At 38.0% G+C, this 50,288-nt stretch carries 44 protein-coding genes and 2 rRNA genes; 22 read left to right on the top strand and 24 right to left on the bottom strand.

Annotation, left to right across the window (positions count from 1 at the left end; all coding sequences use genetic code 11):
• The first annotated feature begins 289 nt into the window (after positions 1-289).
• Positions 290-3,179: ribosomal RNA gene (locus tag H5084_RS10075) — 23S ribosomal RNA — on the top strand.
• 153 nt (positions 3,180-3,332) lie between these two features.
• A 5S ribosomal RNA gene (gene rrf / locus H5084_RS10070) occupies positions 3,333-3,448 on the top strand.
• 670 nt (positions 3,449-4,118) lie between these two features.
• On the opposite strand, the gene H5084_RS10065 is transcribed toward rrf, so the two are convergent.
• Positions 4,119-5,142, bottom strand: a protein-coding gene (locus H5084_RS10065) for an IS630 family transposase (protein WP_409077635.1) whose coding sequence is annotated in 2 segments (ribosomal slippage) — positions 4,119-4,689 and positions 4,688-5,142 — 1,026 coding nt in all. Because the reading frame shifts where the segments join, the coding sequence is not laid out codon by codon here.
• Positions 5,143-6,594: 1,452 nt separating this feature from the next.
• Between H5084_RS10065 and H5084_RS10060 the strand changes: the two genes are divergently transcribed.
• The 3 genes from H5084_RS10060 (at position 6,595) to H5084_RS10050 (ending at position 10,293) form a co-directional block, all read left to right on the top strand.
• Positions 6,595-8,490, top strand: coding sequence for a PTS mannitol transporter subunit IICBA (locus H5084_RS10060; RefSeq protein ID WP_028869431.1), 1,896 nt, complete (start codon positions 6,595-6,597; stop codon positions 8,488-8,490).
• A gap of 75 nt (positions 8,491-8,565) precedes the next feature.
• A complete protein-coding gene (locus H5084_RS10055; RefSeq protein ID WP_182690363.1) occupies positions 8,566-9,708 on the top strand; it encodes a mannitol-1-phosphate 5-dehydrogenase in 1,143 nt (380 codons plus the stop codon).
• 51 nt (positions 9,709-9,759) lie between these two features.
• Complete coding sequence (locus H5084_RS10050) at positions 9,760-10,293, top strand: MltR family transcriptional regulator (protein ID WP_028869433.1); 534 nt, start codon at positions 9,760-9,762, stop codon at positions 10,291-10,293.
• Positions 10,294-10,452: 159 nt separating this feature from the next.
• On the opposite strand, the gene hslU is transcribed toward H5084_RS10050, so the two are convergent.
• The 11 genes from hslU to lptM form a co-directional block, all read right to left on the bottom strand.
• A complete protein-coding gene (gene hslU / locus H5084_RS10045; protein WP_037071892.1) occupies positions 10,453-11,799 on the bottom strand; it encodes an ATP-dependent protease ATPase subunit HslU in 1,347 nt (448 codons plus the stop codon).
• An 8-nt stretch (positions 11,800-11,807) separates the two neighbouring features.
• Positions 11,808-12,356, bottom strand: a complete 549-nt coding sequence (hslV, locus tag H5084_RS10040; protein ID WP_028869435.1) for an ATP-dependent protease subunit HslV — start codon at positions 12,354-12,356, stop codon at positions 11,808-11,810.
• A 137-nt stretch (positions 12,357-12,493) separates the two neighbouring features.
• The gene (locus H5084_RS10035) at positions 12,494-13,015 is read right to left on the bottom strand and encodes an SPOR domain-containing protein (protein WP_182690362.1); all 522 of its coding nucleotides are present in this window, start codon (positions 13,013-13,015) and stop codon (positions 12,494-12,496) included.
• 2 nt (positions 13,016-13,017) lie between these two features.
• The gene (gene argS / locus H5084_RS10030; protein ID WP_182690361.1) at positions 13,018-14,766 is read right to left on the bottom strand and encodes an arginine--tRNA ligase; all 1,749 of its coding nucleotides are present in this window, start codon (positions 14,764-14,766) and stop codon (positions 13,018-13,020) included.
• 138 nt (positions 14,767-14,904) lie between these two features.
• A complete protein-coding gene (locus H5084_RS10025; RefSeq protein ID WP_028869438.1) occupies positions 14,905-15,360 on the bottom strand; it encodes a hypothetical protein in 456 nt (151 codons plus the stop codon).
• A gap of 280 nt (positions 15,361-15,640) precedes the next feature.
• Positions 15,641-17,806, bottom strand: coding sequence for a DNA helicase II (gene uvrD, locus H5084_RS10020; protein WP_182690360.1), 2,166 nt, complete (start codon positions 17,804-17,806; stop codon positions 15,641-15,643).
• Between the two features lie 162 nt (positions 17,807-17,968).
• Positions 17,969-18,676: an HAD-IA family hydrolase gene (locus H5084_RS10015; RefSeq protein ID WP_182690359.1), complete on the bottom strand. Its 708-nt coding sequence runs from the start codon at positions 18,674-18,676 to the stop codon at positions 17,969-17,971.
• Between the two features lie 20 nt (positions 18,677-18,696).
• Positions 18,697-19,596 carry a tyrosine recombinase XerC gene (gene xerC / locus H5084_RS10010; RefSeq protein WP_182690358.1) on the bottom strand — a complete coding sequence of 300 codons (900 nt, stop codon included), beginning with the start codon at positions 19,594-19,596 and terminating at the stop codon, positions 18,697-18,699.
• A gap of 141 nt (positions 19,597-19,737) precedes the next feature.
• A complete protein-coding gene (gene dapF, locus H5084_RS10005) occupies positions 19,738-20,565 on the bottom strand; it encodes a diaminopimelate epimerase (RefSeq protein ID WP_182690357.1) in 828 nt (275 codons plus the stop codon).
• 75 nt (positions 20,566-20,640) lie between these two features.
• On the bottom strand, positions 20,641-21,903 hold the full coding sequence (gene lysA, locus H5084_RS10000; RefSeq protein WP_182690356.1) for a diaminopimelate decarboxylase: 1,263 nt from the start codon (positions 21,901-21,903) through the stop codon (positions 20,641-20,643).
• Between the two features lie 61 nt (positions 21,904-21,964).
• Complete coding sequence (gene lptM / locus H5084_RS09995; RefSeq protein WP_156916131.1) at positions 21,965-22,135, bottom strand: LPS translocon maturation chaperone LptM; 171 nt, start codon at positions 22,133-22,135, stop codon at positions 21,965-21,967.
• A 71-nt stretch (positions 22,136-22,206) separates the two neighbouring features.
• Between lptM and cyaY the strand changes: the two genes are divergently transcribed.
• The 4 genes from cyaY to ushA all read left to right on the top strand — a co-directional run bounded on the left by cyaY (position 22,207) and on the right by ushA (position 25,395).
• Positions 22,207-22,521, top strand: coding sequence for an iron donor protein CyaY (gene cyaY, locus H5084_RS09990; protein ID WP_028869444.1), 315 nt, complete (start codon positions 22,207-22,209; stop codon positions 22,519-22,521).
• Positions 22,522-22,639: 118 nt separating this feature from the next.
• Complete coding sequence (locus H5084_RS09985) at positions 22,640-22,873, top strand: hypothetical protein (protein WP_028869445.1); 234 nt, start codon at positions 22,640-22,642, stop codon at positions 22,871-22,873.
• A complete protein-coding gene (gene coaD / locus H5084_RS09980) occupies positions 22,873-23,346 on the top strand; it encodes a pantetheine-phosphate adenylyltransferase (protein ID WP_028869446.1) in 474 nt (157 codons plus the stop codon). Before H5084_RS09985 ends, coaD begins: the two co-directional genes overlap by 1 nt.
• A 390-nt stretch (positions 23,347-23,736) precedes the next feature.
• Entirely contained in the window at positions 23,737-25,395 is a 1,659-nt protein-coding gene (gene ushA / locus H5084_RS09975; RefSeq protein WP_220485942.1) for a bifunctional UDP-sugar hydrolase/5'-nucleotidase UshA, read from the top strand.
• Positions 25,396-25,471: 76 nt separating this feature from the next.
• On the opposite strand, the gene mutM is transcribed toward ushA, so the two are convergent.
• A complete protein-coding gene (gene mutM / locus H5084_RS09970) occupies positions 25,472-26,284 on the bottom strand; it encodes a bifunctional DNA-formamidopyrimidine glycosylase/DNA-(apurinic or apyrimidinic site) lyase (protein WP_182690354.1) in 813 nt (270 codons plus the stop codon).
• A 92-nt stretch (positions 26,285-26,376) separates the two neighbouring features.
• Between mutM and H5084_RS09965 the strand changes: the two genes are divergently transcribed.
• Positions 26,377-26,886 carry a hypothetical protein gene (locus H5084_RS09965; protein WP_028869449.1) on the top strand — a complete coding sequence of 170 codons (510 nt, stop codon included), beginning with the start codon at positions 26,377-26,379 and terminating at the stop codon, positions 26,884-26,886.
• A gap of 53 nt (positions 26,887-26,939) precedes the next feature.
• On the opposite strand, the gene H5084_RS09960 is transcribed toward H5084_RS09965, so the two are convergent.
• The 4 genes from H5084_RS09960 to radC all read right to left on the bottom strand — a co-directional run bounded on the left by H5084_RS09960 (position 26,940) and on the right by radC (position 28,677).
• Positions 26,940-27,392 (bottom strand): hypothetical protein, encoded by a 453-nt coding sequence (locus H5084_RS09960; protein ID WP_182690353.1) that lies wholly within the window; start codon positions 27,390-27,392, stop codon positions 26,940-26,942.
• Positions 27,393-27,460: 68 nt separating this feature from the next.
• Positions 27,461-27,616 (bottom strand): 50S ribosomal protein L33, encoded by a 156-nt coding sequence (gene rpmG, locus H5084_RS09955; protein ID WP_025562982.1) that lies wholly within the window; start codon positions 27,614-27,616, stop codon positions 27,461-27,463.
• 11 nt (positions 27,617-27,627) lie between these two features.
• Complete coding sequence (gene rpmB / locus H5084_RS09950; RefSeq protein WP_028869451.1) at positions 27,628-27,864, bottom strand: 50S ribosomal protein L28; 237 nt, start codon at positions 27,862-27,864, stop codon at positions 27,628-27,630.
• Between the two features lie 135 nt (positions 27,865-27,999).
• On the bottom strand, positions 28,000-28,677 hold the full coding sequence (radC, locus tag H5084_RS09945; protein ID WP_182690352.1) for a RadC family protein: 678 nt from the start codon (positions 28,675-28,677) through the stop codon (positions 28,000-28,002).
• Positions 28,678-28,794: 117 nt separating this feature from the next.
• On the opposite strand from radC, the gene coaBC reads away from it, so the two are divergent.
• The 4 genes from coaBC to H5084_RS09925 all read left to right on the top strand — a co-directional run bounded on the left by coaBC (position 28,795) and on the right by H5084_RS09925 (position 33,127).
• Positions 28,795-30,042: a bifunctional phosphopantothenoylcysteine decarboxylase/phosphopantothenate--cysteine ligase CoaBC gene (coaBC, locus tag H5084_RS09940; RefSeq protein ID WP_028869453.1), complete on the top strand. Its 1,248-nt coding sequence runs from the start codon at positions 28,795-28,797 to the stop codon at positions 30,040-30,042.
• A 393-nt stretch (positions 30,043-30,435) separates the two neighbouring features.
• Positions 30,436-31,038 (top strand): nucleoid occlusion factor SlmA, encoded by a 603-nt coding sequence (slmA, locus tag H5084_RS09935; protein WP_028869454.1) that lies wholly within the window; start codon positions 30,436-30,438, stop codon positions 31,036-31,038.
• An 88-nt stretch (positions 31,039-31,126) separates the two neighbouring features.
• Positions 31,127-31,939: a small-conductance mechanosensitive channel MscS gene (gene mscS / locus H5084_RS09930; RefSeq protein WP_310735748.1), complete on the top strand. Its 813-nt coding sequence runs from the start codon at positions 31,127-31,129 to the stop codon at positions 31,937-31,939.
• Between the two features lie 474 nt (positions 31,940-32,413).
• Positions 32,414-33,127, top strand: a complete 714-nt coding sequence (locus H5084_RS09925) for a FadR/GntR family transcriptional regulator (protein ID WP_028869456.1) — start codon at positions 32,414-32,416, stop codon at positions 33,125-33,127.
• Between the two features lie 160 nt (positions 33,128-33,287).
• On the opposite strand, the gene H5084_RS09920 is transcribed toward H5084_RS09925, so the two are convergent.
• Both H5084_RS09920 and H5084_RS09915 read right to left on the bottom strand, forming a co-directional pair.
• Positions 33,288-35,480, bottom strand: coding sequence for a heparinase II/III family protein (locus H5084_RS09920; RefSeq protein ID WP_182690350.1), 2,193 nt, complete (start codon positions 35,478-35,480; stop codon positions 33,288-33,290).
• A gap of 2 nt (positions 35,481-35,482) precedes the next feature.
• A complete protein-coding gene (locus H5084_RS09915) occupies positions 35,483-37,621 on the bottom strand; it encodes a heparinase II/III family protein (protein WP_182690349.1) in 2,139 nt (712 codons plus the stop codon).
• A gap of 602 nt (positions 37,622-38,223) precedes the next feature.
• On the opposite strand from H5084_RS09915, the gene H5084_RS09910 reads away from it, so the two are divergent.
• Together H5084_RS09910 and H5084_RS09905 are read left to right on the top strand one after the other, a co-directional pair.
• Positions 38,224-39,159, top strand: a complete 936-nt coding sequence (locus tag H5084_RS09910; RefSeq protein ID WP_028869459.1) for a sugar kinase — start codon at positions 38,224-38,226, stop codon at positions 39,157-39,159.
• Positions 39,160-39,189: 30 nt separating this feature from the next.
• Positions 39,190-39,813, top strand: coding sequence for a bifunctional 4-hydroxy-2-oxoglutarate aldolase/2-dehydro-3-deoxy-phosphogluconate aldolase (locus H5084_RS09905; protein WP_028869460.1), 624 nt, complete (start codon positions 39,190-39,192; stop codon positions 39,811-39,813).
• Positions 39,814-39,891: 78 nt separating this feature from the next.
• Here the strand turns inward: H5084_RS09905 and H5084_RS09900 are convergent, their stop codons facing one another.
• From H5084_RS09900 to ygfZ, 4 genes are all read right to left on the bottom strand, one after another.
• Complete coding sequence (locus H5084_RS09900) at positions 39,892-40,191, bottom strand: hypothetical protein (protein WP_051369195.1); 300 nt, start codon at positions 40,189-40,191, stop codon at positions 39,892-39,894.
• 380 nt (positions 40,192-40,571) lie between these two features.
• On the bottom strand, positions 40,572-40,853 hold the full coding sequence (metJ, locus tag H5084_RS09895; protein ID WP_037071902.1) for a met regulon transcriptional regulator MetJ: 282 nt from the start codon (positions 40,851-40,853) through the stop codon (positions 40,572-40,574).
• Between the two features lie 147 nt (positions 40,854-41,000).
• The gene (locus H5084_RS09890) at positions 41,001-43,523 is read right to left on the bottom strand and encodes a class I adenylate cyclase (protein WP_051369196.1); all 2,523 of its coding nucleotides are present in this window, start codon (positions 43,521-43,523) and stop codon (positions 41,001-41,003) included.
• A gap of 210 nt (positions 43,524-43,733) precedes the next feature.
• Positions 43,734-44,711, bottom strand: coding sequence for a tRNA-modifying protein YgfZ (gene ygfZ, locus H5084_RS09885; RefSeq protein WP_182690348.1), 978 nt, complete (start codon positions 44,709-44,711; stop codon positions 43,734-43,736).
• A 159-nt stretch (positions 44,712-44,870) separates the two neighbouring features.
• On the opposite strand from ygfZ, the gene H5084_RS09880 reads away from it, so the two are divergent.
• Both H5084_RS09880 and H5084_RS09875 read left to right on the top strand, forming a co-directional pair.
• Positions 44,871-45,122 (top strand): succinate dehydrogenase assembly factor 2, encoded by a 252-nt coding sequence (locus H5084_RS09880; RefSeq protein ID WP_182690347.1) that lies wholly within the window; start codon positions 44,871-44,873, stop codon positions 45,120-45,122.
• The gene (locus H5084_RS09875; protein WP_182690346.1) at positions 45,094-45,549 is read left to right on the top strand and encodes a protein YgfX; all 456 of its coding nucleotides are present in this window, start codon (positions 45,094-45,096) and stop codon (positions 45,547-45,549) included. Before H5084_RS09880 ends, H5084_RS09875 begins: the two co-directional genes overlap by 29 nt.
• Before the next feature lie 2 nt (positions 45,550-45,551).
• Here H5084_RS09875 and nadB read toward each other — a convergent pair whose 3' ends face one another.
• Positions 45,552-47,180 carry an L-aspartate oxidase gene (gene nadB / locus H5084_RS09870; RefSeq protein ID WP_182690345.1) on the bottom strand — a complete coding sequence of 543 codons (1,629 nt, stop codon included), beginning with the start codon at positions 47,178-47,180 and terminating at the stop codon, positions 45,552-45,554.
• A 168-nt stretch (positions 47,181-47,348) separates the two neighbouring features.
• Here nadB and rpoE point away from each other — a divergent pair, with 168 nt between their 5' ends.
• Genes rpoE through H5084_RS09850 form a run of 4 tightly spaced genes read left to right on the top strand, consistent with a single transcriptional unit; the run spans position 47,349 to position 49,920 of the window.
• Positions 47,349-47,927, top strand: a complete 579-nt coding sequence (rpoE, locus tag H5084_RS09865) for an RNA polymerase sigma factor RpoE (RefSeq protein WP_028869466.1) — start codon at positions 47,349-47,351, stop codon at positions 47,925-47,927.
• 12 nt (positions 47,928-47,939) lie between these two features.
• Positions 47,940-48,470 (top strand): sigma-E factor negative regulatory protein, encoded by a 531-nt coding sequence (locus H5084_RS09860; protein ID WP_182690344.1) that lies wholly within the window; start codon positions 47,940-47,942, stop codon positions 48,468-48,470.
• 8 nt (positions 48,471-48,478) lie between these two features.
• Positions 48,479-49,483, top strand: a complete 1,005-nt coding sequence (locus tag H5084_RS09855) for a MucB/RseB C-terminal domain-containing protein (RefSeq protein WP_182690343.1) — start codon at positions 48,479-48,481, stop codon at positions 49,481-49,483.
• The gene (locus H5084_RS09850) at positions 49,483-49,920 is read left to right on the top strand and encodes a SoxR reducing system RseC family protein (protein ID WP_028869469.1); all 438 of its coding nucleotides are present in this window, start codon (positions 49,483-49,485) and stop codon (positions 49,918-49,920) included. The genes H5084_RS09855 and H5084_RS09850 overlap by 1 nt, the downstream gene beginning before the upstream one ends.
• Positions 49,921-50,288 lie beyond the last annotated feature (368 nt).

The raw sequence follows: 50,288 nt of genomic DNA, 5'->3' as shown, positions 1-50,288 counted from the left end.
GGTGTTGATTGGTGTGATAAATAAAACGAAAAAGTTTATGTTTCACTTAGTGGAATATAAACAGTTCTCAGTGTTTAAATTAACTATTCGTAGTTAAATTAGATACTGTAATCAAGCAAAATAAAAAGCACATTACATGCAAATGTAATGAGTACGTATCTACTTAGTTAGTTTACTAACTAATAGGTGCACGAAAAACGATTGTTTTTCATATGTAAATATGAGTCACAAGCGTCTTGGAAACAACATACGATATCTAACGTGTTTAGACACTGTTTAGGTGTTGTATGGTTAAGTGAATAAGCGTGCACGGTGGATGCCTAGGCAATTAGAGGCGATGAAGGACGTGGTAATCTGCGATAAGTCCAGGGGAGTTGATAACAAGCGTTATATCCTGGAATTTCCGAATGGGGCAACCCGGCACTTAGTGTCATCGTTATGTGAATACATAGCATAGCGAAGCAAACGAGGGGAACTGAAACATCTAAGTACCCTTAGGAAAAGAAATCAACCGAGATTCCGAAAGTAGCGGCGAGCGAAATCGGAACAGCCCTTAAGCTGTTTAAAAGTTAGTGGAAGGCTCTGGAAAGTGCCACGGTACAGGGTGATAGTCCCGTACACAAAAACTTCTTTATAGTGAAAACGAGTAAGACGGGACACGAGAAATCCTGTTTGAATATGGGGGGACCATCCTCCAAGGCTAAATACTCCTAATTGACCGATAGTGAACCAGTACCGTGAGGGAAAGGCGAAAAGAACCCCTGTGAGGGGAGTGAAATAGAACCTGAAACCGTGTACGTACAAGCAGTAGGAGCCGACTTAGTTCGGTGACTGCGTACCTTTTGTATAATGGGTCAACGACTTAATTTCAGTAGCAAGGTTAACCGTTTAGGGGAGCCGTAGGGAAACCGAGTCTTAACTGGGCGAATAGTTGCTGGGATTAGACCCGAAACTTGGTGATCTAGCCATGAGCAGGTTGAAGGTTGAGTAACATCAACTGGAGGACCGAACCCACTAATGTTGAAAAATTAGGGGATGACTTGTGGCTGGGGGTGAAAGGCCAATCAAACCAAGAGATAGCTGGTTCTCCTCGAAAGCTATTTAGGTAGCGCCTCATGTATCACTGTTGGGGGTAGAGCACTGTTAAGGCTAGGGGGTCATCCCGACTTACCAACCCTTTGCAAACTCCGAATACCAACAAGTGCAATCATGGGAGACACACGGCGGGTGCTAACGTCCGTCGTGGAAAGGGAAACAACCCAGACCGCCAGCTAAGGTCCCAAAGTATATGTTAAGTGGGAAACGATGTGGGAAGGCTTAGACAGCTAGGAAGTTGGCTTAGAAGCAGCCATCTTTTAAAGAAAGCGTAATAGCTCACTAGTCGAGTCGGCCTGCGCGGAAGATTTAACGGGGCTAAACATATCACCGAAGCTGCGGACGCATATTTATATGCGTGGTAGAGGAGCGTTCTGTAAGCCGTCGAAGGGAAAGGTGTAAACCATCCTGGAGGTATCAGAAGTGCGAATGTTGACATGAGTAACGATAAGGGGGGTGAAAAACCTCCCCGCCGGAAGACCAAGGGTTCCTGTCCAACGTTAATCGGGGCAGGGTGAGTCGACCCCTAAGGCGAGGCCGAAAGGCGTAGTCGATGGGAAACGGGTTAATATTCCCGTACCCTTTATTATTGCGATGGGAGGACGGAGAAGGCTAGGTGGGCCTGGCGATGGTTGTCCAGGTTCAAGTATGTAGGTGGGAGACTTAGGTAAATCCGGGTTTCTATTAACACTGAGATACGATGTCGAGGTACTAAGGTACTGAAGTCATTGATGCCATGCTTCCAGGAAAAGTCTCTAAGCTTCAGATAATAAAGGATCGTACCCCAAACCGACACAGGTGGTCAGGTAGAGAATACCAAGGCGCTTGAGAGAACTCGGGTAAAGGAACTAGGCAAAATGGTACCGTAACTTCGGGAGAAGGTACGCCTTCGACGGTGATGAGACTTGCTCTTTTAGCTGTTGGAGGCCGAAGATACCAGATGGCTGCAACTGTTTATTAAAAACACAGCACTCTGCTAAATCGTAAGATGACGTATAGGGTGTGACGCCTGCCCGGTGCCGGAAGGTTAATTGATGAGGTTAGACTTAGGTCGAAGCTTTTGATCGAAGCCCCGGTAAACGGCGGCCGTAACTATAACGGTCCTAAGGTAGCGAAATTCCTTGTCGGGTAAGTTCCGACCTGCACGAATGGCGTAATGATGGCCATGCTGTCTCTACCCGAGACTCAGTGAAGTTGAAATCGCAGTGAAGATGCTGTGTACCCGCGGCTAGACGGAAAGACCCCGTGAACCTTTACTATAGCTTAGCAGTGAACTTAGAGCCTACATGTGTAGGATAGGTGGGAGGCTTTGAAGCGTTGTCGCCAGATGACGTGGAGCCAATCTTGAAATACCACCCTTGTATGTTTTGAGTTCTAACCATGGCCCCTGAATCGGGGTTTGGGACACTGTTTGGTGGGTAGTTTGACTGGGGCGGTCTCCTCCTAAAGAGTAACGGAGGAGTACGAAGGTTGGCTAATCACGGTCGGACATCGTGAGGTTAGTACAATGGTATAAGCCAGCTTAACTGCGAGACAGACACGTCGAGCAGGTACGAAAGTAGGTCATAGTGATCCGGTGGTTCTGAATGGAAGGGCCATCGCTCAACGGATAAAAGGTACTCCGGGGATAACAGGCTGATACCGCCCAAGAGTTCATATCGACGGCGGTGTTTGGCACCTCGATGTCGGCTCATCACATCCTGGGGCTGAAGTCGGTCCCAAGGGTATGGCTGTTCGCCATTTAAAGTGGTACGCGAGCTGGGTTTAGAACGTCGTGAGACAGTTCGGTCCCTATCTGCCGTGGGCGTTTGAGAATTGAGAGGGGCTGCTCCTAGTACGAGAGGACCGGAGTGGACGAACCGCTGGTGTTCGGGTTGTATCGCCAGATGCATTGCCCGGTAGCTACGTTCGGAATCGATAACCGCTGAAAGCATCTAAGCGGGAAGCGAGCCTCAAGATGAGTTCTCACTGGAACTTTAAGTTCCCTAAAGGGCCGTTGGAGACTACAACGTTGATAGGCAAGGTGTGTAAGTGCAGTAATGTATTGAGCTAACTTGTACTAATTACCCGTGAGGCTTAACCATACAACACCTAAGTAGTGTTGTTTTGTGACCAAGACAAGTCAAAGAAGACGTTAAAATATACGCTTGTGAAAGCATATTTACATAATGTATTTACTTGAGAATGAACACTCGAATTAGAACATATCATTTAGCTTTTCTAATTAATTTTTATTGCTTGGCGACAATAGCGCTGTGGTACCACCTGATCCCATGCCGAACTCAGAAGTGAAACGCAGCTGCGCCGATGATAGTGTGGGGTCTCCCCATGCGAAAGTAGGTCATCGCCAAGCGCCTAATACGGAAAAACCCTGTAGACTCTGTCTACAGGGTTTTTTTCGTTTGGGGCTTTTGATGGTGATGTCCTGCTTGAGCTGAGGATAAATAAAGCGCCACGCAGTGGCCATCCTTTAGTGCGACAGTAGGGCGAATATCGCGATAGCGATGGGTCATGAGCAATCTCCACCCATCGCCAAGCGCCTAATTTAAAATAGCCCCACTGGTTAGTTCCGGTGGGGCTTTTTTAATTGCGTTGATTTATGAGCTACGTAGAAAGTAGGGCGAGTTTGCCTACAGGCAAGGTTGACGAGCGGAGGAGCTCTGCGACGACCATTCCATCGCCAAGCTGGCATAGTATTCAGAACAATCCCTGTTGACTTATGTCAGCAGGGATTTTTTCGTTTAGGACTTTTAGTGGTGATGTCCTGCTTGAGCAGGGATAAATAAAGCGCCACGCAGAGGCCATCCTTTAGTGCGATAGATAGGGGTGAATGATGCGGTCAGCATCGTCTTATGAGCGGACTAAGCTCTGTGTGCCCTAGTGATACCAATTCCGATAATTAAGTTTCCAGATTAGTCCAGTCTCTATAACATTGTGAGATGACTCTATTTTTGTCTTCACTAAAGCGATTCCAAGCATCTCAACATTTATTGACAATATCGTTATAATACCAATTCCGATAATTAAGTTTCCAGATTAGTCCAGTCTCTATAACATTGTGAGATGACTCTATTTTTGTCTTCACTGAAGCGATTCCAAGCATCACAACATTTATTGACAATATCGTTATAACCGTCAAAGCACCTGTTTGCGATTTCATTGTTTCGCATCCATTGCCAAACTTGCTCGATTGAATTTAACTCAGGGGAATAGGGAGGAAGGTGAATAATAGTTAGATTAGTAAACTCTTCCGCTAAATACGATTGATGCCAACTAGCTCGATCCATTATTACGACAGCATGTTTTCCCTTCGGGGTTGCATCTGAAATTAAGCGTAAATGCGCCTTCATCACTTCACTGTTACTGAAAGGCATCACCAATGCTTCGGTTTGACCTGTATTTATACAGACCGCGCCAAATAAATAAGCATACTCAAATTGCTGCTGTTGAACGGCCCTTGGTCTGGTCCCTTTTTCTGCCCATATTTTGGTCGTTGTATTGCGTTGACCAAATCTAGCTTCGTCTTGAAACCAAATATAGACATCTTTTAAGTGAATATGCCCAGGGATCTTAAGGATCGTATTTATTTGGAATTTTTTTAAAAGAGACTTGTGCTTCTTCTGATTGCTTTGGGTGTTTAGAGCGTGTCGTTATCCAGTTTAGGTTTAATTTGTGTAGTAAATGATAAATGTTGGTTTTTTGATAGGTAACCCCAAACGTTGTTTGAATATATTCTTGTATATCCTTTCCCTGTAAACGGCCACCTTCTGATTTTATCGCATTATCGATAACATATTGCTTTATGTTAGCAAGTTGCTCTGGCGTGAGTCGATGAGACCTCCCACTGCAAGGCTTTACTTCCAAACCTGTTAACCCAGAATGAAGGTATGCTTTAATCCAATTGTTGACACTTCTACGGCTTACCTTTAAAAAAGCCGCAATATCAGCTCTACTTTTCCCTTCTAAGAAATGCGAGACTGCGAGTAATTTTAATCGTTGTCTCGCATTGGTTGTCGCATTAATTAATTCAGTAAAATTGTGACCCATACTAGCTCCTTTGTAAGTATCTTAATTAGATCACATATTTATCGGAAATGGTATCAGCATGGATTTTTTCGTTTAGGGCTTTTGGTAGTGGCTATCCTTTAGTGCGACAGATAGGGTGGAATGATGCGGTCAGCATCGTCTTATTAGCGGGCTAAGCTCTGTGTGCCCTGGTGATATCGCTACAGAGATGGGTCATGAGCAATGTCCACCCATTGCCAAGGTTGCATAGTATTCAGAACAATCCCTGTTGACTTATGTCTGCAGGGTTTTTTCGTTTAGGGCTTTTGGTGGTGATGTCCTGGAGCAGGGGATAAATAAAGTGCCACGCAGTGGCCATCTTTCAGTACGAAAGATAGGGGTGAATTATACGAGAGTATTGGGTCGTGAGCAAAGGAACACTTCGGGTTATGGTGGTATCGCGGCAGCTATGGATTATGAGCAATGTTGATCCTTCATAAGCCACATAGTATCAGAATAATCCTTATTAACTTACTCACTGTTTTTTGTTTTAGACTTTTGGTGGCAATGAATTTTTGACCTCGATATAAACAGTAGTAGCCATCTAGTGACCATTTTTAGTACTTAGTTGATGATGAAATTCTTTTATAGAGGATAAAAATCGCACCTATTTGCATTGCATTCATATTATTAATGCCAAGTCTTTATATAACCCACCATCTAACTATTACTAAAAATTTTTGTTTTTAGTAATAGTCTTTTGGCGTATCTGCATAGTTTCACAAACGCCTGTACGCGCTAATTTTTATAGAACTGATTAGCAGATATTCAAGCACTGTGTAAAGCTCGAATTAAGTCGACAGATGTTCATTTCGTTCATGGCTTTAATAGTTATCATTTATTTTGCATGGCATCACGAATTATATATTGATTTACCCGATTGCTATGCACAGCACAGAAGGTGTTTTTTGGGCTATATACCCTATAAGAGGAAGGGATATTTTTGTTTTTTACGCGATCATTTTTTGTGCAAACATCATACTGTTTGTGTGTTTTTTGATCATAAATACAGTGCTTAGGATGCTGATATTGGAATTTTAAATTATGTAATTAAATTACACTGTATAATTATTAGCATTAATAAAGAGATCTACGTCACTCTAGTTAATTGTAATTGCATTTTAAATACGATTTTACGAGACATAGGTCTCGTTTGTGGTATTTTGCGCATCATGACAAATGTGATTTAAATCACTAAATTCAGCTCATTGACACCTTTATATTTGATTTGTAGCAATAGTACATCTTATTAAAGTGACTCATGTATCAAAAGTAGTCATTTTGGTTTCTTTTTAGTGATCATCTTCACATGAAATGAGGCTATGTTTTATATTTTTGTGAATGTGCTAAATTAATTGTATCAAACGGAATATAACGGTTTTTAATTAACTGTTACTTAACATTACTTATAATAAAATTGAACGGGGAAATGACATGATATCATCCGAGAGTAAAATCAGAGTACAAAACTTTGGTAGGTTCCTATCAAACATGGTTATGCCAAATATTGGGGCATTTATTGCCTGGGGTTTTATTACAGCACTATTTATCCCAACGGGTTGGTTCCCTAATGAAGGTCTAGCTGCTTTAGTTGGCCCAATGATTAAATTTCTGCTTCCTTTATTAATCGGTTACACCGGTGGTAAATTAGTTGGTGGTGATCGTGGTGCTGTAGTTGGTGCGATTACTACAATGGGTGTTATCGTAGGTACTGAAATTCCAATGTTCCTCGGTGCAATGATTGTTGGTCCTTTAGGTGGCTGGGCAATCAGTAAATTTGATAAAGCTGTTCATGGTAAAATTAAGAGCGGTTTTGAAATGTTAGTGAATAACTTCTCATCTGGTATTATCGGGATGATATTAGCTATTATTTCTTACTACTTAATCGGTCCAGCTGTTTTCGTTCTTTCTGAAGGTCTTGCTGCCGGTGTAAACTTCTTGGTTCAAGCAGGTTTATTACCTCTTACTTCTATTTTTGTTGAACCAGCTAAAATATTATTCTTAAATAATGCAATCAACCACGGTATCTTCTCGCCATTAGGTATTCAACAATCTACTGAATTAGGTCAATCTATTTTCTTCTTAATTGAAGCAAACCCTGGTCCTGGTTTAGGTTTATTACTTGCATACATGGTATTTGGTAAAGGTACTGCTAAACAAACTGCTAGTGGTGCTTCAATAATCCACTTCTTTGGTGGTATCCATGAAATTTACTTCCCATATGTGTTAATGAACCCTCGTTTAATCCTTGCTGTTATTGCAGGTGGTATGACTGGTGTATTCACGTTAACATTATTTAATGCTGGTCTTCTTTCTCCTGCATCACCTGGTTCTATCTTCGCTGTATTATTGCTAACACCTAAAGCGTCATTAATTGGTGTTATCTTATCTGTTGTTTTATCTGCTTCTGTATCTTTCCTTGTTGCTTCTTTATTAATGAAAACGCAAAAAGATTTAGGTGAAGATGAAGGCGATAAACTAGCTGAAGCTTCTAACCAAATGAAAAATCTTAAAAATGCACCTGCAGCAGCGGCTCAAGGTAGTGCAAATGTAGATATGGCTAACGTGAATAAAATCATTGTTGCTTGTGATGCTGGTATGGGTTCTAGTGCAATGGGTGCAAGTTTATTAGCCAAAAAAGTTAAATCTGCGGGATTAAATATTAGTGTTACTAACTGTGCAATTAACAACCTTCCTGGTGATGTTGATATTGTTATTACGCATAAAGATTTAACGCCTCGTGCAATTAAGCATGCAGCTCAAGCTAAGCATTTATCTCTAACTAACTTCTTAGACAGTACTCTTTATGATGGATTAGTAGCTGAAATAATCGCAGCATCAGGAACGCCTGCACCAAGCAGTCAACCTGCTGCAGTTGTTGAAGAACCTACTGCAAAACCTGTATTTGAATTAACTGAAAAGAATATTTATTTAGGTTTGAAAGCTGAAAACAAACAACAAGCAATACAATTTGCAGGTGAGCAACTTGTAAAATTAGGTTATGCAGAACCAGCTTACATTGAAGGTATGTTTGAGCGTGAAAAACTAGTTACAACGTATCTTGGTGAATCAATTGCAGTACCACACGGTACGATTGAAGCAAAAGAAAGTGTTATTAAAACGGGTATTGTCGTATGTCAATATTCAGACGGTATACTGTTTGGTGATGAAGCAGATGATATCGCTAAACTAGTTATTGGTATTGCTGCTAAGAATGATGAACATATTAGCGTAATCACAACTATAACTAATGCTCTTGATGACCCAGAAGCTATCGAAACATTGATCAATAGTAAAGATGTTCAAAAAGTATTAAGTATATTAAGTTAGTCAAATCAGACTTAATTAAAACGCTGGTTTTTACCAGCGTTTTTCGTTTTAGATTACTTTCATAAGGAAAAAACAATGAAATCAATTCATTTTGGCGCGGGTAATATTGGCCGTGGCTTTATTGGTAAATTATTAGCAGATGCTGGCATAAAAGTTACTTTTGCTGATGTCGATGAAAAAGTTATTAATTTGCTAAATACACTGAATACTTACAATGTAAAAGTAGTTGGTGCAGAATGTAAAACAGAAGTTGTTTCTGGTGTTAATGCAATTAATTCAACAAGCGAAGAGTTAGTTGCTCTTATCAGTGAAACAGATTTAATCACTACAGCCGTTGGCCCTAATGTATTAGTTATTATCGCTAACAAAATTGCACAAGGCTTAGCATTACGTTTTGATGCAAAAAACGAGCAATTCCTTAATATCATCGCATGTGAAAATATGATCCGAGGTACGACTTTCCTTAAAACAGAAGTGTATAAACATTTAGATGAAAAATACCATGAGCAAGCAGAGCGCCTAGTTGGCTTTGTTGATTCTGCCGTAGACCGTATTGTACCTCCGTCTGAATCTGATGATCCTCTTGAAGTGACTGTGGAAAGCTTCAGTGAGTGGATTGTTGATGAGCAACAATTTAGAGGTGAAATACCTGTTATTGAAGGCATGCAGAAAACTGATAACTTAATGGCTTTCATCGAACGTAAACTATTTACCCTAAATACGGGTCATATCATGACTGCTTATTTAGGTGCATTAGCAGGTCATGAAACAGTTAAAGATGCTATTGATGATGATGCTATTTGTTCTCAGGTAAAACAAGCAATGCAAGAAAGTGGTGAAGTATTGATTAACCGTTATGGTTTTGAGCGTGATGCACACAATGCTTACATTGAGAAAATTATCGGTCGCTTTGCAAACCCTTATCTACATGATGAAATTGACCGTGTAGGCCGTCAACCTATCCGTAAGTTAGGTGAGAATGACCGTTTAGTTAAACCTCTATTAGGCACTATTGAATACGCTACTGCTAATGATATGTTATTAAAAGGTATTGCTGCTGCATTTAAATATAAAAATAGCGACGACCCACAAGCAATTGAATTACAATCATCATTAGAAGAGATTGGCTTTATTGCAACACTGTCTAAATACACTGGTTTACCAGCAGACGGTAATGAAGCGATCAAAATAGAACAGCTATACCTAGCGATGGCTTAAAAAAAATAGTTGTACGAGAGCTATCTCGTACAACCTAACCTAGCTGAGCTTATGTCAAAACAACTGCAAGAAACTGAAATACTAGAATGTCTAAATACGAGCCTGACAGCTCGTGGTTTTTTTATCTCTACTGTGGATATATTTGAACAACTTATTCAAGGATTAATTGAACGTATTTTTCTGAAAAATGATTTTGCTGTTCAATCTGTTGTAGGACCACTACTACATAATTCAGGGCCTTTAGGTGAGTTGTCTGTTCGTTTAAAGCTATTATTTGGATTAGGGGTGATACCTCATGCTATTTATCAAGATATAGAAAGCATTATAAAATTAAAAAATTTACTCAGTAACGATAGTGCCGAATACCACTTTACTGATCAGTTAATTGCTAATGAGATTAAATCTCTCCATTTAGCTAAAAATATGAATATGAGTATTTTTGAATTAGTGGCTATCGCGCAAGATGATATCGATTTAACTTTTTATAAAATGCAACTAGATAGACAGCAACAAGTGATCAAATCATCTTTAGCGCTTGAAATTATTTCTCTCTGCGAAACGTTAAATAAAGAAAGTCCTTTTTAATACTTTAATCATAAAAGGGTCGTTATACGACTTTAAACTCGCGAAAAATAGATAATTGTTGATTAAATACTATTAGCATTGGCTAGTTTATGAAATAAAAAAGGCTCTGATACCGATAGGTATCAGAGCCTTTTTATTTATATATAATGAATGCTTACTTTATAATATATAACGAGTTAAATCTTCATCTTGAACGACTTCATCTAGCATACTAGCAACATAGGCTTCATCAATAGTAATAGATTCACCTGAACGTTCAGTGGCTTCATAAGATAGCTCATCCATAATGTGTTCCATCATGGTATGTAAGCGTCGTGCTCCGATGTTTTCAGTCGTTTCATTAACATGCCATGCTGACTTCGCTATTTTATTGATACCGCATTGAGTGAAAGTAATAGTCACTCCTTCAGTCGCCAATAAAGCTTGATATTGTTCGCTTAAAGACGCTTTCGGTTCAGTTAAAATACGTGCTAAATCTTCTTCACGTAAAGCTTCTAATTCAACACGAATAGGTAAACGCCCCTGTAATTCAGGAATTAAATCAGACGGTTTTGCTACTTGGAAAGCACCTGAAGCGATAAATAGCATATGGTCTGTTTTCACCATGCCATGTTTAGTTTGTACTGTTGAGCCTTCAATTAAAGGAAGCAGATCACGCTGTACGCCTTCGCGTGAAACATCAGGACCAGATGACTCACCACGTTTACATATTTTATCAATTTCATCTATAAAGATGATGCCATTGTTTTCTGCAGCGAAAATTGCTTTTTCTTTTAAGTCTTCTTGGTTAATCAGTTTTGACGCTTCGTTTTCTACTAATGCTTTTAATGCGTCCTTAATTTTCATTTTACGTTTTTTAGACTCGCTCTTATTACCTAGGTTTTGGAACATGCCTTGCAGTTGATTTGTCATCTCCTCCATACCAGGAGGAGCCATTATTTCTACACCAAATTGTGGTGCAGGCACATCAATCTCAACTTCTTTATCATCCAGTTTACCTTCACGTAATTTTTTACGGAAAGATTGTCTAGCAGGACCTTCTTCAATTACATCTGATTTATTTACATCCCATTCTGTTGCTGTTTTAGCAGGTGGAATAAGAATATCTAAAATACGTTCTTCAGCTAAATCTTCTGCTTTTGCGGTTACTTTTGCTAATTCTTGTTCTTTGGTTATTTTAATTGCAGCTTCAACTAAATCTTTAACAATACTTTCAACTTCTTTACCGACATAACCTACTTCAGTAAACTTGGTTGCTTCAACTTTAATGAAAGGTGCATTCGCTAATTTTGCTAAACGGCGTGCAATCTCAGTTTTACCGACACCTGTAGGACCGATCATTAAAATATTTTTAGGGGTTACTTCTTGGCGAATATCTTCATTTAATTGCATTCGACGCCAACGATTACGTAATGCGATAGCAACAGCACGTTTAGCTTTGCTTTGGCCAATGATGTGGCGATCTAATTCATGTGCTATTTGTTGTGGAGTCATATTATTAGTCATGTGTATTCCTATTTTTTTGTTGCTTCTTCAGCATCAATGTCGATACATTCAATCGTTTGGTTAGTGTTAGTAAATACACATATATTGCCTGCAATAGTTAAGGCTTTTTCAACTATTTCTTGTGCGGATAAGTCAGTATTCTCTAATAAAGCCATTGCTGCAGATTGTGCAAAATTACCACCTGAACCAATTGCAATTAAGTCATTTTCAGGTCTAACTACATCACCATTACCAGTAATAATGTATGAATGCTTTTTATCGGCAACCGCTAATAAAGCTTCTAGTTTTCTTAACATGCGGTCCGTACGCCAATCTTTGGCTAATTCCACTGCGGCACGCTCAAGGTTACCTTGATGGGCTTGTAGCTTGGCTTCAAAACGTTCTAAAAGAGTAAAAGCATCCGCCGTACCGCCAGCAAAACCTGCAATGACTTGATCATTGTATAAACGGTGTACTTTGCGTGCATTGCCTTTCATTACGGTGTTGCCGAGTGATACCTGACCATCACCACCGATAACCACTTGATTACCGCGTCGTACAGAAACAATAGTCGTCATATTGAACCCTTTTGTTGTTTATTAACTAAATGAATGGCCAAATATATTGGCTGATAAATATAAAATGGGGTGGTTTTTATTGAATTCAAGGGGAAATAGATAAAGAAAAGGAGAACCTAAGTTCTCCTATTAAATGATTAACGCCAGAACCATATCAGACAGCCGTTGATTTTGGCTCGTTGTAGTTTATGACGTTGTTTTTCAGCTAAACGCTTACGTTCGTAAGGACCTAATATCACACGATACCAATTACCCGTTTTTTTAACTTGGCTTTCTAATCCTTGGAAGGCTATTTTAGCTTTTAAAGATTCTGCATCCCCTTGTTGTCTAAACGAACCACACTGCATTTGATAAGGTTGAGTTGATTTTTGTTGTTCAGGGATCTCTACTTTAACCTCTTTGGTTTTTAATATATCAACGTAATCCCACTGCGGTTGAGGTTTTTCAGGCAGAACTTCTTCATTTTTGACCGTTGCTTTTTTAGGTTTTACTTGAGCAGTCGGTTTATCGACAGCAAAAACAAAATAGCCAATAAAAGCGATTAACACGAGCGCAAAAAAACAAGCAATATATGGAAACCCTTGTTGATTAGGTTTACGTTTATTACTTCTTTTTTTCGCCCCGCGTTTAGCGGGTTTTCTTCGTGTTACCTTGGCCATTATTACATACGTTCCAATGTGTTAATGCCTAACAGCGCTAAACCTTGTTGTAGCGTTTTAGCCGTTAAACCAGCCAGTTTTAAACGGCTTTGTTTTTGTGTTTCATTTTCAGCAATTAATATTGGGCAAGCTTCGTAAAAGCTTGAGAATAAACCGGCTAACTCAAACAGGTAAGCACATAAGAAGTGTGGCATGCCTTGCTGACCCACTTGATCAATAATTTCATTAAACTGCATCAGCTTATTAGCTAAGTCGATCTCTTTTTCTTCAGTAAAAGAAACGTCTGCAGTAATGCTATTTAATTCGATCCCAGCTTTATTAAAAATACTTGCAACACGAGTGTAAGCATATAATAAATAAGGAGCAGTATTGCCTTCAAAACTTAACATGCTGTCAAAGCTAAAGGTATAATCACTGGTACGATTTTTTGATAAATCCGCATATTTCACAGAAGATATACCAACAACTGATGCGATATGGCGTAATTCATCTTCTGCCATATCTTGATTCTTTTCTTTTACTAATTGATAAGCTCGTTGTTCTGCTTCTGTTAGTAAATCAGCTAATTTAGGCGTTGAACCTGCACGTGTTTTAAAGGGTTTGCCATCTTCACCCATTACAGTACCAAATGGCATATGTTCAAGTGTCGTGCCTGCTTTAACAAAATCTGCTAAGCGTGCCACTTCAAATACTTGTTGGAAATGTAATCCTTGGCGTGCATCTACAAAGTATAAAACGCGATCGGCATTTAATACTGATTGACGGTAACGAATCGCTGCTAAATCAGAAGTAGCATATAAAAATCCGCCATCTTTTTTCTTAATAATAACTGGAAGTGGTTCACCTTCTTTATTTTTGAAGTCATCTAAGAAAACACATTTAGCACCTTGGCTTTCTTGTAATAGGCCTTTTTTTTCTAAGTCACTTACTACAACGCTTAGGTCTTTATCGTAAGCACTTTCACCGTGGACATCATCTAACGTTAAGCTGACACCTAAACGGTCATATGCTTCTTGGCAATGTGCAATACTAATATCTTTAAATTCTTTCCATAATGCTAAGCATTCGCTATCGCCACTTTGTAATGCAACCACTAAATCACGAGCACGGTTAGCAAAGTCTTCTGATTCATCAAAACGGCCTTTTGCTGCACGATAGAATACTTCTAGGTTAGCAAGGTTTTTATTAATTTCTTCGCCTCTTGCACGTAACTCTTCCATATATGCTAATAGCATACCGAATTGAGTTCCCCAATCACCAACATGGTTTTGACGGACAACATTGTGTCCTTGAAACTCTAGTGTACGGGTTACTGAGTCACCGATAATTGTTGAACGTAAATGACCTACGTGCATTTCTTTGGCAAGGTTAGGTGATGAGTAGTCGATAACTACCGTTTGCGGTGTCTTCGTTAATTCAACATTTAAACGCTCATTAGCAAAAGCACTATCGATTTGTTTTTCGATGTAATGTGGGTTGATGAAAAAGTTAATAAAACCAGGCCCTGCAATTTCTGTTTTAATCACTAATTCTGAAGCCGGTAAGTTTTTCACAATTAGCTCGGCAAGTGCGCGCGGGTTCTGTTTTGCTGGTTTTGCTAGCATTAATGCTAAGTTATTAGCAAAGTCGCCATGTGATTTGTCTTTGGTGCGATCAATGGTTATACGGGGTTGAACATCGGCAGGTAAAATTTGTTGTGTCTGTAAAGAAGCAACTGCTTGTTCAAGTAGGGTTTGGATTAATGCTTTCATGGGTAACTCACCAATTGATTCGACAAATAAAGTAGTCAGATTCTACCGTTTATCGTTGGTGAAGACTAGCGAGGAAGTTAATAACAAGCCTTAAAAGTCCAATATGAGGAAGACTTTTAATATTAGCGGCAGATGAAGCTATAAGTACTCAAATTCATGACTGGCGATGACAACTTGATACAACATTTCTTCCTCTTTACTGGTTAATTGTCCGATAGCTGTTTCTGCTTCTAAAGTTGGGCTGTTATTAGCAACCGCTTTCATTGCTTCAATTAATTGCATATCTAATTGAATTGCTAAGGTCACTATGTCTTCTAGCTCTAAATCTGTTTTCAGTTCAAGGTCTTTACAGCGTTGTGGAAAGCTTTGGTCGAAGAAGTTATCTAGCAGGGTGTCTAATAAACTAACGGGAGCGAGTTTAATATATTGATGTAAATTTAAGTGAGAGATCTGCTCTCTGTTTTTCATGTATTCTAACAATAATTTCGTTTTTCGATCGCAGGCTTCTACACCCAATCGCTGATAAAGATCGGCTAAGGCTTTATGGCAGTCTTCAATATAAACTAAAAAGTCTTTGATTAGTTTAGAACGCATAATTCACTCCCTGTATTATGTGCTTAGCGTAACTATTAAAAATAGGCACTAAACCAGTGTAATTAGTTTTTATTTTTTAGCATGTTATAAAGATCAAAACTGCTTGTTTATTGAATCATAATCACAGTTTTGATCTTGCTTCAGCTTTTTTGATTACATTTAGATAAAAGCACCAACGTCGATAAGCGTTATACTCGCGCTACATAGTAAAATCGAGACATTCATGCCCGTTATCAAGCAAGACGCATTATTTAGCCAAAAATTTGGATACTAGCGTTGATTATATGACCTCTAAACGAGCATAGGTTGTCATCAACCATTTACTACCCACACCCATAAAGTGGACTTGTAAACGACTATTTTCACCACTACCTTCCTGCGCTGTAATCGTCCCTTCTCCAAACTTGGGGTGCATCACTTGTTGTCCTAGTTTGAATCCCTGAATATCTTGAGTAATGGCTAGCTTGGGCTTCTGTATAACCGGTTGCGCTCTACGAACTTGAGTTTTTAAACGAATATATTCGATATTTTCTTCTGGAAGCTCACTAATAAAACGCGACGGTGCATGAAATTTTTCTTGTCCATACAAACGGCGGCTTTCTGCATGACAAAGTGTTAATTTCGTCATTGCTCGTGTTAAGCCTACATAACATAAGCGGCGTTCTTCGGCCATTCGTGTTTCATCGGTAGCTGATTGCTGCCCAGGGAACATGCCTTCTTCTACTCCAACAATAAATACCTGCGGAAACTCTAACCCTTTAGCTGCATGCATAGTCATTAATTGCACTGCATCTTCAAACTCATCGGCTTGATTATCACCTGATTCTAAAGCTGCGTAAGCTAAAAAGGCAGTCAACTCTTCCATCTCTTGCTCTTCTTCTGGAATAACAAATCCTTTAGTCGCTGAGACTAATTCTTGTAAATTCTCGATTCGGCTACGGGATTTCTCTCCTTTTTCAGCTTCATACATCGCCTCTAAACCTGAGTGTTTATTGATGTGATCCACCATTTGGAATAAAGGTAATTCTGAGGTTTCATTTTTAAAGCGGTTAATTAAAGTTAAGAAACCACTTAATGACGCCTTAGCAGCAGGACTTAATTGTTTGTTTTCAATTAAGTATTGGCTAGCTTGCCATAGCGTATAACCTTGCTCACGGGCACAAATTCTTATTTTATCTAAGCTAGTATTACCTATTTTTCGTTTAGGCTTATTAACAATTCGTTCGAATGCTGCGTCGTCTTGATGGTTATTCATTAATCGTAAATAGGCGATGCTGTCTTTAATTTCCAAGCGGTCGAAGAAACGTTGCCCGCCATAGATATGGTAAGGAATTTGCTGTGCCATTAATTGTTCTTCAAATAAACGCGATTGAGCATTGCTGCGGTATAAAATGGCACATTCGCTGAGTTTGTTACCTGCCTTTTCCCATGTTTGCAACTGGCTGGTGACATAACGCACTTCATCATAATCATTGAAGGCACTATAGATGGATATTGGCTCGCCATCATCCCCGTCAGTCCACAGAACTTTTCCTAAACGATCGCTGTTATTTTGAATTAATTGATTTGAGGCTTTTAGGATATTGCCTGTAGAGCGATAATTTTGCTCTAAACGAATAGTAACGGGTGACGTTTTCTCTTTTAAAAAACGTTGAATATTTTCAATATCTGCGCCACGCCAACCGTAGATGGACTGATCATCATCACCAACAATGGTTAGGTAATTATTGTTATCAGTTAATAGTGTTAACCAAGCGTATTGTAATTTGTTCGTATCTTGAAACTCGTCAACTAAAACATGTTGAAAACGCTGTTGATAATGAAGCAATAGTGCGGCGTTATTTAATAATAACTCATGCGCTCGCAATAATAATTCTGCAAAGTCCACTAATCCAGCTAATTGGCAAGCGGCTTCATAGGCTTGATAGACTTGCAAGCGATGCTTATCTTGTACGCCAAAACCTGGGTCGATATGTTTAGCACGTAACCCTTCGTCTTTTTTATCGTTGATATACCACTGCAGCTCTTTTGCAGGGTAATACTTCTCATCTAACCCTAAGCTTTTGATTATGCGCTTAACCATCTTTTGTTGGTCATCACTATCAATAATTTGGAACTGCTCGGGTAAGTTTGCTTCTTGATGATGCAAGCGCAATAAACGATGGGCAATACCGTGGAAAGTACCAATCCACATACTGCCAATTTGCTGTGGGCAAATGTCAGCAATACGTCCACGCATCTCTTTTGCTGCTTTGTTAGTAAAGGTAACCGCTAAAATACCGTAGGTAGGTATTTGATTAACTTGCATAAGCCATGCGATTCTATGGGTTAAAACACGTGTTTTACCACTGCCGGCGCCGGCTAACACCAGCATATTTTGTTCTGGTGCTGATACGGCAGCGCGTTGATGATCATTTAAATCATCGATAAGGTAAGATACGTCCATAAAAATGCCTGTTTATTTATTCAGTAGAAAGGAACTATACCGAAACATCGCATAAATGTGAATATTCTATGTTTTAGTATATGCCAAAGAACCTCTGCTGAAATACCGTGGTAATGATTATTGATAGTCGCTGAGCTATTAACCTGAACGATAAATAGCGGGCTATAAAATAGTTAATAAGTCTTGTAGGTCGGTCATTTCCAAAGTCGGTAGTAACTTGGCACGATCAAGTTTTGTATGGTTAGGGTTAAACCAAACTGCTTGTGCTTTATTATTTTGTGCCCCATATACGTCTGAGATCAAGTGATCACCCACGTGTAATATGTCCTCTACCTTGATATCTAACTTTGATGCTGCTTGTTGAAACATATCTAAATGTGGTTTGCTGCGTAATCCATTGCCCGCTTTTATTACAAATTTAAATTTATCATGGAGACCGATCTGTTCCACATTCACGTTACCATTGGTTAATGCGATGACAGGGTAATGCAATGCGAGTTGTTGTAATAATTTAATACTTTTTTCGGGCACCGTGAAATCACTGCGTAATTGCAGAAATACCTGTAATGCACTATCGGCATACTTAATAGCATTAACCATTGCAATACCATAAACCACCATGATGCGTTGAATTATTTCTTTACGCCATAGCGATACATCATGTTGTAATGCCGGATTTTCTTTTACCAGTAAATCTCTATATAACCCCCATTTACGGGCATCTAACTCTGCTAATTGCTGATAGGTTGTACGCAAATAGACAAGGAAGTCTGCTTCCGCCTTTATGATGATCGGATGGTTGTCATATAAGGTGTCATCCAAATCAAAGCTAATTGCTTTGAAAGGGCGAAGGGGTCTATAAAATTTCATTTTTATCCCTGTTAATAATATTATTTTTTACGCTTAGCGCGAGGGTGTGCTTTGTCATACACTTCTGCTAAATGTTGAAAATCTAAATGCGTATAAATTTGTGTAGTGGCTAGGTCAGCATGCCCTAATAAGGTTTGTACTGCTCGTAGATTACCACTGGATTCCAACATGTGCGTTGCAAATGAATGGCGCAATTTGTGAGGATTAACGTGGCTTGGTAATGCCTGCTGTAGTCCCCATTTTTCCATCCGCATTTGCACACTACGCGCTGAAATTCGTTTTTTTTGTTTGGATAAAAAGAGTGCTTTTTCACCGGCTTCCGCAAACTCAGGTCTGATCTTTAACCATAGTTTAATAGTGATAACGGCACTTTTAGTGATAGGTAATAAGCGCTGTTTACTTCCTTTACCGGTGACCATTATCTCTTTTTCCGATAACTTTATATCTTTTAAGTTAATACCCACTAACTCACTTAACCTTAACCCAGAAGAATACATGAGTTCCATCATACAATGATCTCGAATGGTAAGTGGATCATCGCCATCAATATCTAATAGCTGATCCATATCGTCGACACTGATGTTTTTAGGTAGCGGCTTATCTAATTTTGGGGCTGCAACACCTTTAGCGGGATTAAAGGTGAGTTGATCGTTCTTAACTAGGTATTCTAGAAAAGAGCGTAATGCAGAAAGTTTGGTGGCAATGGAGCGTGCTTTAATACCATTTTGATGTAACTGTTTAGCTAATAAGCGTACTTGGTGTGTATCAAGCTGTTGCCATGTTTGTATATTTTGAAGCTTTAATAATGCAATAAACTCATTAAGATGGCGTTGGTAGTTATTGATAGTGACAGGGCTTAAGCCACGTTGGCTAGCAATATGTAATAAATAGCGTTGTGTATCTGGCAATAAGGAGCTCATGGTCAATCCTAGATAATAAAAAAGTGCATAAGCCAATTCTCAAATGAATTAACCGTGCACTTTTTAATATCGTTGTTTTAGCATTACATCATTAGAGTAAATGTTATCGATGGTGCGTTATAAAATAATAACAGAATCTGTTTATATTTGAATTTGCCCATCAAACACAAACTCAGCGGGACCACTCATGCGCACACTTTGTCCTGGCTGCCAAAAAAATCGGAGCTCACCACCGGGTAATTCAATACGACAATGTGTATCTAATTTACCTTGTAATTGACCAACCACAGCTGCCGCACAAGCGCCGGTGCCACAAGCTAAGGTTTCACCTACGCCACGCTCCCATACGCGTAGCTTTGCAAAATCACGGTCTATTATTTGTAAAAAACCAACATTCACTTTGTTTGGAAAGCGTTCATGTACTTCTAGTAAAGGGCCCAATGTTTCAACTGGTGCTGTCTTTATATCATCAACAAGTACAACGCAGTGTGGGTTACCCATTGAAACCACGCCACATAGCACTGTGTGGTCTTCAACACGTAGAATATATGTTTTTTCTTCTTTCTGTGCTTCAAAAGGAACTTTTGCTGGCTCTAAAATAGGCTTGCCCATGTCCACAATAATATTGCCATCTTGTTCTATTTTTAGCTGAATTTTACCCTTTGCAGTACTGACGTTAATCACCCGTTTGTGGGTTAATCCTTTTAATTTAACAAAACGCGCAAAACAACGAGCACCATTACCACATTGTTCTACTTCACTACCATCAGCATTAAAGATGCGGTAATGAAAGTCTAAGTCTGGATCATAGGGAGGTTCAACCATTAATAATTGGTCGAAGCCTATGCCAAAGTTACGATCTGCTAATTTGCAGATCGTCTCTTTAGATAGAAAGACATTTTGCGTGACATTGTTAATAACCATAAAGTCATTACCCAAGCCGTGCATTTTAGAAAATTCAATATTCATCTTCGCTCTACTTTTACCAATAAAACCTATTAAAATAGGGAGTTAAGACTCCCTGAGATAGCGCATAAGTTATAACTAAGGTAAAACATGCTCACCGCGCCATAGCTCAATGTGTTTTTCACGCTGGCGGACAACAAAGGCTTTATCACCATCAACCATTATTTCTGCTGGGCGACAACGCGAGTTGTAATTTGAACTCATGGTTGCACCGTAAGCGCCTGCACTACGGATCACTAAATGATCGCCTTCTGCAATGGTTAGTGGACGATCTTTACCTAAAAAGTCACCGGTTTCACAGATCGGACCAACAATATCGTAAACTCGACTTGGACGTGTTTCAGGATCGTTTAATTTATTATTAAGCGGAATGATATTTTGCCACGCACTGTATAATGCAGGACGAATTAAATCATTCATAGCAGCATCAACAATCGCAAAGTTCTTATGGTCGTTTAATTTTAAGAACTCAACTTTAGTCACTAAAATACCAGCATTGGCCATGATTGCACGGCCTGGTTCGAAAATAAGTTTGAGTTTACGGCCGTTCATACGCTCAATAATAGCGTGCATGTATTGTGCTGGCTGTGGCGGTGTTTCGCCATTATATGGAACGCCTAAGCCGCCCCCTAAATCCAAGTGTTCGATTGTAATACCCTGTGTTGCTAGGCTATCAATTAAGATAAGGAGTTTATCTAATGCTTCTAAGAATGGTTCAATTTCAGTTAGTTGAGAACCAATGTGACAATCTACACCTTTTACTTCCAAGAAAGGCAATTCATTAGCAATATTATAAACCGTCGATGCTTGTTCTATTTCAATACCAAATTTATTTTCTTTTAATCCCGTAGAAATATAAGGGTGCGTACCTGCATCAATATTTGGATTAATTCGAATCGAAATAGGGGCTTTCTTGTTTAAACAGCCAGCGACTTCATTAATACGGTACAACTCAGAGATAGATTCAACATTGAAACAATGGATCCCTGCTTGTAATGCAGTCGATATTTCAATTTCAGTTTTGCCTACACCAGAGAAAACAACTTTTTTAGGGTCTCCGCCGGCTTGAATAACACGCAATAACTCACCAACCGATACAATATCAAACCCTGAACCCAAGCGAGCCATTAGATTAAGTACACCTAGGTTTGAGTTTGCTTTAACTGCGTAACAAATTAAATGAGGATGAGATCCCGCTGCATTATCAAAAGCTTTCCAATGACGCTCAATAGTCGCTCGAGAGTAAACATACGCAGGCGTACCTGATTTCTTGATGATATCTTCAATTGCAGTGTCTTCGACTAATAGACGGCCATCGCTATGGTAATTAAAATGATCCAATTTGAAATCCTTTTGTTGATTCTGTAGTTTATTGGTTATTGTCACTGCCTTCATGCATGTTTTATTGTGAAGTATTTAAGGCATCTGTTGTTTCTGCTTCGGTTGCATTGGTTTGCACTGGTTGTTCTTTAGGTGCAGGTGGCGCTTCTCTATAAAGTGGGCCTTTCATGCCACAACCTATCAATAAACTTGAAAAAAGCAGGGCTATTAACGATAAATTCAGTTTTTTCATACCTTCTCCTAGTTAAATATTTTTAGCCCTCTATAATCGCATTTCATCGGTAAAAAGCAAAGGAGAAGTAAATGACGGATAGCGAATTTCTTGAATTAGCGGATATGTTGTACCAAAAAATCGAAGATAACATTGAAGCATCAGGCGCTGATATAGATTATGACCAAAATGGTGCTTTGCTAACTTTAGAGTTTGAGAATAGAACTAAGTTGATTATTAATCGCCAACAACCATTGCATCAAGTGTGGTTAGCTACATTAGAAAATGGGCATCATTATGATTTTAAGGATGGCTTCTGGATTGATGACCGAAGTGGGGCGGAATTTTTAAGCTTCTTATCTGCTGCGATCACTAAGCAATCAGGTGAAAAAATAATTTTTGAATAGCTTCAAAAACTAATCTGAATCGCTTCTGATTAGTTTTTTGTATTGCATAACGCGAAGGTTGTCATTTAAGTAGTCATTATTAAATCACTATTTTAAATAGTAAAAGCGGTCATTAAATATGTTTAAACTTTTTTTCGGTTACCCTTTTGTTTTCTTGGTGTGCTTTTGGCTCGCCAGTGATGTTGAAATAACAACTTCATTAAAAGCATTTAAGCACAGTCATTTTTCGATTCAATTTCCAAAAGCGAGTTTAAGGGCTGAACAATCAGAACCTTGGTTTGAGTTTTATTGGCCGATGGTTGAGCAAGAGAATGAGCAAAAAAAATATACGATACCTCTAGAGGATAAATAATGAATACAGTTGTCTTTCCAGGATCATTTGATCCCGTTACTAATGGCCACCTTGATCTTATTACTCGTGCGAGTTGTTTAGCTGATCGGGTGATTGTTGCGGTGGCTATCAATAGTAGCAAAAAGCCTTGGTTTGATTTACAAACCCGTTGTAATTTGCTTTTCGAAGCCACTAAACACCTTAATGGTGTCGAGATTGTGCCATTCAACGGTTTGCTGGCGGAGTTTGCAAAAACGCATCAAGCACAGGCATTAATTCGTGGTATTCGTGGTGGGACTGATGCTGATTATGAAATTCAATTGTCGCAAGTAAATCACACCCTCAATCCTGAATTAGAGACTATTTTATTACCTGCGCATGCTCGAACTGCTTTTATATCTTCAACCATCGTTAAAGAAGTCTTTAAACATCAAGGTGATATTAGCTTATTAGCACCAGCATGTGTGCAACAAGCATTTATCGACCAACAGTAAAAACGCTGTTATTTTTCTAAAAGTCCCAACTAGAATCAGCTCATTTGGGACTTTTATCTCTTTTTGTATCATTTCTCTATGACAATGCTGTTAAGCATTGTCATAGTTGCATACACTGCTTCTAGCTATACCAATTCCGCTAGTTGATTAATATTGTTGGTAAAAATGCATCACTTCTGCCTTAAGTTGATTCATTTTCTCTGCTCTATATTTGATCGCATACTCAGGCATATTGGTATTATAAAAATTAAACCAGAGACCTTTGTAATGACAAAGGTCTCTTCTGTTTTAATCAGGTTCTGAAAATTACTTATCGTGCTGGTGGTCGACCCCATCTTCAATAGTAGATAGTAAACACCAAGTCACTTGATACATAAAAAAGGAATGATTATGAGAACAAGCGTTAAGCCGATCATATTGGCCACTCTTTTCAGTGCTGCTCTTTGGGGATGTGCTTCTGCTCCACAACAACAATGGCAAGCCGATAAAAGCTACGATTTAACCGTACTACATACTAACGATCATCATGGTCGCTTTTGGCAAAATCGCCATGGCGAGTATGGTATGGCTGCGCGTAAAACCTTAATTGATCAAATTCGTCAAGAAGTTGAAGGGGCAGGAGGTAGTGTTTTATTACTCTCGGGCGGTGATATCAACACAGGAGTACCAGAGTCTGACTTACAAGATGCAGAGCCAGATTTTAAAGGCATGAGTATGATTGGTTATGATGCAATGGCATTAGGTAACCATGAATTTGATAATCCGTTATCTGTACTTGAAAAACAGGGACAGTGGGCAAACTTCCCAATGCTGTCGGCGAATATCTATAATAAAAAAACAGGTCAGCGTTTATTCCAGCCTTATCAGGTTTTTGTTAAACAAGGAGTAAAGATCGCAGTTATAGGGTTAACAACAGAAGACACGGCTAAAATTGGTAATCCAGAATACATTAGCGGTATTGACTTTCGTGACCCAAAAATAGAAGCCGCTAAGGTTATCGTTGAACTTGAAAAAAATGAACAACCCGATTTGATTTTTGCTGTCACGCATATGGGGCATTATCAAGATGCAGGCTTTGGTGTTAATGCACCTGGAGATGTCACTCTTGCTCGTTCATTACCAGCAGGTGCACTTGATATGATCGTGGGTGGGCACTCACAAGAGCCTGTCTGTATGGAGAGTGTGAATGTTGCTAATAGTCAATTTAAACCCGGTGACGACTGTGTACCAGACAAACAAAATGGTACCTACATTGTCCAAGCTCATGAGTGGGGTAAATATGTTGGACGCGCAGATTATAAATTTAAAAACGGCGAACTAGCATTAGTCAGTTACCGCTTAATTCCTGTTAATTTAGTGAAAAAAGTAAAAGTGGATGGCGAATCAAAACGTGTTTTGATTCAATCACAGATCACACAAGATCCAGCACTTTTAGCATTTTTGGCTCCTTACCAAGAAAAAGGTCAGGTTGAGTTGAATAACCAAGTAGCCGAAATTAATGGCAAACTTGAAGGTGACCGTAATGTGGTACGTTTTAAACAAACCAACCTTGGTCGATTAATTGCTAAAGCACATAAAGAAAGAGCTAAGGCAGATTTTAGTGTGATGAATTCTGGTGGTGTGCGTGATTCAATCGAAGCGGGTAGCGTTACCTATAAAGATGTTTTAAAAGTACAACCTTTTGCAAATCAATTAACGTACGTTGATATGAAAGGTGCTGAAGTCATAGAATATCTTAATGCAGTTGCAACTAAACCTGTTGATACAGGCGCCTATGCTCAATTCTATGGCATTAGTATGGTTGTTAGTAAGACCTCTGTAAGTGAAGTGAAAATCCACGGAAAAGCCATTGATTTAATGCAAACGTATCGCTTCACCATTCCAAGTTTTAATGCAGCTGGTGGTGATGGGTACCCTAAAATTACAGATCATTCAGGCTTTGTAAATACTGGATTTGTAGATGCTGAGGTATTAAAAGATTATCTTGAGTCACATACACCTTTAAACGTTTCGGATTATGATGCTGCAGGTGAAATTAATTATAAATAATCTATTCAGATAGATAATAAAAGGCCTTGTTGCATAGCTTAATTATTTACAGGAGCTGCAACAAGCCTTTATTTTTTTAATGTTGGCAGTGACTACAATAGACACTGTTTCTGGCTGCTAATTTCACTGATGTTAATGGCTTATCACAGCTGGGACATAATTCCCCTGTTTTACCGTATACATGTAATGTTTGTTGAAAATAGCCTGGTTTACCATCTCCTCCAACAAAGTCTTTTAATGTTGTTCCACCTTGTTTAATTGCTTCTTCTAATATTTTTTTAATGGCAATAACTAATCGTTGATAACGCTTTAAACTAATATTATTGGCCGCTCTAATGGGGCTTATTTTTGCATTAAATAAGGCTTCCGTTGCGTAAATATTACCTACACCAGTCACCACTTTTTGTTCCATAATAAATTGCTTAACCGGTATTTTTCTATTTTTAGCTTGCTCATAAAGCATTTCTGCCGTGAACTCCTCGGACAATGGTTCTGGACCTAGTATGCTTAATAAAGGACATTCTTGTGGTGCTTCGCCTAACCATAAAATGGCACCAAAGCGTCTGGGATCGGTATAGCGCAATAAACAATGCTGAAACTCAAAATCAACATGGTCATGTTTTTGAGGCTCGTCACCCAATTTGCAAATACGCAAACTACCAGACATACCAAGGTGGATCAGTAAGGTGCCATTTTCAAAGCGTAGCAATAGATATTTAGCTCGTCGGTCTACTGCTAGTAAAACTCTATTTCTTAATAGGACTAATAAGTTACTAGGAATTGGCCAACGTAATTGATGATGGCGGAGTATCACACCACATATTTTTTGATCAACAATATGTGGGCTAATGCCTCGACGACTAGTTTCTACCTCTGGTAATTCTGGCATTTTGATCTCGTTATTAAATAAAATTAATTAAAACCCTAGATTCGCATAATAAGTGCAATTAATAAAATTAGTTAATGCTAAAAGGAAATAATATGAAGAATATTCCTACTTGGGCGATCGTAATGATTGGGTTGGTGTTTAATATATCATCCGCATTAGTGACACATTTTTTTATTGAAGAAAAAAACGAAAAGTTATCCGCACTTAATATGCGTGCTTCTGAAAACAGTAATCAAATTGAATTGTTGTGGTCTCAAATGGAAGCCATTGAACAAAAAAGAGATACCTTATTATTGTTAACTCAACAGGGGGAAATTAAACCTTCTCTGATACCTGTATTATCTTCTATTTTTTCCGCTCATCTACAACGTAAACTTAGCATCATAGAATTAAATGATTTTCAGTTTGTAAATAAAGAAATCAATCAATACCAGCACCTTATAAGAGAGCAGATCGATCAACGCTTTTTAACCAATCTAGATTATAAAGAGAGAGAAGGTGCATATAAAAAATCTATATCGAGTTTACGAAATTGGTCTATTTTTTTACAAATGATCGGTCTATCACTGATACTTGCACGAGATTTAAGCCGTAAATCATAATTAATTAAGTTTCGAATTTAATTAAAAATACAGTCAATTTTTTTACTAGAAGGCTACTGACCTAAAAATTGTGCTAGCTGTTTAGCAGGCAATGACAGAAAAAGCTGTTCATCGACTTGTAAAATATACTGGTCATCTTGCTGCTGGTGGAGTTGCACAATAATCGGTTGTATCTGTTCAGCGACAAAAAATTTAATAATAAAGCTTGAAGTAGGTAAGCTTTGGAGCGTTAACACATCAAGAGGAACTGTTTGCCAGTTATTCACTATCTTCTGCAGTTGTTCACTGGAAATGCCTCTATTGGGCTTACTTTGCCAATTTCGGCCTACACGAGTTATCACATAATCAGGAGTGTCAATTTCTACAATGGTTAAGTCATTAGCAATGACATGACGCTGCGATGTTTTGGAAGATAAACGTAATTCTTGGCTGAAGTTAAAGATGAAGATGATCAGCAAAACACCAAAAATAAGTACATTATTCCAGCCTTTTTTGGATAAACGCATGCTAATTCCTTTTTTGTAGGTATAAAAAAACCCAGTATAAACTGGGTTTTTTTAAGGTTAAATCAAAATTACTTGATTTTACCTTCTTTGTAGATAACGTGTTTACGTACTACAGGGTCAAACTTTTTGATTTCAAACTTTTCAGGCATGTTCTTTTTATTTTTATCAGTAGTATAAAAATGACCAGTGCCAGCGCTTGAATTTAAACGAATTTTATCACGCATTTGTAAGCTCCTTAAACTTTAACGCCATTAGCACGGATATCAGTTAAAACTGAATCAATACCTTTTTTGTCGATGATACGCATACCTTTAGTAGTTAGGCGTAATTTAACAAAACGGTTCTCACTCTCAACCCAAAAACGGTGTGTTTGTAGGTTAGGTAAGAAACGACGTCGTGTACGGTTCTTCGCGTGTGATACATTGTTACCAACAGCTGGACGCTTGCCTGTAACTTGACATACTCTAGACATGTCGAAATCTCCAAAAATATTAGTTTTACTCGAGCAAAATAGTCGAACACCTTTTTTAGCCGTCGCCAAAGGCGTCGAGGGCGCATTTTATACATGATTGAGATTAAAAGATCAACAATTGTGACAATAAATGCTTTAAATCCACCCTTTTTCCGCAAATGAGGTGTATTTTCCATCACCAATGATGAAATGGTCCAATATTTTAACATCAATTAATTGCAGTGTATTCACTAGTTTTTCAGTTATTTTTTTATCTGATTCACTAGCCGTTGGATCACCTGAAGGATGGTTATGGACTAAAATGACGGCTGCAGCATTTTCCTGCAATACTTTTTGCACGATAACACGTGGATGTACATTGGCACTATTGATCGTTCCAAAGAAAAATTCGTGAAAGCGAATAACTCGATGTTGGCTATCTAATAATAATGCGGCGAAGACTTCATAGGGGTAATCCCGCATTTTTGCATTTAAAAATTGTTGTGTTTGTGCCGCGCTGGTTAAAGGGTCTCCTTTCATCAAAGGTTCTTGTAAATAACGACGTGACATTTCTAGTACGGCCTGCAATTGTACATATTTAGCTTGCCCTAATCCTTTATGTACACAAAAATCGCTTTCAGAGGCTGAAAATAAAGCGCGCAAAGACCCAAAATCAGTTAATAATTGACGAGATAAAGTAACAACATCGATTCCTTGGCAACCAGTACGCAAAAAAATAGCTAATAATTCACTATCAGTTAAACTATTTGCACCTTGCTGAATTAATTTTTCACGCGGCCTCTCTTGTTTTGGCCATTGTTTTATTGATGTCAAATCTGAATACCTCAATAAAAGATAAGAGCCTTAAATCTAGTTGAAGTTGTCACATATTGCGTAATATTTTTATGCTATTGTAACGCCCATTTTTTTATTATTTTTGTTGAGAAGCTTATGTTGTCAATATTACCCCTTGAAGGGAAAAAGATACTGTTGGGTGTTTGTGGTGGGATTGCTGCTTACAAAAGTGCTGAATTAACCCGTCGTCTGATTGATCAAGGCGCGCAAGTTCGCATTGTAATGACTGCTTCAGCTAAACAGTTTATTACCCCTTTAACAATGCAGGCTGTTTCCGGGCATGTCATTTACGATGATTTGTTAGATCCCCAAGCAGAAGCCGGTATGGGGCACATTGAATTAGCCAAATGGGCTGATTTAATTTTAATTGCCCCAGCCACTGCTAATGCGATTGCTCGTTTACGCGCTGGCATGGCCGATGAGTTGCTTACAACGTTATGTTTAGCGAGTCCATCGCCTATTGCGATTGCTCCTGCCATGAATCAACAGATGTATTTAGCGGCTGCAACCCAAGAAAACTTAAAGGTATTAAAAGCACGTGGGTTACATATATGGGGGCCCGCTCAAGGCTTACAAGCGTGTGGAGATGTTGGTCCTGGTCGCTTACTTGAAGTTCCTGACTTGGTTCAATTATGTTGTGATTTTTTTGCGCCTGCGGATCAATCTTTAGCAGGTGTTAATATTGTGATCACTGCGGGACCAACCCAAGAAGCGATCGATCCTGTGCGTTATATTAGTAATCATAGCTCTGGAAAAATGGGCTTTTCACTGGCGCAGGCTGCGTTAAATATGGGCGCTAATGTGACCGTAATTGCTGGACCAGTTCAATTAACTCTACCTTCTAGTATTAAACGTATAGATGTAAAAAGTGCGATTGATATGCATCAAGCTGCACTTGCTTCAATTGTTGATGCAGATATATTCATTGCTTGTGCTGCAGTGGCTGATTATCGTGCACAGCAAGTCCATGACGAAAAAATGAAGAAGCAAAGTGATACTGACTCAATCACATTAACCTTGGTTAAAAATCCAGATATTATTGCTGATGTGGCGATGGCAGTTAATCGTCCTTTTTGCGTGGGCTTTGCTGCTGAAACAAATGATGTAGAGGCTTATGCATTAGGTAAATTGCAACGTAAAAATTTAGACTTAATTGCTGCTAATGATGTTTCAATAAGTGATCAAGGGTTTAATAGCGATAATAATGCATTGACTGTTTTTTCTAAAAAACAACGTTTTGATATTGCATTAAGCAGCAAGAAAGAAGTTGCTATTCAACTACTTAAAGTTATTAGTGAGCAGTTTAAATCTTCTTCTCAAGACCCTAGTAACGACACAAATTAAACTTACTTGTTGCTAAAACAAGTGATGCGTTTTTTTAGTTTTATCGTAATAGGGCCTAAGTTATATTTCAACATCGTTGAGTTAGACAGAAATTGCAATTCATATAGCTGCCCATCGCTATTGCGCTTTTAGTGGTTTGGCCATAAACATAGCGTAAACTAATGGATTTAATGGCTTTGTTGCACCCATAGTTAATTAGCGTTCAAGCTAATAACCACTAGATGATGCCGTTAGTTTTTAATTATTATAAAAATAGTAGTGACGTGGGGTGAATATTTTTGAGGAAACAGATCGTGGTAAAAGTGGCGTTGTGCATTCAGATAGATAGTTACAAAAAAGATATTGATAATAACAATAAAAAGAAAAGTAAAAATAACAAAGGAAGTTATTAAGATGGTTGCAAAAAACAATAATAAAAAAGCAAACCGAAAGGATGATATTTTAAGTGCGCTAGCTATTATGCTTGAAGGAAAACCGGGTCAACGTATCACAACGGCTAAATTAGCCGCAGAAGTAGGGGTGTCAGAGGCCGCCTTATATCGTCATTTCCCAAGTAAAGCACGCATGTTTGAGGGGTTGATTGACTTCACAGAAAGCGCTATTTTTAGTCATATCAATCTTATCAAAGAGCAAAAGAAAGATACCTTTGTGAGAATTGAACATATTGTGCATTTTTTGTTGGGCTTTGCAGAGCAAAATCCCGGTATTACACGTATTTTAAGTGGTGATGCATTGTTAGGTGAAAATGAACGATTACAACTTCGTATCGAACATGTTTTTTCTAAACTTGAAACCCAATTAAAACAAACGCTTCGCGAGCGTCCTACATCAGATGGTCAAAAATTTGATATGGATGAAGGTGTCTTAGCTAATTTGTTATTGGCTTATATAGAAGGTCGTATTAATCAATTTGTTCGTTCTCAATTTAAACAAAAACCAACTCAACATTTTAAAAGTCAATGGCTGTTTTTTCATAAGCAGTTATTACAAAGTTAATTAGAGGAGTCATACTATGTCACAGGAAGGAAGTGTTGCCTCGGCAGTTGATGCAGTTGCCAATACGATTGAACAAAATGTAGACGTAATAAACAACAGCGTAGAGTGGATTGCAGATAATCAAGAGCTTATTATTGCTTATGGTATGAATATTGTTTTTGCCATTGCAACACTTGTTTTAGGTCTGATGGTTGCTCGTTTTATCGCTGGCACATTACATAAGATTCTAACAAAGCGTAAGTTAGATAGTACGATCGTTGATTTTGTTTCACATATGGTACGTTATGTCATTATTGCATTTGTTGTTATTGCTGCATTAGGGCGAATTGGCGTTGAAACTACCTCCTTTGTAGCGATTATTGGTGCGGCTGGTTTAGCAGTTGGTTTAGCATTGCAGGGCTCTTTATCTAACTTTGCATCGGGCGTTTTGATTATTGCTTTGCGTCCATTTAAAGCTGGGGAATATATCGAAGCTGCAGGTACAGCGGGAGTTGTCGAATCTGTACAGATATTTTCAACAACATTAACTACCGCAGATAATAAGTATGTAGTGGTACCTAATTCAGCTATTTTAGGTGGCAATATAATCAATTATTCTCGTAAGCCTACTCGTCGTATTGATTTAATTATCGGAGTGAGCTATAACGCAGATTTAGCAAAAACAAAAGCCGTTTTAGAAGCTGTTATTAAAGCCAATGATGCGGTTTTAAAGTCTCCTGAACCCCAAGTTGCAGTCGCGGAGTTAGGTGACTCAAGCGTTAATTTAGTGGTTCGCCCATGGGTTAATGGACCTGACTATTGGCCTGTTCGTTTTGAATTGATGGAAGCGATTAAAAACGGCTTAGATGAAGCCGGAATCGAAATACCATTTCCACAGATGGATGTGCATATGGATAAATAGTGAATCACTATTATCAGAATAAAAAACCAGCTTTTTTAGGCTGGTTTTTTGTTTTTAGCGATGTCTATTTATTTGTCTTTCATTATTTTTAGTGTTTTACAATTAGAAATTTGCCATATTTAAGGACTTATATTGTGACCTTGAATATTTGAGAACAATTCATTTTGAGGAGTAATGAGCATATAAGTTTGATCTCGCCTACACTCTTTAATCATGATTCTCTGAATCAAGCTTAAAGTCCACAAAAAATATGTTGTGAATAGATAAGTGGTGTAGTATCTGCAGTAGCTAATTAATCAATAGCCAAATCATCAATAGATAATCCGTCAATAGATAATATCAGTCATTAAATAATGAGATAAAAATTGATAAGGTATAACATTAATAGCTGACAGTTGTTGGCTTAGTTAGTTATATCTAACCATTTATATTTATCCTATAATAAACCTTGATTGTTAAATGAAAAGAGAAATTATGCATAACCCATTCATACAGATTGCAGGATCAAAACGCAGCCTACATGTTCAAGTTGCACGTGAAATTGCACGTAAAATTTTATCTGGTGAAGCGGCTCAAAATGAGATTATTCCAAGTGAAATGGTCCTGTGTGAGCAATTTAGTGTTAGTCGTACAGCTTTGCGTGAAGCCATTAAATTATTAACTTCAAAGGGCTTATTAGAATCTAAACCTAAGGTTGGCACGCGTGTTAAAAGTCGAGACAATTGGAACTTTTTAGATGCTCAATTACTGGATTGGGTTATCGACCTTGGTGATAACGAAATCGTTTACCAAGAGTTTTTAGCGTTAAGAAAAGCCATTGAACCTGAAGCTGCGGCTCTTGCTGCAAAAAATGCAACGGCACAACAAAGAATTTTGTTATCTGCTACTTTTCAACAAATGGATTATATTTCTAAAAACTTCGATGCGCAAAAATGGATGGAAGTGGATATGGAGTTTCATCGTCTTGTTTTCTTATCAACGGGTAATAGCTTCTATTTACCGTTTGCTAACGTCTTATGTACCATGTTTAGAAGTTTTATCAGTCATTCTTCAGAGAAGGGCGGCACTTGTATTGGTGAGCATCGTGCCATTTATTCTGCCATTATGGCTGGTGATGCAGATAAAGCACGCGAAGCAAATGCTATTTTATTGAAAAACACTAATCATCGCCTTCCTACTAGTAATTAATATTACTTAGCTAATATTGCTTAACAAGTAGCGATAGCTGGCTAGTAACGAAGCAAAAAACCGCTGTTAGTTTATGACTAACAGCGGTTTTTTGCTTTGTATTAAGGTACTTAGCAATCGTAATAAATATCCATTGTATATTCTTCATTATTCATAGCTATTAACGCTTCGTGATCGAATCATTAAATATTGCTATAGGCCCAGTCCAGGTAATCGTTTCACCTTTAATGACCACACTATTTTGAGTATGTTTATCTACATCGGTAAGATTACTGACACAAACTTTAATATACTTATTATCAACTAAATTAATATTGATCACCGATGCATTGTTATTTGAATATAACACATCAATGGATACAACTTGTCCACGGGCATTTAGACTCGCTTCTATCGCTTCATTAAAGTAGCCGTGTGTTTCATACACATTGGCAAATAAGTGATTGGCTGCCTTTTGGCGAAGCATTAACATTGGCTCGTTACGTAAGTTGAAATCAGGATCATTTGCCCCAGTACGAGCAAAAATAACTTCACTGTCTTTATTGGCGCTGCTGATTAATGAATAGTAACTATTGCCCATTAACCAAGTGGTTAATGATGAGCCTTCTACTTTACCTTGACCAAGGTTCCAAAGATGTTGGTAACCATAGCCATCACCCACAGTGCTTAAGCTTTTATGTGCTTGATACTCAAAATTAGTACGGATGATTTGTCCGTTATAATGAACTGGGTAATCGTAGCAGTGCTCTTCTTCACTGATCATACGGAATAGATCGATAATAAGCGGTTTTTCAAACTCGGCTGACTCAAGCATGATCACGGTACGTTGTTGGTCAACACCGGTATAGAAATCACGTGCAAAAGCACTCATTGCTTGCAGCTTACCATCGCCTGTTTCATTAGACGCTTTATTAGATAATAGTGTGAAGTGTTTTTCGCCATTATGCTGTTGAGCAATCGCTGTACTACCTTGGTTTTGACTGATTTGATCAACTACTACGGTATTGTGTGCAATAGTTTGTTTACAGTAGCTTTTGTTTTCTGGAATGTAACGACCACCAAATTTAGGCTCGATGTTAACCCAACGACCGTAACCGTAATCATTAATGAATTCTTGATTATTGTTAAACAGACTTAGGTGTAAACCATCAAAATGTCCATGATCCAATGCAGAGTGAAGTTTTGCATCACTGCCATGTTGGCCATACCAAAGTAACGCCATGCTATCATCAGATTTAGCATCACGATGACGTAGAATGGTAACGCCACCGCATTCACCTTCTGCACCATCAGTTAAGTTTAAGCTACCCCAGTTAAAGTTAGGTACCTCTGCATTGTTCTGTAATGCATTCGAAAGGGTTGCACCAGTATTATGAACCCACACATGGGCTTGATGTTTAGCCATAGCCAGTAAGGTTTCATTTTGATCGTAACGGTCAAAACAGATGTTTGTTGCTAACAAAATACCAAGATCTTTAATATCCATGGTACGAGATGAGTCATTTAATGCGGGTAAGGTACCATCTGGGAATGCTGTTGACATAACAGCGTAAGCTGTTGTTTTAATAACCTCATTCTTTAGTTTATAAATGCCGACTTGTGGTTGGCGACGTTCAATTGTTTCTGCAAATAAGAAAATGGGACGTAACGAGAAGCGATGGTAATACGGACCTTCCATGTAGTAACCATCTGGCGAGAATAATTGTGTTAATTGGGCAATAAAACCACCCGAAACGCTATCACCTTTTAAGCCGTATAACGCTTTGTCTACCGTCGCTTGGTCATTGATGGCATAAGCACAAATACCTGCACTCGCCACTGACCAGAGACCGTGGTTATGAATGATATCGAAGTTTTCTGCATAGGTGACCACAAACATCTCAAGCATGACTTTGAATAAGTCATTTTCAATTAACTGTTGTTGATCTTCAGTTAATTTATGGCGAATACAAGAGTAAGCGCATGATGAATATAACATCCACATATTTTCGTTTAATGTTTGGTGAAACAAACGACCTGGTTTATTTGAGTCACGGCTAATGTTGAGCTCACGGTGTTTATAAACCTTTGCATATTCAACCAACATAGTTGTTGCGTAATCAAGGTAGCGTTTATCTTCAGTGATCAGGTATAAACGACCCGCCAAATCTAAATGAATGTAATTTTGCTTATGACGGTTATGTTCGTAACCGCCTGCTTCACCGTGTCCAGGAATTTCGATACCCATCGGCATGTAAGCTTCAAGTGTTTTAATCTCTTCTGCAATAGAACGACCAATCAGTGAGTCAGAGCCTACGTATTGACGTAAGTCAGCTGCTTGTTCATAGCTCATTAGTAATGGTTGGTAACTCATGATTAAACCTCTTTACTTTTTACAGCAACAAAACCTTGGAAGCTGTATGTTTGATTATTAAATTCGATAGTGGTTTGGCTGTCTGCTGTTACATGATGGTCATTATTAATCATCACGGTTAATGCAATACCTTCTCCGATGATATCGACAACGGTCGCTTGCTCATTAAAGCCAATAATATTAATAGTGTGAATTTTTCCCCGTGCATCTAAGCTTGCTTCGATTGCTTCATTAAAGTAACCGTGTGTTTCGATTACGTTAGCAAATAAGCTGTTTTTAGCGTTCTTACGGCGAAGTATTAAGCTGGTTTCGCTACGTAAGTTAAATGACGGATCGTTAGCGCCTGTGCGTGTGAAGTAAACCGTATCATCGCTTGATGCTGCACCTAACCATGTGTAGTAACTGCTACCTTGTAACCAGCTAACTAAGGTAGTGTCTTGTGCTGGACCTTCGCTTTCATTCCATAAATGTTGGTAGCCTGCATCATCACCCATTGGGTTTAAAGCTACGTGTTGTTTATGTTCAATATTGGTGCGAATGATTTGGCCTCGGTATTGTAACGAGTAATCGTATTGATGTGCTTTTTCACTGCTTAGGCGGAATAAATCGATAAGTAGTGGCTGTGCTAATTGCTCATTCTCAACTAATACTAATGAACGTTGTTGCTCAACACCCGGATAAAAGTCATCAGCATAAGCACTCATTGCTTGTACTTTACCTTTACCAACAAAGAAATGAGGAATACCGTGTTTGCTATCCGCTGTATCAACATCAAAGTTGTTTTGACAACTTGCATCAATAGACACTAAGTTGTGAGCAATCGTTTGGCGCGCATAAGATTTATTTTCATCTAAGTAACGACCACCGAACTTAGGCTCGATATTAACCCAACGACCGAAACCATAATCACGCAGCACTTCTTGGTTGTTATTGAAGTAAGTCATGCCTAGCGTATCAAAGTGACCGTGGCCCATACCATGTTGTCCGTAGTTCATTACTAATTGACTGATGTCACCAGTCGCAGTTTGCATGCGAATAAAACCTTGTGCACCTTTATCACCATCAGGGCCTTCGCTTAATTCAACGCTTGGTAAACAAGGTAATTCAACTGAGTCCTGTGCTTCGTATGCTTGTGATAACGCAGCTCCACAACCGCTCACCCAGATTTGATCTTGAATTTTAGCAATACCAAAAAGGTTTTTATCTTCAGAATAATGTTTTGCATATAAACTCACAGCAATCACTACACCTTCATCTTTAATATCCATACTTTTCGATGAATCATTTAATGATGGAAACACACCGTTTGGATAAGCCGTCGATAATAATGATTGAATGGTTTTACCAATCACTTGACCTTTAAAGTTAAATATATCCAACTCTGGACGGTATCGTTGAGTTAATTCAGCTAATAAACATAAAGGACGAATAGCATATCGATGATAATAAGGACCTTCGATATAATAACCTGAAGGTGAAAATAAATTGCTTAGCTGTGCAAGGAAGCCTCCTTGTATGTCATCGCCAGCTAAACCATGTAAAGCCAAATCAATATATTTATCTTGTTCAATTGCTACGCCACATACAGCTGTTGCAGCCACTGCCCAAACACCGTGGTTATGAATGCGATCAAAATCAAAGTCATATCTAACCGTTGCAACTTCTAGCATGGGTTCAAATAATTGTTCAACAATGTGTTTGCGCTGTGCTTCGGTTAACCAGTGTTTAATGCAGCTGTAACCTAAGCTCGAATATAATAACCAGACATGTTCATTTAACATTTGGTGAAACAAGCGCCCTGGTGGATTAGTGTTTCTTTGTACTTGAAACCCTAGTGCTAGATATTTATGTGCATATTGAGTTAAGAGGTCTGCTGTAAATTGTGCATATTTTTCTTCACCAGTGATCAAAAATAAACGACCTGCTTGATCAATATACTTGTAATTCTGTTGATGTTTATTATGTGCGTAACCGCCAGCAGGGCTGTGCCCTGGTACGTCTATTGGTTGTGTAAGATAGTTATCTGTGTCGATAATAAGTGCATCAAGGCTGCGGCCCATTAAGCTTTGCTTGCCAAGTTGTTGTTGGATTGCTTTGATTTCTTGTTGGTCCATAAGCACTGCGTTGACGTTGCTAGACATTATTACCTCATTGCATATTTAAGTAAAAAATTCATGTTATAAAGTAATACAAATAAGATTTTAAATCACAAGTTTTTTTTGTTTTTAAGAATGAGATCTCTATTTTTACACTTTTAAATGTATAACGGTCACCGTAAAATTATTATTAATTCTCTTTCTTTAAATTTTTTTGCTACTTATTTTCAATGGGTTGGTTATAAATTTTATAGATGTATTTAATTGGCTGATTAAACTTTTATAATTTAGTCTATTTTATCTTTTTGATCTTAAAGTGTTTATTTTAATTGTCATATTCGCAGATGATCTGGATCACACATAGTGTCTTTTTGTATTACAAAATAGGGTGTGTAATGTACAATTTGAACCCTATTTAAAGAACAGAAACAGAGATCTGGTTGAGTTAAGCAATTGAAAATAGTTTGCTCCAACCAATACCATAATATGGATGAGCACAGAAAAGTCAGTTGTGCATAATATGCTTTTACATTATTAAAAATAAACTGCTGATTTTATAAATAAAACCAGCAAGAACTCTGAGATGAGTAATGGTTTTAATGAGTAGAGGGTAGTAATGGTTCCATTTTTTATAAAAGAGGTGACTAATGGGTGAGCTAAATATCGCTTTAATCGGCGAATGTATGATTGAATTGCAAGAAATTAATGGTGTTTGGCGTAAAAGCTTTGGCGGTGACACATTAAATACCGCTGTTTATCTATCGCGCTTAAGCGTAGGTAAAGCCGTTAATGTTAGTTACGTTACTGCGTTAGGTCAGGATAAAATCAGTCAAGAAATGATTGATAGTTGGTCTTTAGAAGGCATTAATACTCAGTTTGTACAACGCTCTGCTACTAAGCAACCTGGTTTATATATGGTTGAGACGGATGATACTGGTGAACGTAGCTTTTTATACTGGCGTGACGATGCCGCTGCAAAATACTGGCTGGAAACGGCAAGTGATGAGTTAATTGAACAGTTACTCACACAAGATGCTATTTATTTGTCAGGTATTAGCTTAGCTATTTTACCAGCCCAGAGTCGTGAAAAACTTTACGATATATTGAGTCGTTATAAAGCGACGGGTGGTAAAGTTTATTTTGATAATAACTACCGACCTAAATTATGGGATTCTACCGAGCAAGCAGCAGAAAGCTTCAAACGTATTTTATCTGTTACTCATACTGGTTTATTAACTTTTGATGATGAACAAGCGCTTTTTGGTGATACTTGTATAGAAGATTGTTTAGCACGAACCCGTGCTTTAGGTGTGCAAGAGATTGTCATCAAACAAGGAGGCAGTGAATGTTTAATTGTTACTGCTGATGATTCTATTAGTGTTGCGGCGACTAAAATTGCACCTGAAAATGTAATTGATACAACGGCTGCAGGTGACTCTTTTGCTGCCGGTTATATGTCAAAACGTATATTAGGCGAGTCAAGTATTGCTGCGGCTGAAAAAGGTCATCAGTTAGCAGGCACTGTTATTCAGCATAAAGGTGCGTTAATTGATGTGCAATATACAGCACCTTTTGTCGATTAAAGTTTATTAAAATATTCAATAGGATTAAAAATGACAACATTAAATGAAAAACTACAAGCTCTAAAAGTTATCCCTGTTATCGCAATTAAAGATGCTGAGGATGCAGTGCCGCTAGGTAGAGTATTAGTTGAAAATGGTATGCCATGTGCGGAGATAACTTTCCGTACGCCTGCTGCGGCACAAGCAATTAAAAATTTACGTGCAGCATTTCCTGATATGTTGATTGGTGCAGGTACGGTATTAAATAGTGAAACTGTTGATCAAGCGATTGACGCTGGTGTTGACTTCATTGTTAGTCCTGGTTTTAATCCAACTACGGTTAAATACTGTCAGCAACGTAAAATGCCAATTATCCCTGGTGTTAATAACCCATCTCTGGTTGAGCAAGCAATGGAAATGGGATTAACAACATTAAAATTCTTCCCTGCTGGCCCTTCAGGTGGTGTTGCAATGTTGAAATCATTGACTGCTGTTTATCCTGTTAGCTTTATGCCAACGGGCGGGGTTTCACCTGCAAATATTAATGAATACTTAGATATTAATGCAGTACTTGCTTGTGGTGGTACATGGATGGTACCTGCTGATTTAATTGATAACCGTGAATGGGATAAAATTGGTCTTTTGGTTAAAGAGGCTGTTGCGTCTCTAACTTAATTACTTACTCCTAATTTTTATAAACTGAGCCTTGATTATTGATTTAATCGAGGCTTTTTTTAAGTATCAAAAATTGAATTAGCTTAACGTACGGCTTCTAAATAAGTTCTTTTTACAGGCACTACAAAAGTGTTGATAATGATGTTCTTTATTTGATTTTGCTGCTTTATATTGCACCTTACCTGAATGGCAGTAGCAGCATTTCGCATTTTTTTGGCCTTTAATTTCACAATCGGGATGGTTTTTTAAATAATCTTCCAAATAAGGCAGATCTTGCCAATTATCTAAATTAGGTGATTGATGGAATGTAAAATAATAAAGAGAGAGGGCGGCAAATAAACCTCCTCCAAAAATAATATATTGAATAAAATCTTGCACTATTACCCACCTTTATAGCATCTCTATTAATTGAATAGACTTATTGATGACTTTGTTCCATTAAAGCTTAATTGATTAAATAATTCATCGCTCCGCATAAATTTATGGTTCTTATTACGGCTAATGACTATGGCCTGAATTATCATCAATAATTGTAGTTAACAAAAATGATAATGGGTAAATTATTTTAGTGCATGTGAAGAGAACAACTTTAGGTTGATATTGTTTATTTTTTTACAAAACTTCTCGCCAGTTCTCAGCAAGGTGGCGAACGTTAAATTGAGACTGTCATATTATATCTTGATAATTAAAGTTCAGTGGTCAACCCTGAATAAAAAAGAAGCAGTATGTTAGGGTATTATTTATTAATAATCAGATGTTTATTCTTTTTCTGGTGTATCTGTTGTCAGTGCTGTTTGTGTTTTATCTAGTTCATCGTCCTCGGGTAGGGGCTGTCCCGTGTATGCATGTAAAAATGCTTCACATAATAACTCACTATTAGTTGCGTGGCGTAAGTTATTCACTTGACGTCTAGTTCGCTCATCGGTCAATATTTTAAGGACTTTAGTAGGGATTGATACCGTCACTTTTTTTACTTGTTCACTCTTTTTGCCGTGTTCAGCATAAGGGCTAATATATTCACCATTCCATTTTGTTGACATAATAATAACCTTTTAAAAAATATGCTTCATTTTACCCTGAGATTTTTAACATAGCAATCTGAACGTAAAGAGGGCTAGAAGTCTAGCAATCTAATGGTGATTTTATATTAATAGGAGCAGGGAGTGAACGCTTAACTTTACAGTGGGTTATTGGTTACTAAGAGCAGACAGTAAATCTTCATTAGAAGTTGTCAGTGTTACGCTTTTAAATGGATTTAAAGATAAGGTTTTATCTTCATTGAGAGTAATGTCATAAAACTGTGGCAAGTTAAAGTTAATTTGATCATCTTGTTGATTGGAAACATGGCTGTTGGAAGCATAAAAACGATTTACGTTCTGTACAAACTCGTTTTTAGATCCTGCGAAGTTTAAAAATGTCTCAATATCATTTTCTGCATTGGCAATATAAACATTAAACCCATTACTATAGTTTTCAAAAAAGAATTGAATTAAACCTTCACTGATATGCGATTCGATCACATTGGCTGTTTGATCAAAATGTGTATTTTTTAAATTGACCGTGCTCGCTGATAGTTTCTTTTTAGAAATGTGGCTATAGATATCTACTGCGCTTTCCAAGTGCTGTAGTGAAACGCCTTTACGTTCAAAGTAAAAACCAAATTTTCTACCGCCGGTCCATAATGTTTGTACGGAGCGAGTATGAACAGTATGTAAGCGTAATTGAATAAATTCATTTAACTTACTTCCAAAAGATTGGCAAATTTGTTCGCTAAAGTGTCTGCTATAACAAAATAAATCAATTTGATTTGGCGGTGATGCATCTTGATGCATTTTTGAAAGAATGGTATTCAAGGCTTCAACAACTGAGAATTGACTATTAAAGTGTAAGGTACGTACTTCATTCCATGAGTTGCGGTAGATAAAGTCGATACTACCTATTAAACTCTCTTTATGCTCGCCATAAGCCATTACATTATCAATTTGGTTTAGCTCACTTTCTTCAGTGTCTTGCCAGTGCCGTGTCGGGTCTTTTTCTACATTTAAGAATATTGATAAATGTTTAATCGCACAGGGGGCACTTAATGCTTTATCACTTGCCTTAGGTTCATATATAGGAAAAACAGCATATAAATCTTTTCCAAATTGGTTAAGATTTTTATCTACTAAATCAGAGCCTTGGTTGTATAAATGCAGCATTGTATCTTCATCATAAAGTCCATTTACATAACTCCAAGCCACTAATTTTGATAAATATGGAGAATAACCAATACAAGGAGTTGTTGCTAATTCAAAGGTATCTAACGTACTGTTAAATAAATACCAACCTGCTTTGTTTTTTCGGTGTTCTGGAATTTGGATTAAGCTGAGATTATTCTCCATCAAGTTAGGTGAAATATTAGGGTTAATTATATCTACTTTACCAGGTAATGTTTCGTGTGCGGCATAAAGCTTGCGTGATAAAATTCCAATATCTTCGGCACTAATTGATTCGCTAATATTATTGTCACGTGCAAATTTAATGAGATTACTGTAGCTGAGCATTAGCGAGTCGAGCAGTAAATCATTGGCTTGTTGTACTTCTCGAATTTTCCAATTATTGCGATTGTCTAGGTCTGCTATTTGATTATCAGTCCAACCCCATTCTTTAATCAGCTTGTTTAATATACTACGACGCCAAGCGCTATTATCATTACAAGAAGGCTTAGATATCATCTCTTCTGTTTTAAAATAAAAACAGACACGAACTAATTCTAGACGTTGTAAATCATTAATACTGATTAAGTAGTCGCTCACTTTCTTAAGCATTAAACAATAAGGGTCTAACTCTTCATCATAGGAGTCTTGTTCTTGAAAACTTTTTTTGTAGGAGGTTGAAATTAGTTCTGTGTTTGGGTATTCCCAAGAATAAGCCTCCATTAAAATAGTTTTTAATGTTGCTTTATAAGGGTTATCAATACCTTTGTACAACTGCCATAAGGTGGCACCAAATAATTCTTCCGCGGGGACGCGATGTAATCCACCTAAATCTAACCAATCGTCAATATTAATTTGCCCTGTCTGATGAAGTTCTTTCACATATTCATCATAATTTTTTTCATGTTGGTGCGGGATTTGACGCCATAAAATACGTCTACCGGCAACTCGCAAAGAAGTGCGATAAAACTCATCTAAGAGCAACATATGTTGCGAAGTGCCACAAGATTCATTACTTAGTTCTGACTGATTATTAACGCGAAACTTATTATCAGGAATGAGGAAAAAGTTTAATTCGACGCCTAAACTTTCTGCCCAGTAAGTTATTTCCCATGCTTTTTTATCAAGAAGGGCAACACGTTTTTTATCCAGTGTATGTGAATAACAAATCCAAACGTCAAAATCACTTTCAGAACATTGCCCAATAGATGACGTGCTGCCCATCGCATATAAACCAATAATTTCACAATGTGTCGCTTCATTATCAGGCAATTCGGTAGCAAATAATTGTTGAGCTAATAGTTGGTGTTTTTTGGTTGGACTAAACTGGCAAATACCGGTCGGCACATCGCCTTCGATATAACCTGGCATTGAAGGGGTATTAAAGTGGAGTAATAATGGAAAACTTTGAAAAACATCCGCTTCATCTTTTTTCATTAATGCTAAAGCAGATTTTACGCGTAGCCGAGAAAACTCGTCTGATTTGTCACGTAATTGGATGATTTCTTGATTCAAGCTATGTTCCATTATTACTGGTGTTTATCACACTTCACCATAAAAAAAGTGTGACCATAATAGCATTAATTCATGTTGTTGGAAATATATACTGGTTAGCACTCAGGTTTAAAAAAATAATGTATTTGGCATGGTAACAGGTATGGTTTTGACAACTTGAAGTATCAGAAATTAATGACTGCCTCCGGAATGCCAGAGGCAGTTTGATTTTTAATCTTCATCAATTTGATAAGGAAGTGGAGCATAATAAAGAGTAGAGCCTTCAATCTCTTTCACCTGAAAAACATCTGCAGGATTGGTATCTTTTGGTAGAACAGCTAACAGCTCAATATGATCATCTCCATATTGGCATGCAGAAATAATAGTACCGACTCGTTTCCAATTATTATTTAATAATACTTCGATTGTTTGTCCTGTTTTTGGACTCTCTGGTGAACGTCCGGTTAAAATAAATAAGGCGCGTTTATTCGCTCCTCTGTATTTAGCTCGAGCCACGGTTTCTTGGCCGATATAACAGCCCTTTGTAAAACTAATTGCGTTTAGTGCTTGTAGGTTAAGCATTTGCGGTACAAATTGTGCAGACGTTTCTGCTTGAATAAAACCTGTGCCTGCGGCAATGTTCATAGCATTCCATAAGCTATCATCGAAGACATCAGCTTTATCTTTTAAGTCGAGTAATAATTCTTCGGCTGCATCATTTTTCATGATCACTAAATAGCGTAATGAAGGGTAAGGTTGCTTTATTAGTACTGTGCCACTATCAAGTAATCGGCTAGTATCATGAGTCGCAGCAGTATCTACCTGTTCTGCAATATATTGCGCAGATTTACATCCCGCTAAACCAAATGCTTGGTACTCTGTTTCTTTTTGTATGGTTACTTTTGAGAACGCGGCATATTTTTTCAATTCCGGTAATTGTACTGTTGATACGGAGCTGGGTTGAACTAATAAAATGCGGTCTTCTAAAATAATAACCCGTGCAACACTCCATGCTTTACCTTGCGGGTTACAATGGGCAGCTAAAGTTTGTTCACCGGGGATTAATTTTTCTAAATCACAGGTTAATTGGCCTTGTAAAAAGGCAACACGGTCTTCACCTGTTACACTGATTAAATCCCAGCTATTAAGTGGGCAAAGAACTAAGTCGGGTAGTTGGCTAATGTTCTCAAGTTGACTAAGTGTTAGCATGTTTGGCCTCATTATTGGACGAATTTGTTTTTTTACAATGTTATAGCTCACAACCTATTTTGTCAGTAGTTGCTGTTAATAAAATGTTGTTGTTATGATGTTGTGCACTTTATAAAAAATTCCTCCATTTTTTCATATTTTTAAAAGGAAGTATCAGTCATGCCAGAAGAGGTTTCTCTTTCTCGTTTATTATGGGCTTGTCGTCGTGGTATGTTAGAGCTTGATGTATTGTTCATGCCTTTTGTAAAAGAGGCTTATAGCGAGTTAAGCGATCAACATAAATTATATTTTCATCGTTTATTAACATGTGAAGACCCTGAACTATTTGCTTGGTTTATGGGGCATGAAGTTTGCCCTGATCCTGAACTTGCAGAAATTGTCGATGTTGTCCTCAAACGCGTTAAAATATAATATTCATAATAAACCTTCATTCATCGCCAAAGCCTTGGCGATGATCTTTTTCTTGACCATCGCTTTTTTGTTTATTCTGTTATGGGGAATAGGGTGGGTTAGTCTTTTATGTCTATTGGCTTATTTGAGTACGGCCTTCTATATTGTTTACTCCTTGCCCTTTTTGCCTTTTTCAAGTCGATTATCTGAAAGCGGTGAGATTGAAGTTAATCAACCCATTAAGGTTACCGGCGATATAAGTGCGCGCTCATTTTATAATGGCTGGATCTTATTATTATGTGTAGAAGTGAATGATGCATTATTAGTGAGCGATAAACACAACAAACCCAAACACAATAAACCTAGGAAGTGGTTTATTGTGTTTCATGATAGTGTCACTGATAGCGAGTATCGATTACTTGCCCGGCTTATCAACAGCACCAGTTAGCACTAATTTTTATCTGGATTTAAAATGGTTGGTTTTGGATCATCATTTTGCTCAGGATAATCTAAGTTGTAATGCAAACCCCGACTCTCCTTTCTTTGTATTGCACTTTTGATAATCAATTCAGCTACTTGAACTAAGTTTCTTAGTTCAAGTAAATTATTGCCAACTTTAAAGTTACTATAATATTCAGATATTTCGCTTTGCAGTAGTTCAACACGATGTAATGCACGTTGTAAGCGTTTATCGGTACGTACAATACCAACATAATCCCACATAAATAAACGTAATTCGTGCCAGTTATGTTGAATCACAACTTGCTCATCGGAATTCTCAACCTGACTATCATCCCAATCTGGAATAGTTGCAAACTTCCTATTCTCATAAAAAGGGATACGATTAAGGATATCTTTGGCACAAGCATGCGCGTATACAATACATTCTAACAGTGAGTTTGAGGCTAATCGATTTGCACCATGTAAGCCGGTATACGTTACTTCTCCAATGGCATATAGGCCATCGATATCAGTTTGCCCATGATGATCAATCATCACGCCGCCACAGGTATAATGCGCAGCTGGGACAATTGGCATTGGTTGGTGTGCAATATCAAGACCGAGTAGTAGGCAGCGGCGATATATTGTAGGAAAGTGTTTAACAATAAATTCTTTAGGTCTATGGCTAATATCGAGGTACATGCAATCAACACCTAAACGCTTCATCTCGTAATCTATTGCACGTGCAACAATATCGCGCGGTGCTAACTCGCCACGCTCATCGAAGTCTGGCATAAATCGAGTGCCATCAGGACGCAATAATAATGCTCCTTCCCCTCTTAATGCTTCAGTGAGTAAGAAATTTTTAGCGTCGGCATGATATAAACAAGTGGGATGAAATTGATTAAATTCCATATTGGCTACGCGACAACCACTACGCCAAGCTAGCGCGATACCATCACCACTTGATACATCAGGATTACTGGTATATTGATATACCTTACTTGCACCACCGGTTGCGAGGGTGACAAAATGTGCTTTTACTGTTTCTACACGTTCTGCTGTACGGTTCCATACATAAGCACCCAATACTCTATTGGCGGGAAGGTTTAGTTTTCGAGTGGTGATCAAATCAATGGCGTTGAAGCCTTCCATTAAAGTAATTCTAGGGTGCTTCTTGACTGCAGCGAGTAAAGACTCTTCGATTTCTCGGCCAGTGGCGTCGGCTGCGTGTAAGATTCGTCGGTGAGAGTGACCACCTTCTCGTGTTAGATGATATTGTGTTTCTTCTTGGTCGTTAACTTCAGTATCAAAATTAACACCGGTATCAATTAACCATTGCATGCTTGCTTTAGCATTATTGACTGTGAATCGAACTGCATCTTCGTCACACAAACCTGCACCGGCTACAAGTGTATCTTCAAAATGTGAGTCGGTACTGTCATCATCAGAGAAAACAGCAGCGACACCTCCTTGTGCATAGTAGGTTGATCCTTCTGAAAGCTTACCTTTACTTAATACTCTCACATTACTGTGAGTGGCTATTTTTAATGCCAAAGATAAACCGGCTGCGCCTGCTCCGATAATTAAAACGTCACAAGTATATTGATGTTCAGTTGTTGTTTTATTTTCTGCCATGGCATTATATGCTCTATTTTGGATAAAATGATTAACTAACAATTCCGAGTACTTATGGAGTTTATCCAAAAATCCCTTTGTTTTGAATTTATTTGGAACTTTCTTTTTTTATAAAAGTCATAACTGTGAGAATCGATAGCTCACTATAAATATAGGTAGAAAAGCTCAATGAATGAGCGTGAATTAGATTTACAATTAATACAGCGTATACAAAATGGTGAGCAGCAAGCATTTGCATTATTAGTACGTAAGTACCAGACGCGTGTGGCTAATATATTAACACGTTACGTACGTAGCTCTGGTGATATACCAGACGTATCACAAGAAGTGTTTATTAAAGTGTATAAATCATTACCTAACTTTCGAGGTGATAGTGCTTTTTATACTTGGTTGTTTCGAATAACAGTGAATACAGCTAAGAACTATTTAACAAGTCAAAGCCGCCGCCCGCCAGCATCAGACATCGATGCAGAAGAGGCTGATAGCTATGATGGCAGTGGAGCTTTAAAAGATGATGCAAACCCTGAGGCTATTTTACATTCTCAGGAAGTAAAGCAAGTGATCTTAAAAGTGATTGGAGATTTGCCTGACGAGTTAAAGTCAGCAATTACATTACGTGAACTAGAAGGTATGAGTTATGACGAAATTGCGCAAATTGAAAGTTGTCCAATTGGTACCGTTAGATCTCGCATTTTCAGAGCACGTGAAGCGATAGATAAACAGTTAAAACCTTTATTAGAACATTAATTGGAATTAATAATGAAAGAATACTCACAAGATATATCAACACTCATTGATAATGAGTTGCATGATGACATGGTGATTAAACATATTCTTGATGATACTGAGTCACAGAAACAGTTTTCAAGATATCAATTAATCGGCGATGTAATGCGTGATGAAAGCGAAGGCTTGGATTTACGAATTGATATCACCAACAGCGTAATGGCGGCCATTGTTAATGAAACCCAAGATAATAAAATTGTACCGGTTGCTACACCTGAAAAGGTAGAAAGCAATGTTGTGCCTTTTATGAAACGCTTTGGGCAATATGCAATTGCAGCTTCAGTCGCTGGCGTTGTGGTGGTCAGTAGTTTAATGATCAATCAAAATGTAGCAACAGATCCAAGTGTGACACCTGTACTTAATACCGTACCTTTTGGTGGCGCTGCTGCACCAGTGAGTTTACAAGCTAAACCCGTACAAACTAAAAGTGATATCAAAGAGCGTAATGAACATTTAGAAGCGCTGCTTAAAGATCATCAGCTGCAGTTGCAAGTACAGCCTTAAGGTAAACGATGAAACATCGATCATTTTTAGTTGTACTATTTTCAGTAATTGTATTCTTAGTTTCGCCGCAATTATATGCGAATCAAGAAGAAGCGTCACAACAAATCATAACAAAACAAGTTCAACCATCAGCGTTAACTTATTTAAAAAAGATGCAGCAAGCTTATAAAGAATTAAATTATGAGCTGCTCTATCTTAATACTGCACAAAATCAAATAGAGCCTAAGCAACTTATTCATGGTGTTCTTGACGGACAACGTATTGCCTATTTTTGTTATTTAAATGGCGGAATACGTGAGTCCTTACAATTTGACGGTAAAATAAGTTATTACCAACAGGGTAATCAAGCTTATAGCTTAGTGACAAATCGAGACCATAGTGTGTTTGCAAATATTGCTAACTTTAATTTTGAGAGCGGCAACAAAAACTACGAATACCTTATCTTAGGAAAAAGTAGAATTGCAGGTAAAAGATCTATTGCTATTAGAATGACAAGCAAAGATATGTATCGTTATAGTTATATTATTTGGCTGGATCTAGGTAGTTATTTACCACTACGATTGGAAACGATTAACAAATCTAACCTGATACTTGAACAAACTATGGTTGTTTCATTGAATGTCACTGAATCAATTAATCCTTGGATTAAAAGGATGAGTGATCAGAAAGCACCTGATGTTTTGCACTTACCTCAAACAACCGTTAAAGATGTGGCTCCTTGGGAGTTAACTTGGTTGCCTCCGGGTTTTAAAATTATAAAAGACGATCAGCATAAATTAATGCTGCATGATACAGATCCAATCTCGTATATCATGATTAATGACGGTATTGTTTCTGTCTCTGTTTACATATCAACAAAGAAGAGTACGTTAACACAACAGCAGAATATTATTCAGCGAGGTGGGACGTTGCTATATACAAAACAACAAGAAAATATTGAAGTGAATGTCATAGGTGAAATTCCACTGCTTACTGCTGAGAAAATTGCTGCATCGATTAAGGCTGCAAAATAATGATTCAAGAAACCGGCCGCATTATTGATATCAAAATAATTAATGGTGAAAAGACAGCGGTGGTGGAGTGTATTTCAAAGTCAGCCTGTAAATCATGTAGCAGTAATGATAATTGTGGAGTTGGTGTTGTAGCTAAAGGATTAAGTGATCGTTCTCATCATTTATCGATGCCGTATAAAGAAGGAATGGAAATTAACGAGTCGATACAATTATTAATTGAAAATAAAGATATCGTTAAAAGCTCAATGATTGTTTATATTATTCCTTTGATAGCATTTGTCCTAGGTAGCTCAATTAGCTACTTGTTTACCAATAGTGAACCTCTCGTTATCGCCATTTCTTTGCTGTCATTGTTTGTAGGAACCCTAGTCGCTAAAGTCGTTTCGTCTAAGTTGTATCCTAGTAACAGCCTAAACAAATTGATCAGTACAAAATAGCATCGTAAAACGTGCTATTTTAATCGATTTGTTTGTTAATTAAGCATTCGGAATAATATTCATAAAAAACGTTAATAAACGCTTGCCAATGCTTTCGTGATCCCTATAATACGCCGCACAGACAAGGGATGACGCAACAGCGACTAACTTGAACTGAGAACAAAACAAGCGCAAATAACGACTCAAGCCTCGGTTTGAAATTAAGTTAAAATAAGACGTTGACATTGTTCGAAAGGCGCGTAGTATACGCCGCCTAGCCGCAAGGCACGCTCTTTAACAATTTAATCAAACAATCTGTGTGAGCACTTGTTGTTGATGTGATTTCAAAAAAAATCAAAGTCCTACTAGTTAGGCAACATCAATAATAG

The sequence above is a fragment of the Psychromonas sp. SR45-3 genome (assembly GCF_014163575.1).
In the GTDB taxonomy this organism is placed as follows: domain Bacteria; phylum Pseudomonadota; class Gammaproteobacteria; order Enterobacterales; family Psychromonadaceae; genus Psychromonas; species Psychromonas arctica.
Note: the sequence above shows the minus strand (reverse complement) of the source record. Positions and strands in the feature narration are given on the sequence as shown.

What these genes read in the sequence shown, in the direction of transcription:
- hslU (WP_037071892.1), bottom strand. Translation starts at nt 11,799, where the DNA reads ATGACTAATAATATGACTCCACAACAAATAGCACATGAATTAGATCGC.
- slmA (WP_028869454.1), top strand. Translation starts at nt 30,436, where the DNA reads ATGGTTGCAAAAAACAATAATAAAAAAGCAAACCGAAAGGATGATATT.
- rpmG (WP_025562982.1), bottom strand. Translation starts at nt 27,616, where the DNA reads ATGCGTGATAAAATTCGTTTAAATTCAAGCGCTGGCACTGGTCATTTT.
- H5084_RS09925 (WP_028869456.1), top strand. Translation starts at nt 32,414, where the DNA reads ATGCATAACCCATTCATACAGATTGCAGGATCAAAACGCAGCCTACAT.
- H5084_RS10050 (WP_028869433.1), top strand. Translation starts at nt 9,760, where the DNA reads ATGTCAAAACAACTGCAAGAAACTGAAATACTAGAATGTCTAAATACG.
- H5084_RS09850 (WP_028869469.1), top strand. Translation starts at nt 49,483, where the DNA reads ATGATTCAAGAAACCGGCCGCATTATTGATATCAAAATAATTAATGGT.
- H5084_RS09915 (WP_182690349.1), bottom strand. Translation starts at nt 37,621, where the DNA reads ATGTCTAGCAACGTCAACGCAGTGCTTATGGACCAACAAGAAATCAAA.
- H5084_RS09880 (WP_182690347.1), top strand. Translation starts at nt 44,871, where the DNA reads ATGCCAGAAGAGGTTTCTCTTTCTCGTTTATTATGGGCTTGTCGTCGT.
- metJ (WP_037071902.1), bottom strand. Translation starts at nt 40,853, where the DNA reads ATGTCAACAAAATGGAATGGTGAATATATTAGCCCTTATGCTGAACAC.
- hslV (WP_028869435.1), bottom strand. Translation starts at nt 12,356, where the DNA reads ATGACGACTATTGTTTCTGTACGACGCGGTAATCAAGTGGTTATCGGT.
- H5084_RS09985 (WP_028869445.1), top strand. Translation starts at nt 22,640, where the DNA reads ATGTTTAAACTTTTTTTCGGTTACCCTTTTGTTTTCTTGGTGTGCTTT.
- argS (WP_182690361.1), bottom strand. Translation starts at nt 14,766, where the DNA reads ATGAAAGCATTAATCCAAACCCTACTTGAACAAGCAGTTGCTTCTTTA.
- coaBC (WP_028869453.1), top strand. Translation starts at nt 28,795, where the DNA reads ATGTTGTCAATATTACCCCTTGAAGGGAAAAAGATACTGTTGGGTGTT.
- rpmB (WP_028869451.1), bottom strand. Translation starts at nt 27,864, where the DNA reads ATGTCTAGAGTATGTCAAGTTACAGGCAAGCGTCCAGCTGTTGGTAAC.
- uvrD (WP_182690360.1), bottom strand. Translation starts at nt 17,806, where the DNA reads ATGGACGTATCTTACCTTATCGATGATTTAAATGATCATCAACGCGCT.
- H5084_RS09910 (WP_028869459.1), top strand. Translation starts at nt 38,224, where the DNA reads ATGGGTGAGCTAAATATCGCTTTAATCGGCGAATGTATGATTGAATTG.
- H5084_RS10035 (WP_182690362.1), bottom strand. Translation starts at nt 13,015, where the DNA reads ATGGCCAAGGTAACACGAAGAAAACCCGCTAAACGCGGGGCGAAAAAA.
- H5084_RS10055 (WP_182690363.1), top strand. Translation starts at nt 8,566, where the DNA reads ATGAAATCAATTCATTTTGGCGCGGGTAATATTGGCCGTGGCTTTATT.
- rpoE (WP_028869466.1), top strand. Translation starts at nt 47,349, where the DNA reads ATGAATGAGCGTGAATTAGATTTACAATTAATACAGCGTATACAAAAT.
- cyaY (WP_028869444.1), top strand. Translation starts at nt 22,207, where the DNA reads ATGACGGATAGCGAATTTCTTGAATTAGCGGATATGTTGTACCAAAAA.
- ygfZ (WP_182690348.1), bottom strand. Translation starts at nt 44,711, where the DNA reads ATGCTAACACTTAGTCAACTTGAGAACATTAGCCAACTACCCGACTTA.
- dapF (WP_182690357.1), bottom strand. Translation starts at nt 20,565, where the DNA reads ATGAATATTGAATTTTCTAAAATGCACGGCTTGGGTAATGACTTTATG.
- lptM (WP_156916131.1), bottom strand. Translation starts at nt 22,135, where the DNA reads ATGAAAAAACTGAATTTATCGTTAATAGCCCTGCTTTTTTCAAGTTTA.
- H5084_RS09875 (WP_182690346.1), top strand. Translation starts at nt 45,094, where the DNA reads ATGTTGTCCTCAAACGCGTTAAAATATAATATTCATAATAAACCTTCA.
- mutM (WP_182690354.1), bottom strand. Translation starts at nt 26,284, where the DNA reads ATGCCAGAATTACCAGAGGTAGAAACTAGTCGTCGAGGCATTAGCCCA.
- H5084_RS10060 (WP_028869431.1), top strand. Translation starts at nt 6,595, where the DNA reads ATGATATCATCCGAGAGTAAAATCAGAGTACAAAACTTTGGTAGGTTC.
- H5084_RS09905 (WP_028869460.1), top strand. Translation starts at nt 39,190, where the DNA reads ATGACAACATTAAATGAAAAACTACAAGCTCTAAAAGTTATCCCTGTT.
- nadB (WP_182690345.1), bottom strand. Translation starts at nt 47,180, where the DNA reads ATGGCAGAAAATAAAACAACAACTGAACATCAATATACTTGTGACGTT.
- coaD (WP_028869446.1), top strand. Translation starts at nt 22,873, where the DNA reads ATGAATACAGTTGTCTTTCCAGGATCATTTGATCCCGTTACTAATGGC.
- H5084_RS09965 (WP_028869449.1), top strand. Translation starts at nt 26,377, where the DNA reads ATGAAGAATATTCCTACTTGGGCGATCGTAATGATTGGGTTGGTGTTT.
- H5084_RS09855 (WP_182690343.1), top strand. Translation starts at nt 48,479, where the DNA reads ATGAAACATCGATCATTTTTAGTTGTACTATTTTCAGTAATTGTATTC.
- ushA (WP_220485942.1), top strand. Translation starts at nt 23,737, where the DNA reads ATGAGAACAAGCGTTAAGCCGATCATATTGGCCACTCTTTTCAGTGCT.
- H5084_RS09920 (WP_182690350.1), bottom strand. Translation starts at nt 35,480, where the DNA reads ATGAGTTACCAACCATTACTAATGAGCTATGAACAAGCAGCTGACTTA.
- H5084_RS09860 (WP_182690344.1), top strand. Translation starts at nt 47,940, where the DNA reads ATGAAAGAATACTCACAAGATATATCAACACTCATTGATAATGAGTTG.
- xerC (WP_182690358.1), bottom strand. Translation starts at nt 19,596, where the DNA reads ATGAGCTCCTTATTGCCAGATACACAACGCTATTTATTACATATTGCT.
- H5084_RS09960 (WP_182690353.1), bottom strand. Translation starts at nt 27,392, where the DNA reads ATGCGTTTATCCAAAAAAGGCTGGAATAATGTACTTATTTTTGGTGTT.
- H5084_RS10025 (WP_028869438.1), bottom strand. Translation starts at nt 15,360, where the DNA reads ATGCGTTCTAAACTAATCAAAGACTTTTTAGTTTATATTGAAGACTGC.
- H5084_RS10015 (WP_182690359.1), bottom strand. Translation starts at nt 18,676, where the DNA reads ATGAAATTTTATAGACCCCTTCGCCCTTTCAAAGCAATTAGCTTTGAT.